We start from the raw sequence: 57671 nt of genomic DNA, 5'->3' as shown, positions 1-57671 counted from the left end.
GTCGCCCAGCTGGCGCTGGTCCGGACCGGCGGGGTCTACGTGCCGCTGGACGGCAGGGCGCCGCGCGAGCGGCTGCACCTGATGCTGGCCGAGGCCGGCGCGGACCTGCTGCTCACCGACGCGCACCGGGCGAGCGCCGCCGAGGAACTGCTCCCCGCCGAGCGGGTGCTGCGCGTCGACCGGCCGGACGGGCCGCACGCCGCCGACCGGCCGCACGCCGCCGACCGGCCGCACGTCGCCGACCGGCCGCACGTCGCCGACCGGCCGGGCCCGGCCGCCCCGGCCGCGGCCCCGGTGCCCCACCCCGACAACGTCCAGTACCTGATGTTCACCTCGGGTTCCACCGGCACCCCCAAGGGCGTCGCGGTGCGCCGGCGCGACGTCGCCGCGCTCGCCCTGGACCGCGCCTTCACCGGCCACGACCGGGTGCTCGTGCACTCCCCGCACGCCTTCGACGCCGCCACCTACGAGCTGTGGGTGCCGCTGCTGCGCGGCGGCACCGCCGTACTGGCCCCGCCGGAGGACCTGGACGCCGCCGCCGTCCGCCGCGCCGTCACCGAGCAGGGCGTGCAATGCCTGTGGCTGACCGCCGGCCTGTTCCGGCTCCTCGCCCAGGAGGACCCGGGCTGCCTGCGCGGCGCCCGGGAGGTGTGGACCGGCGGCGAGGCGGTGCCCGGCGCGGTCGTGCGCCGCGTCCTGGAGGCCTGCCCCGACCTCACCGTGGTCGACGGCTACGGCCCGACCGAGACCACCACCTTCGCCACCCGCCGGGCCTTCCGCCCCGGGGACCGGCTGCCCGCCGTGCTGCCGATCGGACGCCCGCTGGACGACACCCGGGTGTACGTGCTGGACGGCGCCCTCCAACCGCAACCGCCCGGCATCACCGGCGAGTTGTACATCGCCGGCGCCGGAGTCGCGCGCGGCTACGCGGGCCGGCCCGGCGAGACCGCCGCCCGCTACCTCGCCGACCCCTTCGGGCCGCCCGGCGGCCGGATGTACCGCACCGGCGACACCGCCCGGTGGAGCGAGGACGGCGAACTGCACTTCGTGGGCCGCGCGGACGACCAGATCAAGATCCGCGGCTTCCGCATCGAACCCGCCGAGATCGAGGCACGGCTCACCGCCCACCCGGCCGTCGCGGAGGCTGTCGTCTCGCTCCACGAGGACGCGGGGCGCAAGCGGCTGGCCGCCCACCTGGTGCCGACCGGCGGCGCCGAGCCGCCCTCCGCCACGGCGCTGCGCGCCCACCTGGCCGCCGACCTGCCCGACTACATGCTGCCCGCGGCCTTCGTCACGGTCTCCGAACTGCCGCTGACCGCCAACGGCAAGGTGGACCGCCGGCGGCTGCCCGCCCCCGACTGGTCGGCGACGGGCGACCGCGCCCACCGCGCCCCGACCACCGACACCGAACGCGTCCTCACCGCGATCTGGGCGGAACTGCTCGGCGTGGAGCGGGTCGGGGTCGACGACGACTTCTTCCTGCTCGGCGGCGACTCGATCCTGAGCATCCAGGTCGTCTCCCGCGCCCGCGCCGCCGGTCTCGCGCTGTCCCCCCGCGACCTGTTCCGGCACCCCACCGTCGCCGCGCTGGCCGCCGCCGCCGGTACCGCCGTCACCGTCGCCGGGACCGAACCGGTCAGCGGAGAGGTGGGCCTGACACCCATCCAGCACTGGTTCCTCGACCCGCACCCGCCGTACGCCGCGTCCTTCGACCAGTCCGTCGTGGTGGAGGCTCCCGGCGAGGTCGACCCGCAGGCCCTGCGCCGCGCCCTGACCGCCCTGTGGGCCCACCACGACGCCCTGCGTTCCCGCTTCACCACCGGGGAGGACGGCGCCTGGCAGCAGCACTGCGCCCCCGCGGACGCCGCCGCCCCCGAACTGCTGGAGGTCGTCGACCTCGGCGCCCTGGACCGGGCGGCGGCCGAGGCCGCCGAGGCCCGGGCCACCGAGGCCGCGCACGCCGCGTTCCGGCTGGACACCCTCCCGCTGCTCACCGCCCGCCTGTTCACCACCGACGGCACCCGGCCCGCCCGGCTGCTGCTGGCCGTCCACCACCTGGTCGTCGACGGGGTCTCCTGGCGGATCCTGCTGGAGGACCTGGAGACCGCCTACCGGCAGGCCGTGGAGGGCCGGCCGCTGCGCCTGCCCGCCCGCACCACCTCCGTCCGGGAGTGGACCCGCCGCCTGCGCGAGCACACCGCGGCCGGCGGCTTCGCGTCCCGGCGCGCCCACTGGGCGGCGGCTGCCCGGCACTGCGCGGCCGTGCTGCCGGTGGACGGCGACGGCGGCAACACCGCCGCCGACCTGCGCGCCGTCACCGTCCGGCTGGACCGCGAGCGCACCGGGGACCTGCTGCGCAAGGTCCCCGGGGTCTACCGCACCCGGATCGACGACGTCCTGCTCACCGCCCTGGGCCGGGTGCTCGCCGAGTGGACCGGACGGCGCACCGTCGCGATCGGCCTGGAGGGGCACGGCCGCGAGGACCAGCTGTTCGAGGACATCGACCTGTCCCGCACGGTCGGCTGGTTCACCTCGCTCTTCCCCGTCGCCCTCGACGTCCCGGACGGGGACTGGGGCACCGCGCTGAAGGCCGTCAAGGAGCAGCTGCGGGCGGTGCCGGAGCGCGGCCTCGGCTACGGCGCGCTGCGCCACCTCGCCCGGGACGAGCAGCTCGCCGACGCCCCGGCCCCCGGGATCAGCTTCAACTACCTGGGCCGCTTCGACTGGTCCGCCGACGGCGCCGCCCTGGTCCGCGCCGTCCCCGGCGGCCTCGGCGGAGCGGAGGCGCCCGGCACCGAGCGCCCGCACCTGCTGGACGTCGTCGCCCGGGTCGAGGACGACCGGCTGGAGATCGGCTGGTACTACAGTGCGGGCCGGCACCACGAACGGACCGTCACCGCGCTCGCGGACGCCATGCTGCGCGCCCTGGAGGACCTCGTCGCCCACTGCGCCGAGCCCGGCGCCGGCGGCCGCACCCCCGCCGACTTCCCGCTGGCCAGGCTGGACCAGGCGGCGGTGGACCGGATCGCCGGGGACGGCCGCCGCGTCGCGGACGTGTACCCGCTGACGGCGATGCAGGCGGGCATGCTCTTCCACAGCCTGCTGGACCCGGACGCCCACACCTACGTCAACCAGGTCCAGCTGGTCCTCTCCGGGGTCACCGACCCGCACGCCCTGGCCGCCGCCTGGCAGCAGACCGTGGACGCCAACGCGGTGCTGCGCACCCGGCTCGCCTGGCAGGACACCGCCGAACCGCTCCAGGTCGTCCAGCACCGGGCCGCCGTCCCGGTGACCCACCACGACTGGGCCGGCCGGCCGGCCGACCGGATCGAGCGGGACACCGCCCGGCTGCTCGCCGAGGACCGGGCGGCCGGCCTCGACCTGGCCGCCGCACCGCTGATGCGGCTGACCCTGGTCCGGCTGTCGCCGACCCGGGTGCGGGTGGTGTGGACCTTCCACCACGTCCTGCTCGACGGGTGGAGCGCGGCCCAGGTCTTCGACGAGGTGTGCGAGCGGTACGCCGCCCTGGCCGCCGGGCGCCGGCCGAACCCGGTCGCGCGCGCCCCCTTCGCCGACTACCTGCGCTGGCTGTCCGGGCAGGACCCGGCGCGGGTCGAGCGGTACTGGCGCGACACGCTGGCCGGGTTCCCCGCCCCCACCGAACTGCCCCGCGACCGGCGCCCGGCCGAGGCGCACCGCGCGTCGTCCTCGGCATCGGTGCGGGTGACCCTCGACAACGACCTGTCGGAGCGGCTGCGGACCACCGCCCGGCAGGCCGGGCTGACCGTCAACACCGTGCTCCAGGGCGCCTGGGCGCTGCTGCTCTCCCGCTACGGCGGTGGGGACGACGTGGTCTTCGGCACGATCGTCTCCGGCCGGCCCGCCGAACTCCCGGGCGTCACCTCGATGGTCGGGCTGTTCATCAACGCGCTGCCCACCCGGGTGCGGATCGACGCCGGCCGCTCGCTGCTGGAGTGGCTGCGGGAGCTCCAGGACGCCCAGTCGGAGGCCCGCCGCTACGACGCCGTCTCCCTGGCGCAGCTCCAGAACTGGAGCGAACTGCCGGGCGGCACGGCCCTGTTCGACAGCATCGTGGTCTTCGAGAACTACCCGTTCGACGCGCAGGCGCTGACCCGGCACGGCCTGGGCGTCGAGACCGAGCACGTCCTGGAGCCGACCAACTACCCGCTCGGCGTGGTGGTCGCCCCCGGCGACGCCATCGCGGTCAGCCTCGACCACGACCCGGCCGTCTTCGACACCGCCACCGTCGAGGCGCTCGGGGCGGGCCTGTGCACCCTGCTGACGGCGATGGCGGACGGCCTCGACCGGCCGGCGGCGCACCTGCCGCTGCTCGACCCGCCGCGGGGGCGCGAACTCGTCGACCGCTTCGGCGGGGCGGCGGTCGAGGCACCGCAGGACACCGTGCCCGAGGCCTTCGCCCGGCAGGCCGCCCGCACGCCCGAGGCCCCGGCCGTCCGCTGCGGCGACGTGCAGCTGACCTACCGGGAGCTCGACGAACGGGCCAACCGGCTGGCCCGGCTGCTGATCGCGGCCGGCGCCGGGCCCGAGCGGTTCGTCGCGCTCGCGCTGCCCCGCACCGCCGACCTGGCCGTGGCGCTGCTGGCGGTGCTCAAGAGCGGCGCCGCCTACCTGCCGGTCGACCCCGGGTACCCGGCCGAGCGGATCGCGTTCCTCTTCGCGGACGTCCGGCCCGACGCCGTGGTCACCGACGCGGAGACCGGAGGGCGGCTGCCGGCCGGCCCGTTCACCCGGATCGTGCTCGACGACCCGGGGTGCGCCGAACGGCTCGCCGCCGCCCGCCCCGGCGCCGTGCGCGACGACGAACGGCTCGGCGCCCTGCTGCCGCAGCACCCTGCGTACGTCATCCACACCTCCGGCTCGACCGGCCGCCCCAAGGGCGTCGTGGTCGCCCACGCCTCGGTCCTGGCCCTGACCGACTGGGCCGCCGCCGAGTTCGCCGACCACGGCCTGGCCCACGTGGTGGCCGCCACCTCGCTCAACTTCGACGTGTCGGTGTTCGAGATCTTCTCGCCCCTGCTCGCCGGCGGCTGCGTGGAACTCGTCCGGGACCTGCTGGCCCTGGCCGAGCGCCCCGGGCCGTGGCGGGCCGGCCTGCTCAGCGCGGTGCCCTCCGCCCTGGGCGGCCTCCTCGCGGAGGACGCCGTGCACCTCGGCGCGGACACCGTCGTCCTGGCCGGCGAGGCCCTGCCCGCCCGCACCGTGCGCCGGCTGCGCGAGGCCGTCCCCGGCTGCCGGGTGCTGAACATCTACGGCCCCACCGAGGCCACCGTCTACGCCACCGCCTTCGCCTGCGACCCCGCCGACCCCGACCGCGACCCGCCGATCGGCCGCCCGGTCGGCGGCGCCCGGGCCTACGTCCTGGACGACCGGCTGCGCCCGGTGCCCGTCGGCGCGCCGGGGGAGCTGTACCTGGCCGGCACCGGCGTCGCCCGCGGCTACCTGCGCCGCCCGGGCCTGACCGCCGCCCGGTTCCTGCCCGACCCCTTCGGCCCGCCCGGGCGCCGGATGTACCGCACCGGGGACCTGGTGCGCTGGACGGCCGACGGCGACCTCCGCTACCTCGGCCGCGCGGACGACCAGGTCAAGGTGCGCGGCTTCCGGATCGAACTCGGCGAGGTCGAGGCCGCGATGGCCCGCCACCCGCAGGTGTCGGCCGCCGCCGCCCGGGTCGTCGACCACGACGGCCACCGGCGCCTGGTGGGCTACGCGGTGGCCCGTGACGGCGCACTGCCCGACCCCGTCGAGTGGCGTGCCTTCCTCGGGCACACCCTCCCCGACCACCTGGTGCCCGCACTGGTGGTGCCGCTGGACCGGCTGCCGCTCGGCGCCACCGGCAAACTCGACCGCCGCGCGCTGCCCGCCCCGGTGTGGGCCGCCCCGGCCGCAATCGGCGCCCGGCCTCCGCGCACCGAGGCCGAACGCACCCTCGCCGCGATCTGGCGCGAGGTGCTCGGCGTACCCGACGTGGGCGCGGACGACAACTACTTCGCGCTCGGCGGCGACTCGATCCTGGGCATCCAGATCGTCTCGGCGGCCCGCCGGGCTGGCCTCGCACTCACCCCCCGGCACCTGTTCGCCCACCAGACCCTGGCCGAACTCGCCCTCGCCGCCGAGGAGTCGCCGAGCCCGGCGGTCGCCGCCGAACAGGGCGCCGTGGTCGGCGACGCCCCGCTCACCCCCGTCCAGCACTGGCTGCTGGACACCCTCGGCGGGGACACCGCCCAGTTCACCCAGTCGGTCTCCTTCACCCTCGCCCCCGGCACCGAGGAGCCCCTGCTGCGGGCCGCGCTCGCCGCCGTCCTGGACCACCACGACGCGCTGCGCCTGCGGTTCGAGCCGCTCGGCGACGGGCGGTGGCGCCAGCACGGCACCGCGCCCGGCGACCTGCCGGAGCTGCGCACCCACGAGCTGCCCGCCGCACCGGCGCAGGAGCGCGAGGCGACGCTGCGCGAGCTGGCCGAGCGCCTGGCCGCGGGCTTCGACCTGGCCGAAGGGCCGCTGCTGCGGGCCGCGCTGTGCCGCTTCGACGGCGAACGGCACCCCGTCCTGCTGCTGGCCGCGCACCACCTGGTGGTCGACGCGGTGTCCTGGCGCGTGCTCCTGGAGGACCTGGACACCGCCCACCGTGCGCTGCGGGCGGGCGAACGCCCCGACCTCGGCCCCAAGAGCACCTCCTTCCGGGCCTGGGCCGAACGGCTCGCCGAGCACACCGCGGCCGGCGGCTTCGACGACGAGCACGCCCACTGGTACGGGCTGGAGCACGGCGCCGCGACCGCCCTGCCGACCGACCTGGACGGTGCCAACACGGCCGCCACCGAGGAGTCGCTGGACCTCGCCCTGGACGCCGAGGACACCCGCCGGCTGCTCCAGGACGTCCCGGAGGTCTACCGCACCCGGGTCAACGACGTCCTGCTCTGCGCCCTGGGCCGGGTGCTGGCCCGCTGGACCGGCCGGGACCGGGTGACGGTCGCCCTGGAGGGCCACGGCCGCGAGGAGCTGTTCGACGGAGTCGACCTCTCCCGGACCGTCGGCTGGTTCACCACGCTGTACCCCGTGGCCCTGGACATGCCCCGGGGCGCCGACACCGGCACCGCCCTGAAGACCGTCAAGGAGAACCTGCGCGCCGTACCGCGCGGCGGGCTCGGCTACGGCGCCCTGCGCCACCTGCGGCCCGCCGCCGAGCCCCGGCTGCCCGACCCGCCGCGGCGGCTGCCCGACCTGCCGCAGATCGGCTTCAACTACCTGGGTCGGCAGGACTGGACCCCCGCCCCCGGCGGCCTGCTGCACGCCCCGTCCGGCCCGCTCACCGGCGGCATGGACCGGGCGGCGGACCGGCCGCACCTGCTGGACGTGCTCGGCCGGGTGAGCGACGGGAAGCTGGCGTTCACCTGGTCGTACTCCCGCGCGGTGCACCACCGCGCGACCGTCGCCCGGCTCGCCGCCGAACTGCTGGACGAGCTGCGGGAGATCGTCCGCCACTGCGCCGAACCCGGCGCGGGCGGCCGCACCCCCGCCGACTACCCGCTGGCCCCCCTGGACCAGGCCGCCGTCGACCGACTGGCCGGCACCGGACGGGACGTGACGGAGATCCAGCCGCTCACCCCCACCCAGACCGGCATGGTGCTGCACGGCCTGGACGAGGCCGAACACGGCCTGTACGTCGAGCAGATCACCTTCGTGCTGGACGGCGCCCGCGACCTGCGGCCGCTGGCCGCCGCCTGGCAGCACGTCGTCGACCGCACCCCCGTGCTGCGCACCGCCGTCGTCCTGCGCGACGTGCCCGTACCCCTCCAGGTGGTCCACCGGGACGTGACGCTGCCGGTCACCGAACACGACTGGAGCGCACTGCCGCAAGCCGAGCGCGAAGCCCGCCTGGAGCGGCTGCTCGCCGACCAGCGGGCCCGCCCGCTGGCCCTGGACCGGGCCCCGCTGCTGCGGCTCGACCTGATCCGGCTCGGGCCGGACGCGGCGCGCGTGGTGTGGACCTTCCACCACGTGCTGCTCGACGGGTGGAGCGTCTTCCACGTCCTGTCCGACGTCCTGGCCGCCCACGCCGCGCTCGCCCGCGGCGACCGGCCGGGCCTGCCCGAGCGCCGGCCCTTCGCGGACTACGTCGGCTGGCTCGCCGCCCGCGACACCGCCGCCGCCACGGAGCACTGGCGCGGCGTCCTGGCGGACCTCACCACCACGGCGCTGCCCTACGACCGCAAGCCCGCCCAGGACGACACGGCCCGCTCCGGGGCCTGGCTCTCGCACCTCCTGGCCGAGGCCGAGACGGAGCGGCTCCAGGAGTTCGCCCGCCGGCACCGCCTCACCCTCAACACCCTGGTGCAGGGCGCCTGGGCGCTGCTGCTGTCGCGGTGGAGCGGGGAGCAGCGGGTGTGCTTCGGCACCACCGTCTCCGGGCGCCCGGCCGACCTGGCCGGCTCCGACGCCATCGTCGGCCTGTTCATCACCACCCTGCCCGCCCATGTCACCGTCGACGGCTCACAGCCCTGTGCCGCCTGGCTGCGCGCGCTCCAGGAGGAGCAGGCCGAGGACCGCCGCTTCGACCACCTGCCGCTGGCCGCGATGCACGGCCTGAGCGGGCTTGCGCCCGGGACGGCGCTGTTCGACAGCCTGGTGGTCTTCGAGAACTACCCGGTCGGCGACGCGACGGCCGGCGCCCACGGCCTGCTGATCCGCGAACTGGACGCCAGGGAGGCCACCAACTACCCGCTCACCGTGGTCGTCTCGCCCGGCGACCGGCTCGCCGTCGAACTCGGCCACGACCCCCGGTACATCGACCGGGCCACCGCCGAGAAACTGGCCGCCCAGCTGCTGCACACCCTCGCCGCGCTGGCCGGCTCGGACGGCACCGCCCGCCTGGACGACCTCGACCTGCTGCCGCCCGGGGAACGCGAGCGGCTGCTGCGCGGCCCGGCCCGCCCGGCGGGCGGCCCGGTGCCCCCGGCGGCCCTGCCCGCCCTGGTCGAGGCCGCCGTGGACCGCCGGCCGCACGCCCCGGCGCTGAGCGCCCCCGGGCTGGAGCTGACCTTCGCCGAGGCCGAGGCGCACGCCAACCGCCTGGCGCACCGGCTCATCGCGCGCGGCGCCGGCCCCGGCGAGGTGGTCGCCCTCCTGCTGCCGCGCTCGGCGGACATGGTGCTCGCCCAGCTGGCGGTGGCGAAGACCGGCGCCGCGTTCCTGCCGGTCGACCCCCACTACCCCGACGAGCGCGTCGAGTTCATGCTGCGCGACGCGGCGCCCGCACTCACCCTGGACGCCAAGGAGGTCGCGGCGCTGCTGGCCGCCCCGCCGGACGGCGCCCCCGACCACCGCCCCGCCGACCCCGACCGGATCCGCCCGCTCGACCTGGACGACCCCGCCTACGTCATCTACACCTCCGGCTCCACCGGCACCCCGAAGGGCGTCGTCCTCACCCACCGCGGGCTGGCCGCCTTCGCCGCCGCCGAGGCCGAGCACTACCAAGTCGTGCCGGGTGACCGGGTGCTGGCCTTCGCCACCCCCAGCTTCGACGCCTCCGTGCTCGAACTGTGCATGTCCCTGCCGCACGGCGCCCGGCTGGTGGTGCCCGCGCCCGGACCGCTGCTCGGCGCCCGACTGGCCGAGGTGCTCCGGGCGGAGGCGATCACCCACACCCTGCTGCCGCCGGCCGCCCTCGCCACCCTGCCCGCCGACACCCCCGGCACGCTGCCCGCGCTCAGGACCCTGGTGGTCGGCGCCGAAGCGTGCGGCGCCGACCTGGTGGCCCGCTGGGCCCCGCACCACCGCATGGTCAACTCCTACGGTCCCACCGAGGCCACCGTGGTCGCCGCCTGGTCCGCGCCGCTGGCCCCGGACGGCGCCGCGCCGCCGATCGGCCGCCCGCTGCCCGGCACCGGCGCCTACGTCCTCGACGCCCGGCTCCGGCCGGTGCCCGACGGCGTCACCGGCGAACTGTGGCTGAGCGGACCGGCCCTGGCCCGCGGCTACCTCGGCCGGCCGGGCCTGACCGCCGCCCGCTTCACCGCCGACCCGTACGGGCCGCCCGGCACCCGGATGTACCGCACCGGGGACCTGGTGCGCCGCGACCACCGGGGCGAACTGCACTACCTGGGCCGCACCGACCACCAGCTCAAGCTGCGCGGCCACCGCATCGAGGCGGGCGAGGTCGAGGCCGTCCTGGCGCGCCACCCGGCCGTGCTGGACGCCGTGGTGACGGTGCGGGAGGACGAGCCCGGGCTGCCCCGCCTGGTCGCGCACCTGCTCGCGGCCCCCGGCGCCGAACCGCCGACCGGCGCCGAACTGCGCGCCCTGGCCGCCCGCTCCCTGCCCGGCCACCTCGTCCCCTCGGCCTTCGCGGTCCTCGACCGCTTCCCGCTCACCGCGAGCGGCAAGACCGACCGCGCCGCCCTGCCCGCCCCCGCACCGGAGGAGGAGCAGCGGCCCGGCCGGCTGGCGCCCCGCACGCCCACCGAGGAGGCCGTGGCCGAGATCTGGGCCGAGACCCTGCGGACGGCCGTGGGCGTGACGGACGACTTCTTCCAGCTGGGCGGCGACTCCATGCGGGCCCTGCTGATCGCCTCCCGCGCCAACGATGCCTTCGGCGTCACGCTCACCCCCCGCGACGTCCTGGTCTCCCGCACCGTGGCCGCCCTGGCGGAACTGGTGGAGGACCAGGTGCTGAGCGAACTCGAAGACGCCGCGTCCGGCGGCCCCGACGATGACGAACGATGACAAACGGTGAGGATCCGACGACCATGACGCCTTCGAAGCGAGACCGCGCCGAGGCCCTGCCCGCCGACCTGCGCGAAGCGCTGCGCCTGCGGCTGGCCGGGCGCTCCGGCGGCGCCCGGGCCGCCGCCGACCGGTCCATCCCGCAAGCCGACCGCAGCCGACCGCTGCCGCCCTCCTTCGTCCAGCAGCGCCTGTGGTTCCTGGACCGGCTGCGCCCCGGCGACCCCCGCTACAACAGCGCGGTCGCCGTACGGTTCACCGGCCCGCTGGACCGCGCGGCGCTCGCCGGGGCGCTGGCGGCCGTCGTGGCCCGCCACGAGGGGCTGCGGACCACCTTCGACGAGGCCGACGGCCGCCCGGTGCAGACCGTGCGGTCGGCCGGGCCGGTGCCGCTGCCCGTCCGGGAGCCGGCCGACGGGGAGACCCTCGACGCGATCCTGCTCCAGGAGTACTCCCGCCCCTTCGACCTCCGGCAGGGGCCGCTGCTGCGCGCCCTGCTGGTGCGCGAGTCGGACCGCTCGCACGTCCTGCAGGTGACGGCGCACCACATCGTCACCGACGGCTGGTCGATGGGCGTCGTCCTGGACGAACTGTGCACCGGCTACGAGGCCCTGGCCCGCGGCGCCGCCCCGGACCTGCCCCCGGTGGCGGTCCAGTACCCGGACTTCGCGGTGTGGCAGCGCGAACAGCTCTCCGGCGCCCGGCTGGAGGGCCAACTGGCCCACTGGAAGGCGAAACTGGCCGGTGCGGTGCCGCCGGAGCTGCCGCTGGACCACCCGCGGCGCGGCGAGGAGGCCGGCCCCGGCGCCGTCCACGCCTTCACCGTCCCCGCGCCGCTCACCGCCCGGCTGCGCGAGCTCGCGGCCGAGCGGCACGGCACCCTGCACACCGCCCTGGTCGCCGCCACCCAGGCGCTGCTGGCCCGCTGGTCCGGCCAGCAGGACGTCACCGTCGGCTCCCTGACGCCCGGGCGCTCCCGCACCGAGCTGGAACGGGCCGTCGGCTGCTTCGTCAACACCGTCGTCCTGCGCACCCGGGTGGAGCCAGCCGGATCCTTCCGCGACCTGCTCGCGGCCGCCACCGAGACCGGCAACGACGCGCTCGCGCACGGCGACACGCCCTTCGAACGGCTCGTCGAGGCGGTCGGCGCACCCCGCCAGGCGGGCCGCAACCCGCTGTTCGACGTGCTGGTCCTGCTGCACCCCGCGCCGCCCGAGGCCACCACCCCGCTGGGGTCGGCGCTCACCCCGGTCGTCGTGCCCCGGCAGGCCGCCACCTTCGACCTCAGCGTCGAGTTCGTCCCGGACGGCGAGGCGCTCACCGGCCTGCTGGAGTACCGCGCCGACCTCTTCGACGCGCCCACCGCCCGCCGGATGGCCGACCAGCTCCTGCTGCTGCTGGACGGCGCCGCCGCCGAGCCCGACCGACCGCTCGGCACCCTGCCGCTGCTCTCGCCCCGGGAGACCCGGCAGGTCACCCGGGACTGGAACGCCACCGCGCTGCCCGTCGAGGACACCAGCTACCCCGAGCTGTTCCGGCGCAGGGCCGCCCTGACCCCGCACGCCCCGGCCCTGGTCGCCGGAGCCGAGCGGCTCGACTACGCGACGCTCGACACCCGCGCCAACCGGCTCGCCCACCAGCTCATCGCCCGCGGCGCCGGCCCCGAACGGCTGGTCGCGCTGCGGCTGCCGCGCACCGCCGACATGATCGTGGCGATCCTCGCCGTCTGGAAGGCCGGCGCCGGCTACCTGCCCCTGGACCCGGCCCTGCCGGCCGAGCGCCTGCGCTACCTGCTCGACGACGCCCGCCCCGCCCTGGTCCTGGACGAACAGGCGCTCCGGGCGCTGCCCGACACCGGCCCGGACACCGACCCCGGTGACGCCGACCGGACCGCCCCGCTGCACCCCTCCAACACCGCGTACGTGCTCTACACCTCCGGCTCCACCGGCCGCCCCAAGGGCGTCGCCGTCCCGCACCGCGCGGTGGTGAACCTGCTCGCCGCCCACCGGGCGGGCTTCGTCGCCGACGCGGGCGGCGGGCCGCTGCGCGTGGCGCTGACCGCCTCGTTCTCCTTCGACACCTCCCTGGAGGGCGTGCTGCTGATGGCCGACGGCCACCCGCTGCACCTGGTCGACGAGACGACCCGGATGGACCCGGCCGCCCTGGTCGAGTACGTCGTGCGCCACCGCGTCGACTTCCTCGACCTGACCCCCTCCTACCTGCGCCAGCTGCTGCCCGCCGGGCTGCTCGACGACCCGCGCCACCGCCCCCGGGTGCTGATGCTCGGCGGTGAGGCCGTCGGGCCCCGGCTCTGGCGCGAACTCGCCGGGCACCCGGACGTCGCCGCCTACAACTACTACGGCCCCACCGAGTGCACGGTCGACGCGCTCGCCTGCCGCATCGCGGGCGGTGACCGGCCGCTGGTGGGCCGCCCGCTGCCCAACCTGCGCGCCTACGTCCTCGACGACCGGCTCCAGCCGGTGCCGCCCGGGGTGAGCGGCGAACTCCACCTCGCCGGCGAGCAGGTCGCCCGCGGCTACGCCGGCCGGCCGGGGCTGACCGCCGCCCGCTTCACCGCCGACCCGTACGGGCCGCCCGGCGCCCGGATGTACCGCACCGGCGACCTGGCCCGCTGGACGGCCGACGGGAGCCTGGAGTACCTCGGACGCGCCGACGACCAGGTCAAGGTGCGCGGCCACCGGATCGAACCCGGCGAGATCGAGGCAGCGCTGCTCGACCTGCCGCAGGTCGCCGCGGCCGCCGTCGCCGCCGTGCCCGACGCGCGCGGCCACACCCGGCTGGCGGCCTACCTGGTCTTCGCCGACGGCGCGGCACGCCCGTCCGCCGACCTGCGCGCCGCCCTGCGGCGGGTGCTGCCCGACCACCTGGTGCCGTCCTCGTTCACCGCGCTCGACACCCTGCCGCTCACCACCAGCGGGAAGCTGGACCGCCGAGCGCTGCCCGCCCCCGACCTCGAAGGCGAAGGAAGGGAAGGGGAGTTCGTGGCCCCGCGCACCCCCGAGGAGGAGACCCTCGCCGGGATCTGGGCCGAGGTGCTGGGCGTGGCGCGGGTCGGCGTCACCGACAACTTCTTCGAGCTCGGCGGCGACTCGATCCTGAGCATCCAGGCCGTCTCCCGGGCCCGCGCCGCCGGCCTGTGGATCGGCTCCCAGGACGTCTTCCGCCACCAGACCGTCGCCGACCTGGTCGCCGCCGCCCGCCCGGCCGCCGCCCCGGCCCCCCGGCCGCGCCGCGCGGACGGACCGGCCCCGCTCACCCCCGTCCAGGAGTGGTTCTTCGCCGCCCACGGCCCGCTGCGCCACTTCACCATGTCGATGCTGCTCGACCTGCCGCGCGACCTCGACGAGCCGGCCCTGGACCAGGCGCTGCGGGCGGTCCTGGCGGCCCACCCGGCGCTGCGCACCCGCTTCACCCGCGCCGGGGGCACCTGGCGCCAGGAGCCGGTCGCGGACCCGGGCACCGGGCTGCTGACCAGACTCGACCCGCCCGCCCCCGGCGCGGGCCCCGGCCCTGAAGCCGCCCGGGTCGAGGCCGCCGAGGCCGCCCGCGCCGCCCTGGACCCGGCCACCGGCACCCTGCTGCGCGCCGTCCTGTTCCGGGCCCGCGGCGACGCCCGGCCCCAACTCGTCCTGACCGCCCACCACCTGGCCGTCGACGGAGTCTCCTGGCGGGTGCTGCTCGCCGACCTGGAACAGGCCTACCGGCAGGCGGCGGCCGGGGACGCCCCGCACCTGGAGCCCGAGCCCACCCCGTTCACCGACTGGGCCCACCACCTCGCCGAACGGGTCCGGGCCGGAGGCCTCGACGACGACCTGCCCTACTGGAGCGCCGAGACCAGGGCCCCGGCGGCCCCGCTGCCCGTCGACCACCCCGGCACGCCCACGGCCGCCTCCGTGCGCACCCTGCGCACCCGACTCGACCGCGCCACCACCGAGGCCCTGCTGCGCAGAGTCCCCGAGGCCTACCGGACCCAGGTCAACGACGTGCTGCTCAGCGCGCTGGGCCGGGCCCTCGCCGACTGGACGGGCACCGAACGGGTGACCATCGCCCTGGAGGGCCACGGCCGCGAGGAACTCTTCGACGGCGTCGACCTCTCCCGGACGGTCGGCTGGTTCACCACCCGGTACCCCGTCACCCTCGCCCCGGCCGGCCCGGCCGGCGCCCCCGACTGGGCCGCCACCCTCAAGCAGGTCAAGGAGCGGCTGCGCGCCGTACCCCGCCGGGGCCTGAGCTACGAGGCCCTGGCCCGGCTCGGCCCGCCCGCCGCCGACGCCCTGAGGGACCGTCCGCTGCCGCAGGTCTGCTTCACCTACCACGGGCAGTGGACCGCCCCCGGGACCGGCGACTTCGCGCCCGCCGGCCAGGCGCCGGGCCGGGAGCTCGCCCCCGACGAACCCCTGGACCACCTGCTCGATGTCTCCGCGGTCGTCGCCGACGGCGAACTGGAACTCACCTGGCACTACAGCGACCAGGCGCACGAGGCGGCCACCGTCCGCGCGCTGGCGCAGGCCACGGCCGCGGCGCTGACCGGCATCGTCGAGCACTGCGCCCGCCCCGACGCCGGCGGCCGCACCCCCTCCGACTACCCGCTGGCCGGACTGGACCAGGCCGGGGTGGACCGGATCGCCGGCGACGGGCGGGACGTCGAGGACCTGCTGCCGCTCACCCCGCTCCAGGAGGGCATGCTCTTCCACCGCCTGGTCGGCGGCCCCGACGACGTCTACGTGGACCAGGCCGGCCTGCTGCTGGAGGGCGTGGGCGACCCGTACGCCTTCGCCCTGGCCTGGCAGCGGGTCGCCGACCGCACGCCCGCCCTGCGCACCTCGGTGGTGTGGGAGGGCGTCCCCGCCCCCCTCCAGGTCGTGCGCCGCGGCGTCCGGCTGCCGGTGACCCACCTGGACCTGCGGGCGGTCGACCCGGGCGAGCGCGCCGACCGGCTGGCCCGGCTGCGCGCGGACGACCTCGCCCACGGGCTGGACCTCGCCACGGCGCCGCTCACCCGGCTCACCCTGGTCCGGCTGCCCGAGGCCCGCCTGCACCTGCTGTGGACCTCCCACCACCTGATCCTGGACGGCTGGAGCCTGGCCCAGGTGCTCACCGACGTGTTCGAGGAGTACGCGGCCCTCACCACCGGGGGCGTGCCGACACCGGCGGTGCGCCGGCCCTTCGCCGACTACGTGCACTGGCTGGCCGGGCAGGACACCGCGGCCGCCCGCGCGCACTGGCGGGGCGTCCTGGACGGCTTCGCCACCGCCACCCCGCTGCCCGCCGACCGCGTCCGGCGCGAGGCCCACCGGGCCCGCTCGGCGCTCGCGCACACCGCCGGCCTGTCGCCGGAGGCCTCCGAGCGGCTGGCCCGCACCGCCCGGCAGGCCGGGCTCACCCTCGGCACCGTGGTGCAGGGCGCCTGGGCCCTGCTGCTCTCCCGGTACAGCGGCGAGCCGGACGTGCTGTTCGGGACGACCGTCTCCGGACGCCCCGACGAACTGCCCGGCGTCGAGTCGATGATCGGCATGTTCATCAACACCCTGCCCACCAGGGTCCTGGTCGACGGCGACCGCACCGCCGCCGACTGGCTGCGCGACCTCCAGGAGGCCCAGGCCGAGGCCCGGCGCCACGCCGCGGTGTCCCTCGCCGAACTCACCGCCTTCAGCGGCGTGCCGTCCGGCGGCACGCTGTTCGACAGCATCGTCGCCTTCGAGAACTACCCCTTCGACGACGCCCGCACGGCCGACAGCGGGGTGCGCCTGGTGGAGGTCACCTCCCGGGACGCCACCAACTACCCGCTCGTCCTGCGCGCCTACCAGGGCGGGCACTTCGGCTTCGACCTCGCCTACGACCCGGAGCTGTTCGACGCCGCGACGGTCCGCGCCCTCGCCGAGCGGCTCTGCCTGCTGCTCACCGGACTGGCCGCCGGACTGGACCGGCCGCTGCGCGCCCTGGAGTGGACGACCGCGCAGGAGCGGCGGCTGCTGACCGAGTGGGACGGCACCGTGCGGGGCCGCCCCGACCGGACCCTGGTCGACCTCTTCGAGGCGCAGGCCGCCCGCACCCCGCACGCCGAGGCCGTCACCTGCGGCGACGAGCACCTCGACTACGCCGCCCTGGACGCGCGGGCCGGCCGGCTCGCCCACCGGCTGGCCGGACTCGGCGCCGGGCCCGAGCGGTTCGTGGCCCTCGCGCTGCCCCGCACGGCCGACCTGGTCGTGGCCGTCCTCGCCGTCCTCAAGACGGGCGCGGCCTACCTGCCGCTCGACCCGGGCCTGCCGGCCGAACGCCGCGCCCAACTGCTGGGCGACGCCGCCCCGGTGGCCCTGGTGACCCACGCACCCGGCGGGCCGTCCGAGCACGGGGTGCCCGTCCTCTCCCTGTCGGACCCGCGGCTGCGCGCCGACCTGGCCCGGGGCCCGGCCGCCCCGCTCGCCGCCGGGCACCGCCCGCTGCCCGACAGCCCCGCCTACGCCATCTTCACCTCCGGCTCCACCGGCCGCCCCAAGGGCGTCGTGGTGCCGCACGCCAACGTGGTGCGGCTGTTCGAGCAGACCGAGGACGTGTTCGGCTTCGGCGCCGAGGACGTCTGGACGCTGTTCCACTCCTACACCTTCGACTTCTCGGTCTGGGAGCTGTGGGGCCCGCTGCTGCACGGCGGCCGGCTCGTCGTCGTGCCCGAGGACACCGCCCGCTCCCCGGAGGACTTCCTGCGGCTGCTCGCCGACGAAGGCGTCACCGTCCTCAACCAGACCCCGTCCGCCTTCCACCCGCTGGCCCGCGCCGACGCCGAACACCCCGAGCTCTCCCGCCGGCTGGCGCTGCGCACGGTGGTCTTCGGCGGCGAGGCGCTGGACGCAGGCCGCCTCGCCGACTGGTACGACCGCCACCCGCAGGACGCGCCGCGCCTGGTGAACATGTACGGCATCACCGAGACGACCGTGCACGTCACCCAGGCCCCGCTGGACCGCACGACCGCGGCGGCCGGCGGCCCCGCACCGATCGGCACCGGCCTCCAGGACCTGCGGCTGTACGTCCTCGACACCGACCTGGCCCCGGTGCCCCCGGGCGCCGTGGGCGAGCTGTACGTGGCGGGGGAGGGGCTGGCCCGCGGCTACCTCGACCGGCCCGGCCTGACCGCCACCCGCTTCCTCGCCGACCCGTTCGGGGCCCCGGGCACCCGGATGTACCGCACCGGCGACCGGGCGCGCCGACAGGCCGACGGCACCCTTCGCTACCTGGGCCGCGCCGACCAGCAGGTCAAGATCCGCGGCTACCGGATCGAACCCGGCGAGATCGAGGCCGCCCTCCAGACCCACCCGGGTGTGGGCGCCGCCACCGTGGGCGTGTACCAGGACGCCTCCGGCACCCGCCGACTGGTCGCCCACGTCGTCGCCGGCCCCGGCGCGGCTCACCCCCCGGCCGCCGCCGACCTGCGCGCCCACCTCGAACGGCTGCTGCCCGCCTACCTGGTGCCCGCCGCGTACGTCCCCCTGGCGGTCCTGCCGCTCACCCCCAACGGCAAGCTCGACCGGCGCGCGCTGCCCGCGCCCGGCCCGGAGGGCTTCGCCGCCGGCCGGCAGCGCACCGCGCCCCGCACCCGCGCCGAGCGGCTGGTCGCCGCGGCCTGGACGGAGGTCCTGGACACCGGGGAGATCGGCGCCGAGGACGACTTCTTCGCCCTGGGCGGCGACTCCATCCTCGCCGTCCGGGTCACCGCCCGGCTGCGCGCGGCCTTCGGGGCGGCGGATCTCTCGCCCCGGCTGCTGTTCAGCCACCCGGTGCTGGCGGACCTGGCCGAGGCCCTCGGCTCGCTCGGCGAGCCGGGCGCGGCGGACGGCCCGTCGGCCCTGGTCATCCCGGCCGCGGACCCGGCGGCCGAGCCGCCGCTGTCGTACGCCCAGCAGCGGCTCTGGTTCCTCGACCGGTTCGAGCCGGGCAGCACCGAGTACACCTCGCTGTCCGTGCTGCGCCTGCGCGGAGCGCTCGACCCGGCCGCGCTGGGCACCGCCCTGGACGCCCTGGTCGCCCGGCACGAGGCGCTGCGGACCACCTTCGCCGAGCGGGACGGCCGCGCCCGGCAGGTGGTGCGCCCGCCGCAGCCGGTCGAGCTGCCGTGCGAGGACCTCGCCGGGGCGCCCCCGGCGGCCCTGGACGCGCTGCTGGAGCGGATCGCCGGCACCCCGTTCGACCTGGCCGCCGGGCCCCTTCTGCGGGCCCGGCTGGTCCGGACGGCCGCGGACGAGCACGTGCTCGCGCTGGCCGTGCACCACATCGCCACCGACGGCTGGTCGATGGGCGTCCTGGGCCGCGACCTGGGCGAGCTGTACGCGGCGGCCCGCGAGGGACGCCCGCCACGGCTGCCCGCGCTGCCCGTGCGCTACACCGACTACGCGTCCTGGCAGCGCGCGCGCACCGACCTCGCCGAGGCGGACCTCGCCCACTGGCGCCGGGCCCTGGACGGCCTGACCCCGCTGGAGCTGCCCACCGACCGGCCGCGCCCGGCCGTACGCACCCGGGACGGCGCGCTGGTCGCCTTCACCCTGCCCGCCGGGCTGACCGCGCGGTTGCGCGAACGGGGCCGGGAGGTCGACGGCACCCTCTACACCACCCTCCTGGCGGCCTGCCAGGTCCTGCTCGCCCGCTGGTCCGGGCAGCAGGACATCGCGGTCGGCACCGTCACCTCGGGCCGCGAGCAGGGCGAACTCCACGACGTGGTCGGCATGTTCGTCAACACCCTGGTGCTGCGCGGCGCCGTCCGGCCGGAGCTGTCGTTCCGCGAACTGCTGGCCGCCGCCCACGGCACCGTCCTGGAAGCGCTCGCCCACCAGGAGGTGCCCTTCGAGCGGCTGGTGGACGCCCTCCAGCCGGAGCGCGACACCAGCCGCACGCCGCTCTTCCAGGTCATGGTGGCCCTGCACAACCTCGGCGCCGAGGTGCCGAACCTGCCGGGCCTGATGGTGGAGCCGGTCACCCCGCCCGTCCACGGCGCCACCTTCGACCTCTCCTTCGACTTCGTCGAGCGCGACGGCGGCCTGACCGGCTATCTGGAGTACAACACCGGGCTGTTCGACGCGCGGACCGCCGAGCACCTGGCCGGCTGGCTGGGCACCCTGCTGGAGGCCGTGGCCGAGGCGCCGGAGACGGCCGTCGGGGCGCTGCCGCTGATGACGGCCGACGAACGGCGCCGGGTGCTGCGGCAGGGGCGGGGCACGCCGCTGCCCGCGCCGGACACCACCTTCCCCGCCCTGTTCGAGGCGCAGGCCGCCCGCACCCCGGACGCCACCGCCCTGGTCGCCCGGGACGCCACCCTCGACTTCGCCGCCCTCAACGCGCGGGCCAACCGGCTCGCCCGCCACCTCGCCGCCCTCGGCGCCGGCCCGGAGCAGGTGGTCGCGGTCCGGCTGCCGCGCACCTCGGACCTGCTGGTGGCGCTGTTCGCGGTGCTCAAGGCGGGCGCCGCCCTGCTCTTCGTCGACCCGGACCTGCCCGAGGACCGGGCCGCCCTCCTCCTCGACGACACCCGGCCCCGGGTGGTGCTGACCGGGCAGGCCCTGCGCGAGGTGCCGTGGGACGCGCTGCCCGCCCACGACCTGACCGACGCCGAGCGGACCGCCCCCCTGCTGCCGCAGCACGCCGCCTACCTCGTCCACACCTCCGGCTCGACCGGCCGCCCCAAGGGCGTCGTCGTCGAACACCGCCAGCTGGTCAACCTCTGCCGGGACCACCAGGAGGGCCTGGTCGCGCCGCACACCGCCGACGGAGGGCGGCTGCGGGCCGCGCTCAGCGCCTCCTTCTCCTTCGATACCAGCTGGGAGGGCCCGCTGCTGCTCGCACTGGGCCAGGAGCTCCACCTGATCGACGAGGACGTCCGGCTGGACCCGCAGGCGTTCTGCGCCCAGGTCGTCGACCGCCGTCTGGACCTGGTCAACGTCACCCCCTCCTTCCTGCGCGAACTCACCGCCGCCGGACTGCTCGCCCCCGGCCCGCACCACCCGCGCCTGCTGCTGGTCGGCGGCGAGGCCGTCCCCGCCGCCGTCTGGCGGGAGCTGTGCGCGGCGCACGCGGACCTCGGCGTCACCGCCTACAACATGTACGGGCCCACCGAGTGCACCGTCGACGCCGCCTACGCCCGGTGCGCGGACCACCCCGAGCGCCCCGTCATCGGCCGCCCCGGCCGCAACCTGGGCGCCTACCTGCTCGACGGCGCCCTGCGGCCGGTGCCGCCCGGCATGCCGGGGGAGCTGTACCTGGCGGGGGAGCAGGTGGCCCGCGGCTACCTGAACCGGCCCGGGCTGACGGCCGCCCGCTTCCTCGCCGACCCCTACGGCCCGCCCGGGGCCCGGATGTACCGCACCGGCGACCTGGCCCGCTGGGACGCGAACGGGCAACTGGAGTTCCGGGGCCGGGCCGACGAACAGGTCAAGGTCCGCGGGTTCCGGATCGAGCCCGGGGAGGTGGAGGCCGCCCTGCTCGCCCACCCGGACGTCGCCGACTGCGCGGTCGCCGCGCGCGAGCACGCCGGCCGTACGGTGCTCGTCGGCTACCCGGTGCCCGCCGGCCGCCGCGTGCCGACCGCCGAGGAACTGCGGACCTGGCTGCGGCGGACGCTGCCCGACTACCTGGTGCCCGTCGCGTTCGTCCCGCTGGCCCGAATACCGCGGACCACCGGCGGCAAGACCGACCGGCGCGCGCTGCCCGCCCCGCCCGCCCAGCCCGACCGCACCACCCCGTACGTCGCACCGCGGCCCGGAGCCGAGGAACGGCTCGCCGCGATCTGGGCCGAGGTGCTGGGCGTGGAGCGCGTCGGCACCCGGGACAACTTCTTCGCGCTCGGCGGCGACTCCATCCTCAGCATCCAGATCGTCTCCCGCGCCCGCGCCGCCGGGCTCGCCCTCACCACCAAGGACGTCTTCCGGCACCAGAACATCGCCGAACTCGCCCTGTGTGCAGGAGATCTGACCGATCGCCAGGAAGGCGGCGAAGCCGAGCCCGGCGAGGCGCCGCTCACCCCGATCCAGCACTGGTACCTCGACGGCCGCCGCCCCGGCGACGCCCTGCGCTTCACCATGACCCAGCGCCTGGAACTGGCCCCCGGCACCGATCCGGCGGCCCTGCGCCGGGCGGTGCTGGCCCTGGTGGAGCACCACCCGGCCCTGCGCACCCGCTTCCACCGCACCGAGGTCGGCTGGCGCCAGGAGGTGCTTCCCCAGGGGGCGGACGGCATCTTCACCCGGCACGACGTCAGCCACCCGGACCTCGCCGGCCATGACGCGGAGGCGCAGGTCCAGCGCGCCACCGACGAGGCCCAGCGCTCCCTCGACCCCGTCGACGGCCGGTTGCTGCGGGCCCTGTTCTTCGACCCCAGCCCCCGGCAGCCGGGCCAACTCGTCCTCACCGTGCACCACCTGGCCGTGGACGGCGTCTCCTGGCGCATCCTGCTGGCCGACCTCGAAGCGGCGTACCGCACGGCCCGCGCCGGAGCCCCCGTCGCCCTGCCGCCGACCGGCACGTCCTACGGCCGCTGGGCCACCCGGCTGGAGCGGCACACCCGCGCCGGCGCCCTGGACGGCGACCTCGGCCACTGGACGCGCACCGGCGCGGCCCCGGCCGACCTGCCCGCCGGCCGCCCCGCCCCTGACGCCGGCGCCTCCAACACCCACGCCACCGCCGCCACCGTCCAGGTGACGCTGGACGAGCGGACCACCGAGGCGCTGCTGCGCCGCGTCCCCGAGGTCTACCGCACCCAGGTCAACGACGTCCTGCTCAGCGCCCTGGGCCGCACCCTGGCCCGTTGGTGCGGCCGGGACACCGTGCTGGTCGGAGTGGAGGGGCACGGCCGCGAGGACCTGTTCGAGGACCTGGACCTCTCCCGGACGGTGGGCTGGTTCACCGCCGAGTTCCCGCTCGCCCTGCGCGTCGACCCCGACGCCGGATGGCACGACACCCTGCGCTCGGTCAAGGAGCAACTGCGCGCCGTCCCGCTGCGCGGACTCAGCCACGGCGCGCTGCGCCACCTGCGGCCGGACGGCCCGCTGACCGGCTCGGCGGCGCCGCAGATCGGCTTCAACTACCACGGCCAGTGGGACACCCGCGGCGGCGCCGACGGCCTGGTCCGCGGCGCGCTGCCCCCGGCCGGTCGCGACACCGACCCCGACGAGCCCCGCCCCTACCTGCTGGACATCATCGGCGCGGTCCAGGACGGCCGCCTCGAACTGGCGTGGACCTACCCCGCCGCCGTCTACGACGAGGCCACCGTCCGCGGGCTCGCCGAGGAGATGGGCGCCGCGCTGCGCGAGCTGGCAGCGCACTGCGCCCGCCCGGACGCCGGCGGCCGCACCCCGTCGGACTTCCCGCTCGCCGGCCTCGACCAGGACCGGCTGGACCGGCTCGTCGGCGACGGGCGCGAGACCGACGACGTGCTCCCGCTGACGCCGCTGCAGTCCGGCATGCTCTTCCACGGGCTCGTCGACGCCGACGGCGCCTACGTGGACCGGATCGCGGTGCGCCTGGCCGGCGTGGCCGACCCGCGGGCCTTCGCCGAGGCCTGGCAGCAGGTCGCCGACCGCACCCCGGCACTGCGTTCCAGTGTTCACTGGCGGGGCCTGCCGCACCCCGTCCAGGTGGTCGCGCGGCATGCCGCACTGCCCGTCCGCCGGCTCGACTGGCGCGACCTGACGCCCGGGCAGCGCGCCGACCGGACGGAGCGGCTGCTCGCCGAGGAGCGCGCCGCCGGGATGGACCTCGCCACCGCGCCGCTCACCCGGCTGACCCTGGCCGCGCTGCCCGGCGACGAGGTCCTGCTGCTGTGGTCCACCCACCACCTGATCCTGGACGGCTGGAGCACCGGACAACTGCTCACCGAGGTGTGCGAGGAGTACGCCGCGCTGACCGGCGGCCCGCAGGCGCCCCGGCCGGTCCGACGGCCGTTCGCGGACTTCCTGGGCTGGCTGCACGAGCGGGACGAGGAGGCGGCCGAGGCCCACTGGCGCGGCCTGCTGGCCGGGTTCACCGGCCGGACCCCGCTGCCGTACGACCGCCCGCCGACGCGGGCCCACCGCGCCCGCTCCAGCGCCGCGGCCCGCCGCGAACTGGACGAGACGCTCTCCCGGCGGCTGCGCGAGAACGCCGCGGCCGCCGGACTGACCGTCAACACCGTGGTGGAGGGCGCCTGGGCGCTGCTGCTGGCCCGCTACAGCGGCGGCGACGACGTGGTCTTCGGCACCACCGTGTCCGGGCGCCCGGCCGAACTGCCCGGCGTCGAGTCGATGATCGGCCTGTTCATCAACACCGTGCCGACCAGGGTCCCGATCCCCTCGGGCGGCGTGCTGCCCTGGCTGCGGGAGCTCCAGGAACGCCAGAGCGACGGCCGCCGCTTCGACCACCTGGCACTACCACGCGTCCAGGCCCTGAGCGACCTGCCCGCCGGGGAGCCGCTGTTCGACAGCATGGCGGTCTTCGAGAACTACCCCGTCGACGAGTCGGCCGCCGACCGGACCGGGGTGCGGGTGGTCGAGGTGCGCGCCGACGACGCCACCACCTTCCCCTGGTGCCTGCGCGCCCACCTGGCCGAGCGGCTCGGCTTCGACCTGGCCTACGACCCCGCGCTCTTCGACCACCGGACGGCCCACGGCGCGGCCGACCGCCTGGTCCTGCTGCTCACCGCCCTCGCCGACGGCCTCGACGGCGACCTCGCCGAGCTGGACCGGCTCACCCCCGCCGACCGGGAGCAGCTGGCCTCCTGGCACGGAACCGCCCGCCCGGTGGCGCCGCGCAGCCCGCTCCAGGTCTTCGCCGAGCAGGTCCGGCGCACCCCCGGCGCGCCCGCCGTGCGCGACGGCGACCGCGAGCTGACCTACCGCCAACTCGACGACTGGTCCGACCGCCTGGCGGCCCGGCTGCTGGCCGACGGCCTGGCCCCCGAAGACCGGGTGGCGCTGCTGATGGACCGCTCCGCCGAACTCGTCGCCGCCCAGCTGGCCGTCCTCAAGGCGGGCGGTGCCTACCTGCCCGTCGACCTCCGGGCCCCCGAGGAGCGCCGCCGCGCCCTGCTCGACCAGGTCGGCGCCGCCCTGCGGCTCACCGCCGAGCAGGTCACCGCCGCGCGCACCGGCGCGGCCGGGCCGGTGGCGGCGGCCCTGCCGCCCGCCGACCCCGACCGGCTGGCGTACGTGATGTTCACCTCGGGCTCCACCGGGGTGCCCAAGGCGGTGGCGGTACGGCACCGCGACGTGGCCTCGCTCGCCACCGACAGCCGCTTCGCCGACGGCCGCTGCGCACGGGTGCTGCTGCACTCGCCGGTCGCCTTCGACGCCGCCACCTTCGAGGTCTGGGCGCCGCTGCTGGGCGGCGGCTGCGTGCTCGTCGCCCCCGACGGGCCGGTGGACGCCGCCCTGCTGCGGCGGCTCGCCGGACCGGACGGGCCGACGGCGCTGTGGCTCACCGCCGGGCTCTTCCGGCTGCTCGCCCAGGACGCGCCGGACTGCTTCGCGGGCCTGCGCACGCTGTGGACCGGCGGGGACGTGGTGCCCGCCGCCGCGGTGCGCCGCGTCCTGGCGGCCTGCCCCGGGCTGACCGTGGTGGACGGCTACGGGCCCACCGAGACCACGACCTTCGCCACCGCCTTCGCCGTCGCGGAGGCGGCGGCGGTGCCCGACACCCTGCCGATCGGCCACCCCCTGGACGACCGCCGCGTCCACGTCCTCGACCGGCGCCTGCGGCCCGTCCCGCCGGGCTGCGCGGGCGAACTGTACGTCGCCGGCGAGGGCGTGGCCCGCGGCTACCTGGGCCGGCCCGGCGAGACCGCGGCCCGCTTCCTCGCCGACCCCTCCGGCCCGCCCGGCGCCCGGATGTACCGCACCGGCGACCTGGCGAGGCGGCGCCCGGACGGCACCGTCGAGTTCCTGGGCCGCGCGGACGACCAGGTGAAGATCCGCGGCTTCCGGGTCGAACCCGGCGAGGTGGAGGCCGCACTCGCCCGCCACCCCCAGGTCACCGACGTCGCCGTGGTCACCCGCGAGGACCGGCCCGGCGCCCGGCGCCTGGTGGCCTACGTGGTCGGCCCGGCGGGCGCCGAACCCGGGGAACTGCGGGCCTTCGCCGCCCGCGCGCTGCCCGACTACCTCGTCCCCGCCGCCTTCGTCCCGCTCGCCGCCCTCCCGCTGAGCCGCAACGGCAAGGTCGACCGGGCGGCCCTCCCGGCGCCGGACGAGGAGCACGGGAGCGGACGCCGCGCGCGGATCGAGCCGCGCACCGAGGCCGAACGCCGCACCGCCGAGGTCTTCGGGGACGTCCTGGGCATCCGGCCGCCCGGCGTGGAGGACGGCTTCTTCGAGCTGGGCGGCGACTCGATCCTCAGCATCCGGCTCGTCGCCCGCCTGGCCGAGGCCTTCGGCGCCGACCTCACCCCCCGCGCCGTCTTCGACCACCCCACACCGGCCGGCCTGGCCCGCCTGCTCACCGAGGAGCAGGGCCGCCCGGGAAGCCCGGGAAGCCCGGGGCGCCCGCCCGTCCTCCCGGTCGCCCGCGACGGCGCCGCGCCGATGTCCTACGCCCAGCAACGCCTGTGGTTCCTGGAGGAGTTCGCGCCCGGCGGCGCCGAGTACGTCACCGCGCTCGCGCTGCGCCTGCGCGGCGTCCTGGACACCGACGCCCTCGGCGCGGCACTGCGCGCCCTCGCGGCCCGGCACGAGTCGCTGCGCACCACCTTCGACAGCGTCGACGGCCACGGCGTCCAGCTCGTCCACCCGCCGCAGGACGTGCCGCTGCCGCTGCACGACCTGTCCGGCCGGCCGGCGCAGCCTCGGGCGGAGGCCCTGCGCGGCCTGCTCGCCGCCGAGCGGGCCCGCCCCTTCGACCTGCGCCGCGGACCGCTGCTGCGCACCGCCCTGGTGCGGCTGGCCGAGGGCGACCACGTGCTGGCCCTGACCCTGCACCACATCGTCACCGACGGCTGGTCGACCGCCGTCCTGCTCACCGATCTGGCCCACCTCTACCGCGCCGAACTCGGCTCCGGGGAGAGCCGGTTGGCGCCGCTGCCGGTGCAGTACGCCGACTACGCGCACTGGCAGCGCACGGTCGGAGCCGCCGGGGCCGACCAACTCGCCTACTGGAAGGAGCAGTTGGCCGACGTCTCGACGCTGCGCCTGCCCACCGACCGGCCTCGGCCCGCCGTGCGCACCACCAACGGGGCCACCGCCCGCCTGGAGCTGCCCGCCGACACGGCCCGCCGACTGGCCCGGGTCGGCCGGGAGCGCGGCGCCACCCTGTTCACCACCCTGGTCGCCGCCGCGCAGGCCTACCTCGCCCGGCTCGGCGGCGACCAGGACATCGCCGTCGGCACCGTCACCTCAGGCCGCGAGCAGGCGGAGACCCAGAGCCTCGTCGGCTTCTTCGTCAACACCCTGGTGCTGCGCTCGCGGGTGGAACCCGCGCAGCCCTTCGGCGACTTCCTCGGCGCGGTCCGGCAGACCGTCCGGGACGCCTTCGCCCACCAGGACGTGCCGTTCGAGCGCGTGGTCGACGAGGTGCAGCCGGTGCGCGACACCAGCCGCAGCCCGCTCTTCCAGGCCCTGGTCGTCCTCCAGAACACCCCGGCCGCCGACCTCGACCTCCCGGGCCTGCACGTGACCGACGTCGAGACCGACACCACGCAGGCGGCCTTCGACCTCGCGCTGGAGTTCGCGGAGGCCGACTCCGGCGCGCTGCACGGCCTGATCACCTACAACACCGACCTGTTCGACCCGGCCACGGCCGAGCGGATGGCCGGGCAGCTCGCCACCCTGCTCACCGCCGTCGCCGAGGACCCGGATCGCGCCATCGGCACGCTGCCGCTCGCCGGTGGCGACCAGCTGGCCGCCGAACTGGACCGGGCGCGCGGCACCTTCCGCCCCGTCCCCGAGGCGACCCTGGCCGAACTCTTCGAGCGCCGGGCCGCCCGCACCCCCGACGCGGTGGCGCTGCTCGACGGCGGCCGCGAGCTGAGCTATGCCGAGGTGGAGCGGGTGGCCAACCGGCTGGCCCACCGGCTCATCCGGCGCGGCGTGGGGCCGGAGCGGCTGGTCGCCCTCGCCCTGCCCCGCTCGGCGGCGGCGGTGGTGGCCCAGCTCGCCGTCGCCAAGGCCGGCGGCGCCTTCCTCCCGGTGGACCCGGACTACCCGGCGCCCAGGCGGGAGTTCATGGTGCGCGACGCGGGCGCCCACCTGGTGCTCGACGACCCGGCTGAGGTGTGGTCCGCCGACGGGCCACAGACCCCGCCCACCGACGCCGACCGCGCCACCGACCGCGAGACCGCGCCCACCGACGCCGACCGCGCCACCCCGCTCACCCCCGGACACCCGGCCTACGTCATCTACACCTCCGGATCGACCGGCACGCCCAAGGGCGTCCTGGTGACCCACGCCGGACTCGCCGCCTTCGCGGAGGCCGCCGCCGAGCAGTACGCCGCCGGCCCCGGGGCCAGGGTGCTCCAGTTCGCCTCGCCCAGCTTCGACGCCTCCGTCCTGGAACTGTGCGTCTCCCTGCTCAGCGGGGCCACCCTGGTCACGGGGGAGGAAGGGCCGCTCGTCGGCGAGCGGCTGGCCGAGGTCCTGGCCGAACGGCGCATCACCCACGCCCTGATCCCCCCGGCGGCCCTGGCCACCGTGGACCCGGCGACGGCCGCGACCCTGCCCGCCCTGCGCACCCTGGTCGTCGGGGCGGAGGCCTGCCCGGCCGATCTGGTCGACACCTGGGCCCCCGGCCGTCGGATGATCAACTCCTACGGCCCCACCGAGGCCACCGTGGTCGCCACCTGGACCGGCCCGCTGTCGCCGGGCACCGGCGCACCGGCGATCGGCCGCCCCGGCGGCGCCGCCCGCAGCTACGTCCTGGACGCCGCCCTGCGGCCGGTGCCGCCCGGCGTGACCGGAGAGCTCTGGCTGGCCGGCCCCGGCCTCGCCCGCGGCTACCTCGGCCGCCCGGGACTGACGGCCGGGCGGTTCCTCGCCGACCCCTTCGGCGCACCGGGCGAGCGGATGTACCGCACCGGCGACCTCGCCCACCGGGACGCCGACGGCGAACTGCGCTTCGCCGGCCGCGTCGACGACCAGATCAAGCTGCGCGGCTTCCGGATCGAACCGGGCGAGATCGAGAGCGCGCTGCGCCGCAGCCCCCTGGTGCGCGACGCCGTCGTCACCGTGCGCGCCGACGCCCCCGGGAGCGGTGCGGGCTCCGGGGCCGGCCGGCTGGTCGCCTACGTCGTCCCGGCGGTCGGGGCCGGAGCGGGCGGTGCCGCACCGGAGGGCGACGACGATGGGGCCACTGCGGGCCTGCCCGCCGCCGAACTGCGCGCCCACCTGGCCGGGTTGCTGCCGCCGCACCTCGTCCCGTCGGTGTTCGTCCCGCTGGAACGGCTGCCGCTCACCCCGAACGGCAAGCTCGACCGGCGGGCCCTGCCCGAACCCGGGCCCGTGCAGGCCGCGGCCGGTCCGCGCCGGGAGCCGGGCACCGACACCGAACGCCGGATCGCCCGGATCTGGGCCGACGTCCTGGGCATCGAGGAGGTCGGCGCCGACGACAACTTCTTCCTGCTCGGCGGCGACTCCATCCTCAGCATGCAGGTGGTGTCCAGGCTGCGCCGGGACGGCCTGTACCTCGCCACCCGGGAGCTCTTCACCCACCAGACGGTGGCCGAACTGGCCACCGTGGTGCGCACCGCCCCCGACCGCGAGGACGACGGCCCGGTCACCGGGGACGTGCCGCTCACCCCCATCCAGGAGTGGTTCCTGGCCACCCCGCGCGCCGCCCACCACCACTTCAACCAGTCGACCCTGCTCGAACTCGGCGCCGACCCCGACCCGCGGGCACTGCGGGCCGCGCTGGACGCCCTGCTCGAACACCACGACGCCCTGCGGCTGCGTTTCACCCACGACGAGACGGGCTGGCACCAGTTCAACCCGCCGCCGGCCCCCGCCGAGGACGTCCTCGTCCGGTACGACCTGACCGGGCAGAGCGCCGAGGTCGCCGACGCGGCCATGGCCAAGGCGGCCGACGAACTGCACGCCGGCTTCGACCTGGCCCGGGGCCCGCTGCTGCGGGCGGCCCTGTTCACCGGCGCCCCGGACCGCCCGGCGCTCCTGCTGCTGGTCGCCCACCACCTGGTCGTCGACGCCGTCTCCTGGCGCCTGCTGCGCGACGACCTGGAGAGCGCCTACCGGCAGGCCGCCCTGGGCACGGCGATCACGCTGGGGGAGCGCGGCACCTCCTACCGGGACTGGGCGCTCCGGCTCGCGGCCCATGTCGCCGACGGCGGCCTGGACCACGAACTGCCCTACTGGGACGAGGCGGTGAGCGCCGCCGAGGCCCTGCCCGGCCGACCCGCCGTGCCCGGTCCCGCTGACCCCGGTGCCGCTGACCCGGGTGCCGCTGACCCGGGTGCCGCTGACCCCGGTGCGGCCGAGCCCGGGACCGTCGAACCCGGTGCCGCCGAGACCGCGACGGTCACCGTCGAACTGGACGAGGAGGACACCGAGGCACTGCTGCGCGCGGCCCCGGCGGCCTACCGCACCCGCGTCAACGACGTGCTGCTGACCGCCCTGGCCCTGGCACTGGCCCGCTGGACCGGCCACGAGCGGATCCGGCTGGACCTGGAGGGGCACGGCCGGGAGGACGTCGTGGAGGGCGTGGACCTGTCCCGCACGGTCGGCTGGTTCACCACCATGCACCCGGTCACCTTCCACGTCCCCGACCCCGATGACCTCGGCCCGGACCGCGACTGGCGCGCCCTGGTGAAGTCGGTCCGCCGCCAGCTGCGCGCCGTGCCGGGCAACGGGCTGGGCTTCGGCGCCCTGCGCACCTTCGGCCCGCCCGAGGTCCGCGAGCGCCTCGCCGCCGGCGCGCACGGCCAGGTGGTCTTCAACTACCTCGGCCAGTGGGACGCGCGGCCCGAGACCGCCGGCGACGGCCTGGTCCGCGCCGAGCACGGCTCCTTCGGGCAGGACCACGACCCCCGCGACGGCGGCTCGCATCCGGTGGAGGTGGTGGGCGCGGCGCAGCACGGGCGCCTCGCCTTCACCTGGCACCACCGCCCCGCCCTCCACGACACGGCGACCGTGCGCCGGGCGGCCGAGGAGTTCGCCGTGGCGCTGCGGCACATCGCCCGGCACGCCCGGGGAGGACGGTGACGGCCGCCCACCCACCGACGACCACCCGCCGCTGAACCCCCTGCTGTCAGACCACCGCGCAAGACCACCGCTGGAAACCCGACAACGACGAAGGAGTACGACATGGACGAGAACACCCGCTACCAGGTGCTGCGCAACGACGAGGAGCAGTACTCCCTCTGGCCGGTCGACCTCGACGTGCCCGCCGGCTGGCAGCCCGTCGGCCAGGAGGGCACCGAGGCGGAGTGCACCGCCTACGTCGACGAGGTGTGGACCGACATGCGGCCGCGGAGCCTGCGCGAGCGCATGGAGAGCGCCGGATCCTGACCGGTCGCAGCACTTCCGTCCCACGACAACCCCGAGGAGCTGACCGTGACCCCTTCGCTGCGCACCGAACACCTGGAGTTCATCCCCTACCGGGCCGAGGACGAGGACGCCTTCGTCTCCCTCCTCCGCAACGCTGACGTGTGCAGCTGGATGGGCCAGGACCTGGTGCCCGAGCCGCAGATCCGCGCGCTGTTCCGCGCGATCCTGACCGACGTGTACCCGCAGCGGATCTTCGACGTGTGGGGCCTGTGGCTGGACGGGAGGTACGCGGGCCACGCCGAGGTGAAGAAGACCGGGAACGTCGACGGCCACGAGCTGGTCACCGCCCTCGCCCCGGAGTTCTGGGGCCGGGGCCTGGGCACCGAGGTGGTCCGCGGACTGATCCGTTACGCCGCCGACGAGTTGGGGCTCAAGGAGGTCTACGGCATGGTGGGTGCGGAGAACGCCCCGAGCCTGGCGATGTGTCGACGGCTGGGCTTCCGGCACCTGCGCGACGTCCTCGGGGACGACGGCTCGGTGACGAAGGTGGTGGCGCTCTCGACGACCGGCCAGGCCTGACCGGGCCCGGCCGGGTGCGGCCCGGCCCGCGGCGCGTCCGGTCGCGCCGCGGGCCGCTGACGTGCACGCCCGCTCAGCGGGCCGGTACCGCTCCGTTCGGCGCTCCCGCCGCGCTGCGGCCCAGCAGCAGGGCGAGGTCGTCGGCCTGGCAGCGGATCTCCGGGATGGCGGTCGTCTCCAGCAGGTTGCCGCGCCGCAGCGAGCCCAGCGTCCACAGCGGCGCCGGAGCCCGGCCGCCCGCGGGGAGGAGCCGGCCGTCGGCGGCGGTGTCGAAGCCGCCGCCGACGGGGGCGGGGGAGCCGAGGCCGGTGGTGAGCAGGTCGGTGATCAGCGGGTCGTCGACCCGGGTGAGTTCGGCCTCGGAGCCGGTGCAGTTCAGCACCGCCCCCACCCGCAGCGCGCGGCCGTCGTCCAGCCGGACGTCGATGACCTCGCCGACCTCGCCGGGGCCGTCCGCGGTGGTCTTGGCATCGGCCACGGTGCCCCGGCCGATGCTGACCAGGCCCGCGTCGACGGCGGTGCGCAGGGCCCTGGCGCTGACCGGCGGGATCCGGTGGCGGTGGGTCTCCCAGAGCCGGAGGTCCCGGGCCAGCAGCCGGGCCTGGTCGGCGGGTGAGAGCTGCTGCCACAGGGCGCTGGTGAGGGGGCGGAGGCTGTCGACCCCGGCCCGCCAGTCGCCGTGGACGCGGCGGCAGCGGGCGATCTGGCACAGTACCGCCCGGCGCAGCGCGGGCAGCCCCGCACGGGCGTCGAGCTGCGGGACGGCCGGTGCGGCCGGGGTGGTGAGCGGGGTGGCGGCGTGCGGTCGGGGGACCAGGCCGTGCCGGGACAGGGCGTGGACGACGCGTCCGGGGCGTTGCAGGCTGAGCGCCATGTCGACCATGGTCAGGCCGGTGCCGACGAGCAGGACGTCGCGGTCCTCGGGGACGGCCGCGAGGGCGCCGGGTGCCCAGGGGTCGGCCAGGAACCGCCCGGAGTCGCGCAGCGCCGGCGGTGCCCAGGCTTGGCCGGGTGCGAAGTTGCCCAGGGCCAGCACCGCCGCGTCGACGTCGAGCGGTGGCCCGTCGTGCAGCCACAGGCGCAGCGGCGGGGTGGTCGCCCGGGGCCGGTGGGTGAGGGCGACGACGCGGTCGGGCACTCGGACCAGGTCGGGGGTGCCGGGGCCGGAGGCAGCCGCTGCCAGGCTCTCGGCGAGGTAGCGGCCGAAGAGGCGCCGGGGGACGAAGTCGTGCTCGCCGCCGCGGTCGCCGAGCCAGCGCACGAAGTGGCCGGGGTCGTCCCGGTGGGCGCTCATCCGGCCGGCCGGGACGTTCAGCAGGTGGTGCGGCGCGTCGGTACCGAACGCCAGCCCCGGGCCTGCGGGCCCGGGGTCGATGAGCCAGATCCGGGCCGGTGCGGGTCTCCCGGCGGCCGCGTGGTGGAGCAGGCGCAGCGCCGTGAGGGTGCCGGCGGCGCCTGCGCCCACCACGGCGATCTCGTGCGGGGTCCTGCTCTGGTTCACGGCGGCCGCGTCGGACGCAGCGGGAGACGTCATGCGGCCAACATCGAGCCGATCGCGCCGCCGCGTCCAACGACGGTTCATAGGCCCCTCGCCAAGCAGGACTTATGGCCCGGTGGCGCGGTGGTGCGTCGACCTGGGGCAGGGCGAAGGTCACGTAGGGTCCCGGGTTCGACACGTTCCGTCCCATAAGGAGAGTTTGGGGCGCTCGGCCGCCCGTCGCCCGGCCCCTGGTTAGAGGGTGCCACGAAAGCTGTTGACCTCTTACGGGGATTCGCGTTATAACTTCTAACGAACGCGCAAGCATCTATCGCGTGCGGGGCTGCCGCAGCCTCGCACGCAGCCCGACAGGCAACGCCCGCCCACCAACTGACACTCGATCAAGGGGAATCCCATGTCCGGCACCCGCAGCACCGGCGTCCGCGCCGCCCTGTTCGCCGTCCCGCTCGTCGTCAGCCTCCTCGGCACCGCGGCCGCGCCCGCCGGGGCCGCCACCTCGCACCCCGGCACCTCCCTGACCTGCCGCGGCCAGGGCGTCGATCCCCGGGCCCAGGTCCGCTACCGGGCCGAGACGGTGGTCCACGCGCCGCTGCACACCATCTGGAAGCTGCAGACCGACGTGGAGCGCTGGCCGTCCTGGCAGGGCCCCGTCGCGAGCGCGGAGCGCCTCGACCACGGCCGCCTGCGCCCGGGTTCGGCGTTCCGGTGGACGACCCCGCTCCCGCCCAACCCCGCGACCACCGCCACCAGCCTGGACATCACCTCGACCGTCCAGCAGCTCAAGCGGGAGTCCTGCATCCGCTGGACGGGCCCCGCCGTCGCCGAAGGGCTGCACATCGACGGCGTCCACGTGTGGAACTTCACCGAGGTCAAGGGCGGCGTCCGGGTGAGCACCGAGGAGACCCACACCGGGCCCCAGGTCGACGCGGACGTTCCCACCGCGACCGGGATCCTGCGCCAGGGCCTCGACGGGTGGCTGCACGACCTGAAGACCACCGCCGAGGTCATCGCCGGGGCCGACGCCGACCGGGGCTAACCGGAGAGGGCTTCGAGGGCGGCCCGGGCGGCGTTGTGGCCGGGGATGCCGCTGACTCCGCCGCCGCGGACGGCGCCCGCGCCGCACAGCAGGACGTTCGGGTGGGCCGTCGCCACGCCCCAGCGGGCGGCGGGGCCGTCCACGGGCCCGGTCGCGAACGGGAAGGAGAGGTCCCGGTGGAAGATGTGGCCGCCGGGCAGGCCGATCTCCCGTTCCAGGTCGAGCGGGGTCCTGGCCTCCACACAGGGCCGGCCGGTGGCGTCCGGCGCGAGGCAGTCGGCGATCGGTTCGGCCAGCACCTCGTCCAGTTGGGCCAGACTGGCCGCCAGGGCGCGCTCCTTGGCGGCCGGGTCGGTGAACAGCCGTGCGGGCATGTGCAGGCCGAACAGGGTCAGCGTCTGGAGGCCCTGGCGGACGGCTTCGGGGCCCAGGATGGTGGGGTCGGTGAAGGTGTGGCAGTAGATCTCCGACGGGGGCGCGGAGGGCATCCGGCCGGCCGCCGCCTCGGCGTAGGCGGTCTCCAACTGCCGGTAGCCCTCGGCGATGTGGAAGGTGCCCGCGAAGGCCTCCCGGGGGTCCGCGCCGGTGTCCCGGAGCCGCGGCAGCCGGCGCAGCACCAGGTTGACCTTCAGCTGGGCGCCCTCGGGCGCCGGCCCGGGTTCCTCGCCGAGGAGGCGGGCCAGGGTGGCCGGGGCGGCGTTGACCAGCACCCGGCGGCCCGCCGCCGTGGCCTCGCCGTTTTGGTGACGGTACGTCACCTCGGCGTCGCCGTGGCCGTCGGTGGCGATGGCGGTGACCTCGCACCCGGTACGGATCTCCGCGCCGGCGGCCAGGGCCGCCTCGGCCAGCGCGTCCGTCACCGCGCCCATGCCGCCGACCGGGACGTCCCAGTCGCCCGTCCCGTTGCCGATCACGTGGTAGAGGAAGCAGCGGTTCTGCCGGAGCGAGGGGTCGTGGGCGTGGGTGAAGGTACCGATCAGTGCGTCCGTCAGGGCGATCCCGCGGACCAGGTCGTCGCTGAAGGTCCGTTCGATCGTCTCGCCCAGCGGCCGTTCGAACAGGGCGGTCCAGGCGGCGTCGTCGGCGATCCGCCGGCGCAGTTCGGCGCGTGCGGGCAGCGGCTCGGTGAGGGTCGGGAAGACCCGTCGGGCGACCTGTCCGGTCATGCCGTAGAAGCGCTGCCAGGCCTCCCACTCCCGGTCGGTTCCGGTGAGCGCCCGGAACGCCTCCCCGGTCCGGCCGGGGTCGGCGGCGTCCACCAGCAGGCCGGTGGGCTTCCCGTCCCGGACGGTGGGCGTGTACGAGGCGATCCGGCGGCGCCGCAGGTCGAGCCGCAGGCCCAGCTCCTGGACGATCTTCCGCGGCAGCAGGCTGACCAGGTAGGAGTAGCGCGACAGCCGGGCGTCCACGCCGGGGAACGCCCGGGTGGAGACGGCGGCCCCGCCGACCCGGGGCAGCCGTTCGAGCAGCAGGACCCGGCGTCCGGCCCGGGCGAGGTAGGCGGCGGCCACCAGCCCGTTGTGGCCGCCGCCGACGATCACGGCGTCGTACCGGGCGGGGGTGGACGGGTTCGCGTTCACCCCCGCCACGCTACGGGACGGGGGCGGGCCGGGGAATGCCCCGGACACAGCGGCTCCGGAACGCCGCAGCGCCCCCTCGCGGCGGTTCGCGAGGGGGCCCTGCGGCGTCCGGCCGGTCAGCGGCCGCCGTGGATCAGTTCGACGGAGAAGCCGTGGTCGGTGGCGACGGCGGGCGTCCTGACCTGGGTGACCCCGGTCGCGGCGTCGTAGTACCAGCCCGAGGCGGCCGAGTCGAGCGCCGCCGCGGAGTCCAGCCGGGGCAGCGGTCCGCCCTGCGTGACGACCAGGCGCGGGGCGGGCTTGCCGTGCACGGTGAAGCGGTACCCCCGCTCGGCCGGCTTGCCGGTGTAACTCCCCACGCTGGCACCGACCTTGACCACGGTGACCGGCCCGTGGGCGCGGACGTCCACCCGCTGGGTGGCCGAGGCGCCGGCGGCGAAGCCGCGGGTGACGCCGTCGTCCTCGTACAGGGTGTAGGAGGAGTCGCCCTGCGGGTAGAGGTCGTAGTCGAGCCGGGTGCGGTCCCGGTTCTCCCAGGACAGCGTGCCCTCGGGCCACATCGGCACGATCGAGCCGCCCTTGACGAACAGCGGCAGGGTGTCCAGCGGCGCGGAGTAGCCGTTGACCGTGGTGGGGCCCTGGTAGGTGCGCCCGGTCCAGTAGTCGGTCCAGGTGCCCTTGGGCAGGTAGATGCCGTCGCGCACCGAGGTGTCCGAGTAGACCGGTGCGACGAGGAAGTCCGGCCCGGCCAGGAACTCGTACCTGGCGTTCGGGCCGAGGGTCGCCGGGTCGTCCGGGTACTCCAGGGCGAGCGGACGCACCGCGCCGACGCCCGTCCTGGTGGCCTCCGCCGACAGCGTGTACATGTACGGCAGCAGCCGCTCCTTCAGCTGGAGGTACTTGCGGTTGATCGAGGTGTAGGGCTCGCCGTCCAGCCAGGGCTGCTGGTCGCGCTGCTCCTTGCCGGCCATGTCCCTGGCCCAGCCGTCCATGGTCATGATGGCCGGGAGGAAGGACTTCCACTGGAGGTCGCGGGTGTACATCTTCGGGTCGCGGCGGTAGATGGAGCCGACGTCGCCGGTGTTGTAGGCGATGCCGGACATGGTGGCGCCGGCGTAGGTGGGGATCTGCCAGCGGATGTAGTCCCAGGACAGGCTCTGGTCGCCGCTCCACAGGACGCCGCAGCGCTGGGCGCCGGCCCAGGAGACGGGCAGCCAGACGAAGCCGCGGGCGTCGCTGCCGTCCTCGATGCCGGCCTTGGCCTGGTCGCAGGCGTTCAGCGCGAAGTCGTAGCCGTTGCCGACCCAGGCGACGTCGAGCTTGCGCACCAGGGCGCCGGCCTTGACCTCGGCGGCCTGGTCGGGCAGGCCGTTCTGGGTCCAGAGTCCGAGCTGGGCGTGGTCCTTGCGCAGGCCCTCGCCGGTCTGGGCGAGGTTCTCGTAGCCGCAGCCGTAGCCGTCGTTGACGAGCATCCAGCCGAGCGGCATCTGGTTCCGCACGTAGCCGTCGGCGACCTTGAGCGCGTCGGTGGTGTGGCGTTCGCCGCGGTTGGCGTTGTGCAGGTAGCAGTCGGAGTCGCCGGGCTCCAGGCCGTAGACGGGCGGCATGAAGGGCTTGCCGACCAGGGTGGTGTACTTGCCGATCACCGACTTGACGTCACCGGTGAAGTAGTAGGCGTCCAGGCGCCGTTCCTGCTGTCCGGTGCGCACGGGCGAGCCGAAGTCGTAGCTGCCCGGGGCGAAGGTGTTGCGGAAGACGCCGTAGCCGGCGGTGGAGATGTAGAACGGCTGCGAGTTGTTGTAGCCGCCCTCGTTCCAGTTGGTGCTGTTGGCGACGTGGACGGTCTTGTCCCGGTGGGAGAAGGAGCCGTTCTGCTCGCCGCCGCCGAAGAACTGCTCGTCGGCGCCGCGGACCAGGCTCTGCCGCAGCCCGCTGGTGGACCAGCGCAGCGGGGCGTCCTCCTGCCAGACGGCGGTGCGGTTGTCGGCCTTGTACAGGCCGAACCTCAGGGGGTGCTTGTAGACCCGCAGCACCTGGTCCTTGGAGCGGATGCCGTAGTAGTCGCCGGCGTCGAACGACGAGGTGCCGCGCTGGAGTTCGGGCTGCTTGCGGATGATCGTGCTGCCGGCCGGGTCGGTGAGCACGCCGTCCGGGGCGGCGCGCAGCCGCAACTGGTCGTCGGCGAGGAAGTCGACCTTGGCCTTGAGGGTGCCGGCGGCGATGTCGTAGCTGCCCTGGCCGCCGGAGAAGGAGGTGAGGTCTCCCGCGTCGGCGGTCTGCGGCAGGTAGGCGCGGCCGGTGAAGGAGCCGCCGTGCACGTCGTAGGGGACGACCAGGACGTGGTACGTGCCCGAGGCCTTCGGGATGACGGTCGCCTCGGGGTTGGCGGTGCCCGCGCTCTCGGCGACCTCCTTGCCGTTGGCGTCGTAGACGTAGAGGTCGAAGTCGTCGGTGGGGTTCTGCCACTGGATCGAGAGCGGGACGCCGCCCTCGGGGTTGTCGTCCCAGTAGCCGGCGGGCGCGTCGACGGTCAGGTCGAAGCGGCCGCAGACCGTGCCGTCCGGGTCCTGGGCGGCGGACGGGCAGGAGGCGGCGCCGCCGAGGGTGCCCTTGGCGTACGTGGGGCTCTGCCAGGTGGTGCTCTGGTGGCCGCCGTCGAGGACGGCGGAGCCGGGGGTGGCGGCGCGGGCCGGCAGGGCGGGCCCGGCCACGGCGGCGATGCTGGTGAGGGCCACGGTGAGGGCGGCCCGGCGGAGGCGAGGTCGTACCAAGCGCACGGTGTGTTCTCCCGTCGGATGAGCAAGAGATGTTCACTTACTGCGCGAAGCTGCTTGAACATGGGGGAATACAAGCAACATTCACAGTTGTGGCCGGTCCATGTCAATGGCGGGGTCACCGTTCCCGACACCCCGGACGGCCGGGGCTACTTGACCGATCCGGCGGTCAGCCCGGAGACCACGTGGCGCTCGATGACGGCGAACAGCACCACGACCGGCACGATCGCGACCACCGATCCGGCGAACAGGTAGTTCCACTCCACGGTGTAGTTGCCGATGAACCCGTTGATGCCGACGGTCAGCGGCTGGCTCTCCGGGGCCGTCGACAGGGTCAGGCCCATCACGAACTCGTTCCAGGCGGAGATGAAGGTGAAGATCACCGCGGTGACCACGCCGGGCATGGCCAGCGGCAGCACCACCCGGCGCAGCGCCCCGAGCCGGCCGAGGCCGTCGAGCAGCGCGGCCTCCTCCAACTCGACCGGGATCGAGCCGATGTAGGCGGTGAGGATCCAGACGGCGAAGGCCAGGTTGAAGGCGGCGTTGCAGAGGATCAGCGTCCAGACCGAGTTGAGCATGTCCAGCTGGTAGAACTCGCGGTAGAGGCCCACCAGCAGCGAGGTCGGCTGGAACATCTGGGTGACCAGGACGAGCAGCAGGAAGAGCTTGCGGCCCCGGTACCTGAACCGCGCGGTGCAGTACGCGGCGGGCAGCGCGACCAGCAGCGCGAGCACGGTGGAGCCCCCGGCGACCAGCAGGGTGACCTTGAGATTGGCGCCGAGCGTCGACTCGCGCCAGACGTCGACGAAGTTGGACCAGGCGGGGTGGCGCGGCAGGTAGCCCGCGTCGCGCAGTTCGTCGGCGGGGCGCAGCGCGGTGACGGCCATCTCCAGGTACGGGAGCAGGAAGACCGCCGCCAGCAGCCAGGCCGCCGCCGCCATGACCAGGGCGCGCGGGCGGATCCGGTGCGCGGGCGGGCGGGCCGTCAACGCTCCTCCCCGTTCCAGCGGCCGACCTTGAGGAAGACCAGCACCATCAGCACCACCAGGGCGAAGTTGACCACCGACATGGCCGCGGACTCGCCGATGTCGGTGTTCTTCAGCTGGTACATGAACACCGTGCTGGTGGCCGTGGCGCTGCCCGGGCCGCCCTGGGTCATGCCCCAGATGACGGGGAAGGAGTTGAAGACGTTGATCAGGTTGATCACGAGGCCGACCAGGAAGGCCGGGCGCAGCAGCGGCAGGGTGATCCTCCGGTAGGCCTGCCAGGGGGAGGCGCCGTCCACCCGGGCCGCCTCGTACAGCTCGCCGGGGACGGTCTGCAGGCCGGCGAGCAGGGTGTAGGTGGTGAACGGCAGCGAGACGAAGACGGCGACGAGGACCATCCAGGGCCAGGCGGTCGACGGGTCGCCGAGCCAGTCCCGGGGGCCGTCGACCAGGCCGAGGTCGGTCAGCGCGGTGTTGAGCACGCCGGCCGTCCGGTCGAGCATCCACCGGAAGCCGATGGCGGTCATCAGGACGGACGCCGCCCAGGGGGCGATCAGGGCCCAGCGGGCGAACCGGCGCCCGGGGAAGCGCTGGTTGAACAGCTGGGCCAGGCCGAGCGAGAGCGCCATCGTCAGGCCGACGACGGCCACCGTCCAGACCACCGTCGAGAGCAGCACCCGGCCGAGGTCGGCCTCGCCGAAGAGCTTGCGGTACTTGTCCAGCCCGGCGGAGCCGCGGACGAACCCGCTGGTGCTGATGCGCAGGAACGAGGTGCGGACCATCTCGTAGACGGGCCACAGGACGACGGCCAGGATCAGCAGGACGGCCGGGGCGATCCACGGCAGCGGTCCGAGCCGACCGGGGCCGGAGCCCGTCCGGGCGGGCCGGCCGGGCCCGGGGGCTCGGGGGGTGGGGGAGTCGAGGGACACGGCGGTGCCTTTCGGACGGGGCGCGGGCCGGGGCGGGCGTGTCCTACTTGTTAGCGACGGCGTCCCGGGCCTTCTTCTGCAGGTCGCCGAGCACCTTGGCCGGGTCCCCGGCGACGGCGGTGCCGATGCTCTTCTTGAGCTCGGCCGAGACCGCGTCCCAGGTGGTGTTGCCGAGCGGGTAGAAGACGGCGTTCGGCAGGAGGGCGAAGAACGGTTCGAGGTCCTTGTGCTTGCCGCTGGCGGTCATCTCGCGCAGGGTGCTCTGGGTGACCGGCATCAGGTTGTAGGTCTCGTCGAAGGCGAGCGTGTTGTCCTTGGAGTACGCGAAGTCGAGGAACTTCCTGATCTGGTCGCGGTGGCCGTTCTTCTTGAAGGCCATCGTCCAGTCCGCGACGCCGAGGGTGGAGGCGAGCGGGCCGGTCCTGCCGGGGATGGGCGCGACGCCGTAGTCGACCTTGCCGTCCTTGGCCATCTGGATCAGCGAGGGGTGGCCGTTGGCCATGGCGGCCTTGCCCGCGGCGAAGTCGGCGAAGGCGGTCTTGCGGTCGGTGGTGGCCGGGTTGGCGTAGGTCAGGCCGGGGTCGACGAGGTTGGCCTTGAGCCAGCGGAAGGTGTCGACGTCGGCCTGGCTGTCGATGGCGTACGTGCCGTCCTTGGCGGTGGGGCCGCCGCCGTTGCCGAGCTCCCAGATCATGCTCTCGCCCTGGGCCTCCTCCGGGCCGAGCGGCAGCGCGTACGGGGTGACCCCGGGCGCCTTGGCCTTGATCAGTTCGGCGTCCTTGCGCACTTCGTCCCAGGTGGCGGGCGGCTGGGTGATGCCGGCCTGCTGGAAGACGGCCTTGTTGTAGAAGAGGGCGCGGGCGGAGGAGACGAACGGGATGCCGTACTGCACGCCGTCGACCCGGCCGGCCTCGGCGAAGCTCGGGATCAGGTCGGCCCGGGTGTCGGCGGACAGGACGTCCTCGGCCTTGTAGAGGAGGTCGTCGGCGACCTTGTCGGCGTAGCCCCCGGTCTGCAGGACGTCGGGGACGTTGCCGCTCTGGATCATCGTCTTGACCTGCTTGTCGATGTCGTTCCAGTTCATCACCTGGACGTCGACCTTGATGCCGGGGTTGGCCGCGGTGAACGCGGTGGCGACGCCGTTCCAGTAGGCCTTGGAGCTGTTGGACTCCTTCTCGCCGTAGTCGGCGGCGACGAGTTTGAGCGTCACGGCGCCGTTCGGGGAGGACCCGCCGCCACTGCTGCCGCCGCACGCCGTGAGGGCGAGCGCGCCGACGGCACAGACCGCCCAGAGGGTACGTACACGTGTGTTCACCGCAGTTACCGCCTTCGTACGCCGCTTGATCCTAGTTGCTTGAAGAGCGCTGGTTCTGAGCAGATTCGAAAGAGCGTGGCGTCGGGCAGTATTCACGAGGCGGACCGGCGGGGTCGAGGTGTCGCCCGGATGTCGTTATCGGACCGTTGCATGACAACTGGCGGTGCGACAGAGAGCCCGGCCGGTTCTCCCCGGCCGGGCACCCCGCGTGAACAGGTCAGACGCGCGCGACCCGCACCCCGCAGGCGGCGATCGCCTTCTCCTGCGCCGCGGTGGCCTCGTCGTCGGTGACGAGGTCGTGCACCTCGGCGAGCGGGCAGATCTTGGCGAAGGTCACCCGGCCGATCTTGGTGCTGTCCGCCAAAACCACCGACCGCGCGCTGGCGTGCAGGAACGCGCGGTCGGTCTGGGCCTCCATCTCGTCGTGCGTCGTGCAGCCGTCCTGCGCGGTCAGGCCGTCCACCCCGATGAACGCGAGGTCCAGGTGGTACTGGGCGAGCATCCGGTCGGCGGCCGGCCCCACCAGCTCGTAACTCGTGGTCCGGGCCAGGCCGCCGACCACCACCAGGCGGACCTCCGGCCGGACGATGAGGTCCGCCGCGATGTTGACCGCGTTGGTCACGATGGTGATCCCGCCGCGCTCGGCCAGCACCCGGGCCAGCTCGCTCGTCGTCGTGCCGCCCGTCAGGCCCACCACGGCGCCGTCCGGCACCAGCCGGTCGGCCGCCAGCGCGATCCGCCGCTTCTCCGCCTGCCGCGTCCCGTGCTTGTGGCGCAGCGGCAGTTCGAGGTTGACGGCACCGGTGACCGCCCCGCCACGGGTGCGGTGCAGCAGGCCCTGGTCGTGCAGTTCCTGGAGGTCCCGGCGGACGGTGGCCGGTGACACCTGGAGGAGGCCGGCCAGCTCGTGCACATCGGCGCTGCCCGCCTCGGTGATGTGGGTGAGGATCCGGGCGGTACGGTCGGCTTTGAGCATGGCCGAAGTCTAGGGCGTGTCCGTTGGATCACGCCGGGCCCGTACGGCGGCGGCCTGTGCGCAGAACCGAACACCGGGCGGGCCGGAGCCGGCCGGGGCAGCCCGGAGCGGGGGCGTCACCGGGTGGCGAAGACCCAGCGGTTGGCGGCGAAGGCGTCGTGGGGTTCGGGCCGGGGGCCGCGGCCGTAGTGGCGGGTGAAGTCGAACGGGCTGTGGACGGTGGTGGACCAGCCGCGCTCGGTGAGATCGGCGGTGGTGTCGGGGCGGGGCCCGGCGTCGAACAGGGCGAGCAGGTCGACGCCGAGTCGCTCGCGAGCGGTCGTGTAGACGGGGTTCTCTCGGACCGCCGCGGACTCCGGTCCGAGCTTGGCCTCGTACGCCAAGGTGCTTCCTGCGGCGCCGAGTCGGTCGACGGCAGCCGCGAGCCGCTGTTCGGCGGCGGCGGGCAGGTAGGGCAGCAGGCCCTCGGCGAGCCAGGCGGTCGGCTCGGCGGGCTGGAAGCCGGCCGCGGTGAGGGCGTCGGCCCAGTCGCCGCGCAGGTCGGCGGCCACCGGTACGCGGCGCGCCGCCGGCCGGGCGTCGACCCGGTCGAGGACGCGCTGCTTGAACGCGAGGACCCCGGGCCGGTCGACCTCGAAGACGGCGAGGTCGGCGGGCCAGTCGAGCCGGAAGGCCCGGGTGTCCAGGCCGGCGCCGAGCAGGACCACCTGGCGGACGCCCAGGTGGGCGGACCACAGCAGCTGGTCGTCCAACGCCCTCGTCCGCAGGGCGAGGTAGCGGCCGAGCCGCCCCCAGAGCGGATCGGCCTCGCCGTCCGGGACGTCCCGGGGGTGCACCGGCCAGTGCGCGGAAGACCGGGCGGCGCGCACGAAGTGCTCGGCGTGGGCGTCCCGGGCGAGGGCGTCGGGGCGGTGGGTCTCGATCGCGCGGGCGGCGGCGACCATCAGGGCGGTCGGTCCGACGCCCTCGTCGACGCCGGCACGGGGGCGGGCGGCGGTGGCCATGATCCCTCCTGGTGTTCGGACTTCGGGAAGCCGCGGTCAGGTCCTGTCCGGCAGGATCGGCCGGACAGGACCTGGCCGGCGGACCGGTCGTGGGTGGTGGCGCGGGCGGCCGTGGGCCCGGTGCGCGAAGCGCGGGACGGCGCCGCCGGGCAGGTGCGGGGCGGCGGCGCCGTCGCTCAGCCGATCCGGGGCGGGCGCGCCCCGGGGAGATCAGGCGGCCGGTTGGCCCACCAGCAGGTCGCCGGGGATGCCGGCCTTGTCCGGGGCGTAGTAGTCGCGGATCCCGGCGGCCCAGACGGCCACCGTGATGCGGTCCTCGGGGGTGGGGCCGAAGGCGTCGAAGAGGGCGTGGATGTTGGCGTGCTCGAAGCCGATCGCGGTCATCAGCGCCACGAACAGCGGGCGCTCGATCAGGCCGTCGCCGTCCGGGTCGCCGAGCGCGGCCAGGGCGTCGGCGAACTCGCCGGCGGCGGGGCCGAAGCGCTCGGGCGAGAGGACGAAGCCGCCGAACTCCTCGCGGCTGATCACGCCGTCGCCGTTGGTGTCCAACTCGCTGACCAGGGTGGTCCAGTAGCGCCGGAAGGCGGCGCGGATCGCGGCCTTCGCGGCCTCGTCCGAATCGGCGGCGGCCGCGACCACGCGGGCCGTCATCAGGTTGAAGTCGTCGACCTCGACGACGCCGTTGCGGTTGGCGTCGAACAGGGAGAAGACGAGGTCGATCCGCCGGGTGGCCTCGGTGGGCATGTGTCGCTACCTCTTTCCGTGGGTTCACGCGTGTCCGCGGGTCCACGCGTTCCGGTGGGACCGGATGGTGTGCGTCCGATCGGTCTCCCCACTATCGGCCACCCGGGTCGGGGCGGATGAGTCATGATCGAGTTCTTCACCTGATGGAGTGAACTATCAGCGTTCGAAAGCCAGTTGGCGCGCAAACGGCCCTGCTGGGGCCGCCGGGGCGGCCGGCCGCCAGTCGGCGGGGCCGGTGGGCGGGAGGTGCCGGGGCAGGCCGGGCGTCCAGCGCTTGGTCCCGTCGGGCAGGACGGCGAGGGCCTCGACGCCGGGCTGCCGGGCGGCCCAGACGAGCGCGCGGTCGGGGCCCATCGCGAAGGCGGCGGTGGCCCAGGCGTCGGTGCGGGCGATCCCGGTGCCGGGGGCGCCGACCAGGGTCAGCGAGGCCAGGCCGAGCGCCGGCCGGCCGGTGTGCGGATCGAGGATGTGCGCGCCGCGCTCGGCGGTGCCGGAGGTGGCCACCGCGAGGCCGTCGCCGCCCAGGACGGCGGCCAGCGCGCCCGGCCTCAGCGGGTGGGCGACCCCGATCCGCCACGGCCCGCCGGCGGTCTGCACGTCCCCGCCGCCGCTGACGCAGTACTGCCGGGCCCCGGCGGCGCGCAGCAGCCCGGCCGCCTCCTCGACCGCCCACCCCTTGACCCAGCCGCTCGGGTCGAGCCGGCCGCCGGGCCGCTCGGTGAAGAAGCCGTCGGTCTGCGCGGCGACCTCGCGGCAGGTGGCCAGGACGGCGCGGACCTGCGGATCGCAGTCGGCGAGGGCGAGTTCGCCCCGGTCGAGGCGGCTGATGTCGCTGTCCGGCCGGTAGGGCGAGAACACCGCGTCGATCCGGTGCAGCCGGTCGGCGATCCGGCGGAGCGCGGAGGGCGTGGCCGGGCCGGGATCGCGGACGGCGATCGAGAAGACGGTGCCCATGACGGGTTCGGCGTGGCGGAGCACCGTGCCTCATCGCCCGGCGCGGTCGAGCGCGCTCTGCAGGGAGCGGACGTAGCCGTCGCTGGTGAAGGTCGCGCCGCTGACCACGTCGATCCCGGCGCTCTGCGCGGCGATCGCCTCCTGGTTGAGCAGGGGCAGCGCGGAACTGTTGATCTCGCGGTCCCGGCGGTCCTCGGTGGGGTACTTGACGACGTCGACGGCGGTGATCCGGCTGCCGGCGAGGGTGACCTCGACCTGGACGGGGCCGTAGCGGGTGTTCACGGCGTCGCCGGCGACCTTCCGGGTGCCGCCGGTGCCGCCAGTGCCACCGGTGCCGCCAGTGCCACCGGCGGCCGGCGCGGTGGGGGAGCCCGACGGCCCGGCGGTGGCGTCGGAGGCCCCGGCGGCGGTACCGGACGAACCGGTGCCGGACGAGCCCGCGGCACCGGACGAGCCCGTGCCGCCGGAGCTGATCACCGGCGCGGGCCCGGTGGCCCCGTGCGGTTTGAGGGAGAGCAGCAGGACGACTCCGGCCGCGGTGGCGGCACTGGTGACGACGGCTCGGCGCATGGGCGGGGCTCCTCGGGGTGTGGCGGAGGTGGCGTGGTGAGACGGGCTCGGCAGGTCCGGCGGGCTCGGCGATCGGGCTCAGAAGTCGAAGGACTCCCGGTGGATGCGCCCCGCCCGCACCCCGGCGGCCCGCAGCGAACGGACGGCCTCCTCGGCCAGCGCGTCCGGCCCGCACAGGTAGACCTCGTGCTCGGCGAGGTCGGGGACGAGCCGGGCGAGCGCGCGGCCGAGGTCGCCGATCCGCGCCCGCGGGCCGACCAGTTCGTGCACCGCGGCGCCCCGCCGCCGGGCCACCTCCGCCAGCTCCGCCCGGAACAGCACGTCCTCCGGGCGTCCGGCCCGCTGGACCAGGGTCAGTTCGCCCGGCAGCGTCTCGAACAGCGCCCGCAGCGGGGTGATCCCCACCCCAGCCCCGAGCAGCAGCACCCGGCGCCGCCGTTGCAGCCGCCCCGTGAACGCCCCGTACGGGCCCTCGGCGCGCACCGGGGTGCCCGGGCGCAGCGCGGCCACCGCGGCGCTGTGCCCGCCGAGGTCCTTGACGGTGAAGCGCAGGAAGTCCGGGCGCGGCGGCGCGGACAGCGAGTACGGGTTGGCGGCCCACCGCAGGCCGGGCGTCTGAAACTGGAGGCGGAAGAACTGGCCCGGCTCGGCCCGGAGTTCGTCCAGCCGCCGACCGGTCAGGAACAGCGACACCACGCCCGGCCCCTCCCGGCGGACCTCCGCCACCCGCAGCCGGTGCCGGCGGTCGAGCAGCCAGGGCCGGGCCAGCCGGTACCAGCCCAGCAGGGCGGCGGTGCCGAGGTAGAGCGCGTACCAGGCGGCGCGGGCCGGGCCGTCGCCGAGGTCGGCGCCGGTGGCCAGCTGGTGGCCGAAGGCGAGCGCCACCGCGAGGTAGGTGGCCAGGTGCAGGTAGTACCAGGCCTCGTACGGGAGGCGGCGCCGGGCGGCCCGGGCGGAGACGGCGCCGGTGCCCAGCATCAGCAGGGTGCCCAGCGCGGCCTTGAGCATCTCGGAGTAGTGGAGGACGATCTCCACACCCTCGCCGAACGGGCCGCGCCCGTCCGTCAGCGCGTACCCCCAGACGACCGACAGCACGTGCACCGTCACCACGGCGACCAGCCAGCGCCCGCCGAACGCGTGCCAGCGGGCCAGCCGGTCGGCGCCGACCCCGCGCTCCACCGGCGGCAGCCGGGCCATCAGCAGGAGCAGCACCGGCGCCGCGTACCCGGCGAGCAGGCCGGTGATCCGGCCCGCCCCGGTCAGCCAGCCGGCCGCGCCGGCGACCGCCGGGGTGTCGGACCACCACAGCGCGAGGACGCCGAGCGCCCCGGCGGCGATCAGGCCCAGCACCGCGTCCGGCCGGGCGGCGGCCGGGCGGCGCGGGGCCGCCCGGCGGGTGCGGGCGGCGGGTCTCGGCGGGGCGGCGGTGGCCATCGGGGATCCTCCTTCGGGCCCGGCGGGCGAGCACCGCCGGGGCGCACCACGATCGCACCGCAACCTCTGAGCCGGCTCTGAACCGGGGCCGTCGCCCCCGTCGCCTCCGGCGATGTCGCCGCAGGTCAGGGTGGGTGGATCGGGTTTCCCGGGCGACTGCCGGTCTCACGGCTTTCTCATCGCGGTGGGCCAGGATGGAGGCGGCCGACCGCCTGCACCCAGGGAGCACCATGGACGACACCGCCGAGCGGGGCGCCGACCGGCAGGACTGGCGGGTCCTCGTCGTCGACGACGAACCGGACCTGGTGGAGGTGGTCTGCGGCGCGGTCCGCTACGAGGGCTGGCAGGCACGGGGCGAGACCACCGGTCTGGCCGCCGTCCGGGCGGCGGCGCACTGGCGCCCGGACGCCGTGGTGCTCGACATGATGCTCCCCGACCTCGACGGCATGGAGGTGCTGCGCCGCATCCACGCCGAGCGGCCCGAGGTGCGGGTGCTCTTCCTCACCGCCCGGGACGCCGTCGAGGACCGGATCGCGGGCATCGCGGCGGGTGGCGACGACTACGTGACCAAGCCGTTCAGCCTGGCCGAGGTGGTGGTCCGGCTGCGTGGGCTGCTGCGCCGCGCCACCCCGCCGGGGGCCGCGGGGCAACCGCCCGCGCACGCCCTGGTGCTCGGCGACCTCGTCCTCGACGAGCGGGCCCGCGAGGTCACCCGCGCCGGTGAGGTGGTCGACCTCAGCCCGACCGAGTACGCGCTGCTCGCCCACCTGATGCACCACCCGCGGCAGGTGCTCAGCAAGGCGCAGATCCTGGACGCCGTCTGGTCGTACGACTTCGGCGGGCAGGCGCACGTCGTCGAGCTGTACATCAGCTATCTGCGCAAGAAGCTGGACGCGGGCCGGACGCCGATGATCCACACGGTGCGCGGCGCCGGCTACCTGATCAAGGCGGCCCCGTGACCGGCCGGCCCACGACGGGCGGCCCCGTGACCGGCGGCCCCGTGACGGGCGCCGCCAGGGCACGCCGCCGGGCCGCCCGGCTGGTGCCGCGGACGCTGCGGGCCCGGCTGATCGCCGGCCTGCTGGTGCTGCTGGTGGTGACCTGCGCCGCGGTCGGCCTCGCCACCACGGCGGCGCTGCGCCACTTCCTGGTGGACCGCCTGGACCAGCAGCTCGCCGACGCCGGCGGGCGCTACGCCGCCAGCCTGGAGCACGCCGGCCAGGGCGGCGGCACCGACACCCGGGCGCAGACCCCCGGCACCCTGGGCGCCCGGCTGCTGGACGGCCGGGTCACCGCGGCGGGCGTGGTCGACGGGGACGCCGACGACGCCAACGGCCCCAGCGCCGACGACCGGCTGGTGTTCTCGCCGGCCGAGCAGCGGGCCCTGGCCGCCCTGCCGGTCGGCGGGCCGGCCCGCACCGTCGACCTGGGCCGCGCGCAGGGCCACTACCGGGTGCGCGCGGTGGCCGGCCGGGACGGCGACGTGCTGGTCAGTGGACTGCCGCTGCGCCCGGCCGAGGACACCGTGGACCGGCTGGCGACCCTGGAGCTGACCGTCTTCGCGATCGCCGTCGCCGGGGCGGGCGCGGCCGGGGCGGTCTGGGTCGGCTGGTCGCTGCGTCCGCTGCGGCGGGTGGTGGGCACGGCCGAGCGGGTCGCCGCGCTGCCGCTCGCCAGCGGCGCCGTCACGCTGGCCGAACGCGTCCCGGACGACGATCCGCGGACGGAGGTCGGCCGGGTCGGCGCGGCGCTCAACCGGATGCTCGGGCACGTGGGCGACGCGCTGGCCCGCCGGCACGCGGTGGAGGAGCGGCTGCGGGCGTTCGCGGCCGACGCCAGCCACGAGCTGCGCACCCCCGTGGCGGCGGTTCGCGGCCACGCCGAACTCGCGCTGCGCCACCCGGGCGCGGTGCCCGGGCCGGTCCGGCACTCGCTGGAGCGGATCGACGCCGAAGCGGTGCGGATGGGCGCGATCGTCGAGGACCTGCTGCTGCTCGCCCGGCTGGACGCCGGCCGGCCGCTGGCCGACGCCGAGGTCGACCTGACCCGGATCGCGCTGAACGCGGTGGCCGACGCCCGGGCGGCCGGGCCCGGGCACCGCTGGCGCCTGGCGCTGCCCGAGGAACCGGTGCTGGTGCGCGGGGACGCGGACCGGCTCAGCCAGGTGGTGGTCAACCTGCTGGCGAACGCCCGGACCCACACCCCGCCCGGCACCGAGGTCGAGCTGAGCCTGGAGCCGGCCGGGGCGGGGGTGCGGCTGGCCGTCGCCGACGACGGCCCGGGGATCGCGCCGGAGCTGGCGGGCCGGATGTTCGAGCGGTTCGTCCGGGGGGACCGCGCCCGCTCGCGCTCGACCGGGTCGACGGGGCTCGGCCTGTCGATCGTGCGGGCGGTGGTCCGGGCGCACGGCGGCACGGTGGACGCGGCGAGCCGGCCGGGGCGCACCGTGTTCACGGTCCGGCTGCCGCCCTGACCGGAGGCGGACCCCAGGGCGTGGGCGTGGTGGTGCGGAAGCGGTGGCGGTACTCGGTCGGGGTGGTGTCGAGCCGGCGGCGGAAGGCCCGGACCAGGGTGTCGGTGGTGCCGAACCCGCAGTCGGCGGCGACGCGGTCGAGCGTGGCATCGGTGGATTCGAGCTGGTGGCGGGCGAGTTCGACCCGGGCCGACTCGATGTAGGCGCTGGGCGTGGTGCCCAGTTCGGTCTTGAAGATCCGGGTCAACTGCCTTTCGCTGACGTGGGCGTGGGCGGCGAGATCGGGGACGGTGAGTCGGCCGGTGAGGTTGCGCAGGACGTGGTGGCGCAGCTCCTCGACCCGCCGGGTGGTGGAGACGGGTTCCAGCGGGACACTGAACTGGCTCTGGCCGCCGGGGCGTTTGAGGTACATCACGAGCTGGCGGGCGACCCTCAGCGCGAGCTCCTCGCCGAAGTCCTCGGCGACCAGGGCGAGGGAGAGGTCGAGGCAGGCGCTGATGCCCGCGCCGGTCCAGACGTCGCCCGCGCGGATGAAGATCGGGTCGGCGTCCACCTCGATCTCCGGGTACTCGGCGGCCAGTTGCGCGGCGGTCGACCAGTGGGTGGTGGCGCGTTTGCCGTCGAGGAGCCCGGCGGCGGCGAGCAGGTGCGCGCCGACGCAGACCGAGGCGATGCGGCGTGAGCGCCCGGCGAGGGTGCGCACCCAGTCGACCACGGCCGGGTCGGTGCGCGGGCGGACCCGGCGCGGGCCGTCCACCTCGACGGCGCCGGGCACCAGCAGGGTGTCGATGGCGCTCGCGGCGGCCTCGTCGAAGGTGAGGTCGGGCAGGATCCGCACGCCGGCGGCGGTGGTGACCGGGTCCGTGGTCGCGGCGGCGAGGACGACGCGGTAGCCGGTCGCGTCGCCGGTCTCCCGCCGGACGAGGGAGAACACCTCGGGCGGTCCGGTGACGTCGAGCAGGTCGACGCCCTCGAACAGGACGATGACGATCAGTCGTTGTACGGCGCCCACGGCCCCCACCTTGCTCTCTCGATGCTCTCTCGATGTCGGAATCTGCAGGTTAGACGGCATTGCCGACATCCGGTGGCCGGTCGTAGCGTTCCGGAGGCGGGCCGCCGCGGCCGTCGCAGCCGCCGCCCGCCCTTGCCCGTGTACCGAACCGAAGGTGGTCCCCCCATGCCCACGACGACCCTGCGCGCCCTGAACGGCCTCGACGAGACGCCCGCCACGCTCGCCGCGTCCACGCTGATCCTGATCGACTACCAGAACACCTACGTGCGCGGCGTGATGGAGCTGGAGGGCTGGCGGGAGGCGCTCGACGCGGCCGCGGCCCTGCTCGCCCGGGCGCGCGCGGCGGGCGCCACGGTCATCCACGTGATCAACGACGGCGGCGCGGGCACCCCGTACGACGTCCGTGCCGAGATCGGGCAGATCCACCCCGCCGTGGCGCCGGCCGAGGGCGAGGCCGTGGTCGTCAAGCAGGCCCCGGACGCCTTCGTCGGCACCGGCCTGGGCGCCCTGCTCGACGAGGCCGGCCACCAGGACGTGGTGGTCGCCGGCTTCATGACCCACATGTGCGTGGCCTTCACCACCGCGGGCGCCTTCCTGCGCGGCAACCGGCCGACCGTCGTCGCCGACGCCTGCGCGACCCGCCCGCTCGCCTCGGCGGGTACCCGGGTGACCGCCGCCCAGCTGCACCGCAGCGCCCTGGCGACCATCGGCGACCTGTACGGCGTGGTCGTGGAGTCCCAGGCCGCGCTGAGCTGAACCGTTCCCGCCGGGGCCCGGCCCGCCGGCCGGGCCCCGGCAGCGGCGGTGTCAGGCCAGCGGACGGCAGAGCAGCGCGTCCGGGACGCCGGCGTGCAGCCAGCGCCAGGTGAAGGCGACTCCCGCGACGTACTCGTTCGAGGCGCACTGCCCCTTGTAGGCCCCGGGCGCCCAGTCGCTGGCCGCCGAGTCGGCGCCGGTGGTGACCGGGGGCCGGTTGTCGCCGTGGTCGAACCAGAGCACCCGGTCGGTCGCGGCGGGCGGCGCGGCCGCGGCCGGGGCGCAGAGCAGGGCGGCCATCGCATCGGCGCGGACGCTGTAGCCGACCGCGAACCGGCCGTCCGGGCACTGGAGTTTGTCGTAGCCGGGCGCCCAGTCGCCGCCGGTGACGTAGCGCTCGTCCGTGACGGTCGTCCAGGCGTCGGGCCCGGTGGCGGACTGCCCGGCGTCGGTGCACAGGCCGCGGCCGTCACCGCGGCCGAGGCCGATCAGGCGCTGGCCGTCCGGGCAGTTCCCCTTGCGGTTGCCGCTGCTCCAGTCGGGCAGGGCCAGCATCCGCCGGGAGGCGTTCTGGTCGGCGTGGTCGAGGTCGAGCAGGTTCCAGCGGGCGGGGACCGGGACCGGGCCGGTGTACCCGGGGGCGGCGACCAGTCGGTTCCAGTACGCGGTGCGCCAGTCGCCCGGGTCCTCGACGCTCAGCCGCCGGCCCGCCCGGTCGTAGTGGAGCAGTGCCCAGCTGTCCTGTGGTACACCGCCGTTGTGCCACCCGACCAGCGGCCAGACGGCGAAGTCGGTGTCGTGCTCGGCCAGGATCGCAGTGAAGCGGTCGAACCAGGCCTGCTCCTTGGCGTCGGTCGAGCCCCGCCCGCCCGCACCGAACTCGCTGATCCAGACCGGGGCGGTGAAGTGCTGCCCGGCGCGGGTGACGAAGAGCGCCTCCTCGTCTACCACCGCAGCGAGTTGACCGGGCGTCAGGTCCTGGTAGCGCGGATCGCCGGTGGCGCCCGGCCCGCTGCCCGCGCCGGTGTTGGCCGAGCCGGTGTACCCGTAGAAGTGCGCCGAGTAGACCAGCTTGCCCGAGTCGATCAGGGTGTGGGAGAGCGTGGCCACCGGCTTGAGCATCGGACGGCCGTGCGGCAGGCCCGCCAGCGGGACGCCCTGCCAGTTGATGCCCTCCATGATGATCAGCAGGTCGGGGGCGGCCCGGAGGATCCGGTTGCCCGCCTCCTCGAAGGCGGCGTACGCGTCGTGGCCGTCGCCCAGGCCCCAGTTGGGGTCGTCCCAGGTGTCGCGGCGGACCTCGTTGCGCAGGTCGGCGCCGACCACGCGCTTGTTGGCCCGGTACCGGTTCACCATGAACAGCCAGTCCTGCTCCCAGGTCTCGGTGGACTGGCCGCTGTTCCACCGCTCGTTGCCGTCCAGGCCGCAGCAGAACCGGTACCCGGTGGTGTGGTTGTTGAGGATCACCGCGAACCCGTCGGCGGTGAGCGCCGCCACCACCGCGTCGTACACCTGGAGCGGGGTGCTGCCGCGCAGCCCGGGGTTGGCGGCGACGGCGGCGTCCGGGACGGCGGCGGTGTCCCGGATCATCGCGTCCGCGAACGGCAGTCGGACGCTGTTCAGCCCGAGGCTGTGGAAGCCCGCCATGATCTCGGACAGCGGCGCCCGGTCGAGGCCGAGCGGCAGGTTGTACGAGACCTGGCCGGCCTGGTTGTTCGCCGGATCGGTGGTCGAGCCGCTGCCCTGCCACGTGCCCTGCGCGCCGGACCAGTTGCCGGACTTCAGCTTGAACCGGTCGCCCGACGCGTCGACGACGTACCGCCCCCGGGTGCTGAGCGGCCCCGCCCAGGAGGCCGCCAACTGCGCGCCGCTGAGCGGCACCGGGGCGGCGGCCCTCGCGGGGGTGGTCGCCGCAGTGCCGGGCGCCGCAGTGGCCACCGGCACAACGAGCAACGCGGACAGCGCCGTTGCCGCGGACAGCACACGGCGCGCGAGTCTTCTCATGATGGTCCCCAGCGGTGAGGGCGGGTAGGTGTCCGTACACGGTCACCCGGGATCCTGGCACAGCCGCGCCCCGCCCGGCAGTCCTCCGGTCCACCTCGTCCGCCCTCTGGACGAATACCTCTCACTGAGAGCTAAAATCGGAGGTATGAGTGCGACACCGGAAACGCTCGCCCCCGCACCGGCCGCCGACCTCCTGGCGACCCCCGATCCCGACGTGGCCGACGAACTCTCCGCCCTGCTGGTCGGCATCCAGCGCCTGGTCCGCCGCCGGCTGCGGCAGGGACTCACCGAGCCGAGGCTCCGCGGAGCGCAGATCGAACTGCTCCGCCTGGTGATGGACACCCCCGGGCTGCGGGTGTCCGACGCGGCCGAGGAGCTGTGCCTCGCCGGCAACTCGGTCTCCACCCTGGTCAACCAGCTGGTCGCGCTGCGGCTGCTGCGCCGGGAGGTGGACCCGGCCGACCGCCGGGCCGCCCTGCTGTACGCCACCGACGAGGCCGTCGAACGCCTCGCGGTCTGGCGGGCCCGGCGCACCGCGCTGGTGGGGGAGGTGGTGGCCGGGCTGCCCGCCGACTCCCGGGCGGCCCTGGCCGCCGCGGTGCCCGCGCTGCGCGAGGTGGCGACGGGCCTGCGCACCCGGCCCGGTGAGCCGGGGGAGGAGGAGCGATGACGTTCCCGGAGGACGGCGGTGACGCGGCGGTGGCCTGCCGCGGTCTGGAGTACACCTTCCACCACGGGCGCGGGAAGGGTGCCGGCACCAAGGCCGTCGACGGTGTCGACCTGACGGTGCGCACCGGCGAGGTGTTCGGCCTGCTCGGCCCCAACGGCGCGGGCAAGACCACCACGATCCGGGCGATCACCACCCTGCTGCCGGTCCGCGCCGGCATGGTGCGGGTCTTCGGCCACGACCCCGCCCGGCAGCGGATGGAGGTCCGCCGGCTGCTCGGCTACGTGCCGCAGCAGCTCTCCGCGGACGGCGGGCTGACCGGTCGGGAGAACGTCGCGCTGTTCGCCCGCGTCTTCGACGTGTCGCACGGCGAGCGCCGCGAGCGGGTCGCCCAGGCGCTGGCCGCCGTCGGCCTCGCCGAGGCGGCCGACCGGATGGCCGGCACCTACTCCGGCGGCATGGTCCGCCGGCTGGAGCTCGCCCAGGCCCTGGTCAGCGCCCCGCGCCTGCTGGTGATGGACGAGCCCACCATCGGCCTGGACCCGATCGCCCGCACCGGCGTCTGGGAGTGCGTCGAGGCGGTCCGGCAGGCCACCGGGATGACCGTGCTGGTCACCACCCACTACATGGACGAGGCCGACCGCTACTGCGACCGGATCGCCCTGATGGACCGTGGCCGGATCCGTGCGCTCGGCACCACCGAGGAACTGAAGACCGTGGTCCGCGCGCAGGATCCGCAGCTCGCCGACCCCAGTCTGGACGACGTGTTCCGCCACTTCGCGGGCCGCGAGCTGGCCCCCGGCGAGGCTCCGGAAGGAGAGTTCAGCGATGTCCGCCGTACCCGCCGCACCGCCTCCCGCGTCGGCTGAGCCCCCGGGCCCCGCCGCTGCCGCTGCCGCCGCGACCGCCGCCCGTCCCGACCTCGGCCTGCTGCTGGTCCCCCCGCGCGCCCGCACCGGCTGGCGGCTGGTGCCCGCCCGGACGCTGGCGATGTGCACCGTCGAACTGCAGAAGCTGCGCCACGACCGCACCGAGCTCTACACCCGGGCCGTGCAGCCCGCGCTGTGGCTGCTGATCTTCGGGGAGACCTTCACCCGGCTCAAGGCCATCCCCACCGGCGGCATCCCCTACCTGGACTTCCTGGCCCCCGGGATCATCGCCCAGTCCGCCATGTTCATCGCGATCTTCTACGGCATCATGATCATCTGGGAGCGGGACTCCGGGGTGCTCACCAAACTGCTGGTCACCCCCACCCCGCGCGCCGCGCTGGTGACCGGCAAGGCCTTCGCCGCCGGGGTGAAGGCGGTGATCCAGGCCGTCGTCGTGGTGGTGATCGCCGCTCTGCTCGGAGTCGCGATGACCTGGAACCCGCTGCGGCTGCTCGGGGTCGTGGTCGCCGTGCTGCTCGGCTCGGCGTTCTTCTCCTGCCTCTCGATGACCATCGCCGGCATCGTGCTCACCCGTGACCGCCTGATGGGCATCGGCCAGGCGATCACGATGCCGCTCTTCTTCGGCTCCAACGCCCTCTACCCGGTGGACCTGATGCCGGGCTGGCTCCAGGTGGTCAGCCGGGCCAACCCGCTCAGCTACCAGGTCGACGCCCTGCGCGGCCTGCTGATCGGCACCCGCGCCCACCTCCCGCTCGACTTCGCCGTCCTGACCCTGGCCACCGTGCTCGGCATCACCGCGGCCTCCGCGCTCCTCGGCCGCCTGGCCCGCTGACCCCGCGCCGCTGCGCGCCCGCCGGTCCGCGCCGGGTCAGTCGCGCGGCTGGCGCGGCAGGGCGAGGGTGAGGGCCTCGGGGGAGGCGGGCGGGAGGGCGAGGGCGGAGGCGGTCTCGGCGGGGAGCGGGCGCAGGCCGAGCAGGGCGGTGGCCAGGCGGGTGGTGGCCCGGTGCCAGTCGGGGATGCGCTGGAGCATGGCGTGGCCGCTGCCGGTGACGGTGTAGCCGCAGACGCGGGCGCCGGCGGCCCGGCTGCGGGCGGCGAAGGCCCGGGTCTCGGCGGGCGGGGTGACCTTGTCGCGGTCGCCGTGCAGCAGGAGCACGTCCCGTCCGGCCAGTTGCTCGCACGGGTCCTCGGCCGGGCACCAGGGGGCGAGGGCGACCAGGCCGGTGACGGCCGGGTGGCCGCCGGCCCGCAGGGCCGCGCGCCCGCCCATCGAGTGCCCGATCAGGACGGTCGGCACCTCGCCCAGCTCCCGGGCCAGCTCGTCGAGGGCGGCGAGGGCGTCCAGCGCGGCATCGGCGCGCTGCCCGTTCCAGCCCCGGTGGCGGTAGCGGACGGTGCCGACGGCCACGTCGGCGCCGGCGGTGTCCTTGGCGAGGGAGCGCAGGAAGCCGTGCATCCGCAGCAGCGGCAGGTTGACCGGACCGGGCCGGGAGAGGTTGTGCTCCTCGCCGCCGTGCAGCACCAGGACGGCGGCGCGCGCCGCCTCGGGCCGCACCCGCCAGCGCAGTGCCGGGTGCCCGGCCGTGCTGCCGGTCGTCGTGCCGCCGTCCACCGTGTCGCTGCTCACACCCGCACCGTCCCGTCCCGTCCCGCCCCCGTCCCGTGCCCTTGAACATCACTTTACGCGGGGCGTCTACGGGCCCGTTTCACCCGGGGGGAGCAGCCCGGGGACCAGGCGCGCGCGGGCCGGGCGGGGTGCTGCTATCCACGAAGGGTGGGGGGTCGCACGCGCCGCTCGTGGCGCCGTGTCACCGAGTGGAGGACTCCGTGGCTCAGCAGCTCGCACTCTCCGTGGACTTCGGATCGGGTTTCACCGACGCCTGGTCCAAGATCGCGAAATTCATCCCGCAGTTCATCGCCTTCCTGGCGATCCTGGTCATCGGCTGGATCGTGGCGAAGGCGATCGCCAAGGTCCTGGACCGTGTGCTGCGCAAGGTCGGCTCGGAGCGGGTCGCCGAGCGGGCCGGGATGGCCCGCCACCTGAGCGGGTCGAACTACGACATGACCGGCATCATCTGCAAGATCGTCTACTACGCGATCCTGCTGATGGTGCTGCAACTGGCGTTCGGTGTCTTCGGCCCGAACCCGATCAGCGTGATGATCCACAGCATCGTCGCCTGGCTGCCCAGGGGCATCGTGGCGGTCGCGATTGTGGTGGTCGCGATGGCCATCGCCAACGGCGTCCGCGACATCGTGCGCAACGCGCTCGCCGG

27 protein-coding genes (2 of these 27 only partly in view) are annotated in these 57671 nt (G+C 75.7%); 12 read left to right on the top strand and 15 right to left on the bottom strand.

What is annotated here, in order from left to right:
* The 4 genes from AB0P03_RS23585 to AB0P03_RS23570 all read left to right on the top strand — a co-directional run.
* Positions 1-10761, top strand: partial view of a non-ribosomal peptide synthase/polyketide synthase gene (locus tag AB0P03_RS23585; RefSeq protein ID WP_363630607.1) — the 3' portion only. The gene continues 8280 nt to the left of window position 1, outside the view; only the last 10761 of its 19041 coding nucleotides appear in the window; the start codon falls outside the window, past its left edge; the stop codon is at positions 10759-10761.
* Positions 10762-10784: 23 nt separating this feature from the next.
* Positions 10785-30932: a non-ribosomal peptide synthase/polyketide synthase gene (locus tag AB0P03_RS23580; RefSeq protein ID WP_363630605.1), complete on the top strand. Its 20148-nt coding sequence runs from the start codon at positions 10785-10787 to the stop codon at positions 30930-30932.
* 102 nt (positions 30933-31034) lie between these two features.
* Positions 31035-31238 carry an MbtH family NRPS accessory protein gene (locus tag AB0P03_RS23575; protein ID WP_363586612.1) on the top strand — a complete coding sequence of 68 codons (204 nt, stop codon included), beginning with the start codon at positions 31035-31037 and terminating at the stop codon, positions 31236-31238.
* Between the two features lie 45 nt (positions 31239-31283).
* On the top strand, positions 31284-31796 hold the full coding sequence (locus AB0P03_RS23570) for a GNAT family N-acetyltransferase (protein ID WP_363586611.1): 513 nt from the start codon (positions 31284-31286) through the stop codon (positions 31794-31796).
* 73 nt (positions 31797-31869) lie between these two features.
* Here the strand turns inward: AB0P03_RS23570 and AB0P03_RS23565 are convergent, their stop codons facing one another.
* Positions 31870-33330, bottom strand: a complete 1461-nt coding sequence (locus AB0P03_RS23565; RefSeq protein ID WP_363630603.1) for an FAD/NAD(P)-binding protein — start codon at positions 33328-33330, stop codon at positions 31870-31872.
* 358 nt (positions 33331-33688) lie between these two features.
* Between AB0P03_RS23565 and AB0P03_RS23560 the strand changes: the two genes are divergently transcribed.
* Positions 33689-34330 (top strand): SRPBCC family protein, encoded by a 642-nt coding sequence (locus AB0P03_RS23560; protein ID WP_363586609.1) that lies wholly within the window; start codon positions 33689-33691, stop codon positions 34328-34330.
* Here AB0P03_RS23560 and AB0P03_RS23555 read toward each other — a convergent pair.
* From AB0P03_RS23555 to AB0P03_RS23505, 11 genes are all read right to left on the bottom strand, one after another.
* Positions 34327-35910 (bottom strand): NAD(P)/FAD-dependent oxidoreductase, encoded by a 1584-nt coding sequence (locus tag AB0P03_RS23555; protein ID WP_363630601.1) that lies wholly within the window; start codon positions 35908-35910, stop codon positions 34327-34329. The two genes, AB0P03_RS23560 and AB0P03_RS23555, sit on opposite strands and share 4 nt — an antisense overlap.
* Before the next feature lie 116 nt (positions 35911-36026).
* A complete protein-coding gene (locus tag AB0P03_RS23550; RefSeq protein ID WP_363630599.1) occupies positions 36027-38687 on the bottom strand; it encodes a TIM-barrel domain-containing protein in 2661 nt (886 codons plus the stop codon).
* A gap of 146 nt (positions 38688-38833) precedes the next feature.
* Positions 38834-39625: a carbohydrate ABC transporter permease gene (locus AB0P03_RS23545; RefSeq protein ID WP_363630614.1), complete on the bottom strand. Its 792-nt coding sequence runs from the start codon at positions 39623-39625 to the stop codon at positions 38834-38836.
* A 44-nt stretch (positions 39626-39669) separates the two neighbouring features.
* Positions 39670-40599: a sugar ABC transporter permease gene (locus AB0P03_RS23540; RefSeq protein ID WP_350883856.1), complete on the bottom strand. Its 930-nt coding sequence runs from the start codon at positions 40597-40599 to the stop codon at positions 39670-39672.
* A 43-nt stretch (positions 40600-40642) separates the two neighbouring features.
* Positions 40643-41914: an extracellular solute-binding protein gene (locus AB0P03_RS23535; protein ID WP_363630597.1), complete on the bottom strand. Its 1272-nt coding sequence runs from the start codon at positions 41912-41914 to the stop codon at positions 40643-40645.
* A gap of 217 nt (positions 41915-42131) precedes the next feature.
* On the bottom strand, positions 42132-42890 hold the full coding sequence (locus tag AB0P03_RS23530) for a DeoR/GlpR family DNA-binding transcription regulator (RefSeq protein WP_363586604.1): 759 nt from the start codon (positions 42888-42890) through the stop codon (positions 42132-42134).
* Positions 42891-43006: 116 nt separating this feature from the next.
* Positions 43007-43894: an SAM-dependent methyltransferase gene (locus tag AB0P03_RS23525; protein ID WP_363586603.1), complete on the bottom strand. Its 888-nt coding sequence runs from the start codon at positions 43892-43894 to the stop codon at positions 43007-43009.
* 210 nt (positions 43895-44104) lie between these two features.
* Positions 44105-44638 (bottom strand): EF-hand domain-containing protein, encoded by a 534-nt coding sequence (locus AB0P03_RS23520; RefSeq protein WP_363586602.1) that lies wholly within the window; start codon positions 44636-44638, stop codon positions 44105-44107.
* Positions 44639-44794: 156 nt separating this feature from the next.
* Positions 44795-45592 carry an FAD:protein FMN transferase gene (locus AB0P03_RS23515; protein WP_363630613.1) on the bottom strand — a complete coding sequence of 266 codons (798 nt, stop codon included), beginning with the start codon at positions 45590-45592 and terminating at the stop codon, positions 44795-44797.
* 30 nt (positions 45593-45622) lie between these two features.
* Positions 45623-46162, bottom strand: coding sequence for an FMN-binding protein (locus AB0P03_RS23510; RefSeq protein WP_363630596.1), 540 nt, complete (start codon positions 46160-46162; stop codon positions 45623-45625).
* A gap of 78 nt (positions 46163-46240) precedes the next feature.
* Positions 46241-47596: a ferredoxin reductase family protein gene (locus AB0P03_RS23505; protein WP_363630595.1), complete on the bottom strand. Its 1356-nt coding sequence runs from the start codon at positions 47594-47596 to the stop codon at positions 46241-46243.
* Between the two features lie 230 nt (positions 47597-47826).
* Between AB0P03_RS23505 and AB0P03_RS23500 the strand changes: the two genes are divergently transcribed.
* Together AB0P03_RS23500 and AB0P03_RS23495 are read left to right on the top strand one after the other, a co-directional pair.
* The gene (locus tag AB0P03_RS23500) at positions 47827-48555 is read left to right on the top strand and encodes a response regulator transcription factor (RefSeq protein WP_363586599.1); all 729 of its coding nucleotides are present in this window, start codon (positions 47827-47829) and stop codon (positions 48553-48555) included.
* 41 nt (positions 48556-48596) lie between these two features.
* Positions 48597-50069, top strand: a complete 1473-nt coding sequence (locus AB0P03_RS23495) for a HAMP domain-containing sensor histidine kinase (RefSeq protein WP_363630611.1) — start codon at positions 48597-48599, stop codon at positions 50067-50069.
* On the opposite strand, the gene AB0P03_RS23490 is transcribed toward AB0P03_RS23495, so the two are convergent.
* Positions 50047-51081: a DJ-1/PfpI family protein gene (locus AB0P03_RS23490; RefSeq protein WP_363630594.1), complete on the bottom strand. Its 1035-nt coding sequence runs from the start codon at positions 51079-51081 to the stop codon at positions 50047-50049. The two genes, AB0P03_RS23495 and AB0P03_RS23490, sit on opposite strands and share 23 nt — an antisense overlap.
* A gap of 165 nt (positions 51082-51246) precedes the next feature.
* On the opposite strand from AB0P03_RS23490, the gene AB0P03_RS23485 reads away from it, so the two are divergent.
* Entirely contained in the window at positions 51247-51837 is a 591-nt protein-coding gene (locus AB0P03_RS23485; RefSeq protein WP_063350466.1) for an isochorismatase family protein, read from the top strand.
* Between the two features lie 51 nt (positions 51838-51888).
* On the opposite strand, the gene AB0P03_RS23480 is transcribed toward AB0P03_RS23485, so the two are convergent.
* Complete coding sequence (locus AB0P03_RS23480; protein ID WP_363630593.1) at positions 51889-53841, bottom strand: cellulase family glycosylhydrolase; 1953 nt, start codon at positions 53839-53841, stop codon at positions 51889-51891.
* 145 nt (positions 53842-53986) lie between these two features.
* Here AB0P03_RS23480 and AB0P03_RS23475 point away from each other — a divergent pair, with 145 nt between their 5' ends.
* Genes AB0P03_RS23475 through AB0P03_RS23465 form a run of 3 tightly spaced genes read left to right on the top strand, consistent with a single transcriptional unit; the run spans position 53987 to position 56230 of the window.
* A complete protein-coding gene (locus AB0P03_RS23475; protein ID WP_363586595.1) occupies positions 53987-54511 on the top strand; it encodes a MarR family transcriptional regulator in 525 nt (174 codons plus the stop codon).
* Positions 54508-55377, top strand: a complete 870-nt coding sequence (locus tag AB0P03_RS23470) for an ATP-binding cassette domain-containing protein (RefSeq protein ID WP_363630592.1) — start codon at positions 54508-54510, stop codon at positions 55375-55377. The genes AB0P03_RS23475 and AB0P03_RS23470 overlap by 4 nt, the downstream gene beginning before the upstream one ends.
* Entirely contained in the window at positions 55337-56230 is an 894-nt protein-coding gene (locus tag AB0P03_RS23465; protein ID WP_363630590.1) for an ABC transporter permease, read from the top strand. The genes AB0P03_RS23470 and AB0P03_RS23465 overlap by 41 nt, the downstream gene beginning before the upstream one ends.
* Before the next feature lie 36 nt (positions 56231-56266).
* On the opposite strand, the gene AB0P03_RS23460 is transcribed toward AB0P03_RS23465, so the two are convergent.
* The gene (locus tag AB0P03_RS23460) at positions 56267-57025 is read right to left on the bottom strand and encodes an alpha/beta fold hydrolase (protein ID WP_363617573.1); all 759 of its coding nucleotides are present in this window, start codon (positions 57023-57025) and stop codon (positions 56267-56269) included.
* Between the two features lie 200 nt (positions 57026-57225).
* On the opposite strand from AB0P03_RS23460, the gene AB0P03_RS23455 reads away from it, so the two are divergent.
* Positions 57226-57671, top strand: the 5' portion of a protein-coding gene (locus AB0P03_RS23455) for a hypothetical protein (protein ID WP_363586591.1). It continues 376 nt past the right edge of the window; 446 of the gene's 822 nt are visible here — the first part of the coding sequence; it begins with the start codon at positions 57226-57228; its stop codon lies beyond the right edge, outside the window.

Source organism: Kitasatospora sp. NPDC088779 (assembly GCF_040685395.1).
In the GTDB taxonomy this organism is placed as follows: Bacteria; Actinomycetota; Actinomycetes; order Streptomycetales; family Streptomycetaceae; genus Kitasatospora.
The sequence above is the reverse complement of the archived record's forward strand: the minus strand, read 5'-3'. Positions and strand labels throughout refer to the sequence as shown.

Bases quoted from the DNA above. Each gene is read 5' to 3' on its own strand.
- AB0P03_RS23580 (WP_363630605.1), top strand. From the start codon at position 10,785: ATGACGCCTTCGAAGCGAGACCGCGCCGAGGCCCTGCCCGCCGACCTG.
- AB0P03_RS23575 (WP_363586612.1), top strand. From the start codon at position 31,035: ATGGACGAGAACACCCGCTACCAGGTGCTGCGCAACGACGAGGAGCAG.
- AB0P03_RS23565 (WP_363630603.1), bottom strand. From the start codon at position 33,330: ATGACGTCTCCCGCTGCGTCCGACGCGGCCGCCGTGAACCAGAGCAGG.
- AB0P03_RS23560 (WP_363586609.1), top strand. From the start codon at position 33,689: ATGTCCGGCACCCGCAGCACCGGCGTCCGCGCCGCCCTGTTCGCCGTC.
- AB0P03_RS23545 (WP_363630614.1), bottom strand. From the start codon at position 39,625: ATGGCGGCGGCGGCCTGGCTGCTGGCGGCGGTCTTCCTGCTCCCGTAC.
- AB0P03_RS23530 (WP_363586604.1), bottom strand. From the start codon at position 42,890: ATGCTCAAAGCCGACCGTACCGCCCGGATCCTCACCCACATCACCGAG.
- AB0P03_RS23525 (WP_363586603.1), bottom strand. From the start codon at position 43,894: ATGGCCACCGCCGCCCGCCCCCGTGCCGGCGTCGACGAGGGCGTCGGA.
- AB0P03_RS23520 (WP_363586602.1), bottom strand. From the start codon at position 44,638: ATGCCCACCGAGGCCACCCGGCGGATCGACCTCGTCTTCTCCCTGTTC.
- AB0P03_RS23515 (WP_363630613.1), bottom strand. From the start codon at position 45,592: ATGGGCACCGTCTTCTCGATCGCCGTCCGCGATCCCGGCCCGGCCACG.
- AB0P03_RS23510 (WP_363630596.1), bottom strand. From the start codon at position 46,162: ATGCGCCGAGCCGTCGTCACCAGTGCCGCCACCGCGGCCGGAGTCGTC.
- AB0P03_RS23505 (WP_363630595.1), bottom strand. From the start codon at position 47,596: ATGGCCACCGCCGCCCCGCCGAGACCCGCCGCCCGCACCCGCCGGGCG.
- AB0P03_RS23500 (WP_363586599.1), top strand. From the start codon at position 47,827: ATGGACGACACCGCCGAGCGGGGCGCCGACCGGCAGGACTGGCGGGTC.
- AB0P03_RS23485 (WP_063350466.1), top strand. From the start codon at position 51,247: ATGCCCACGACGACCCTGCGCGCCCTGAACGGCCTCGACGAGACGCCC.
- AB0P03_RS23480 (WP_363630593.1), bottom strand. From the start codon at position 53,841: ATGAGAAGACTCGCGCGCCGTGTGCTGTCCGCGGCAACGGCGCTGTCC.
- AB0P03_RS23475 (WP_363586595.1), top strand. From the start codon at position 53,987: ATGAGTGCGACACCGGAAACGCTCGCCCCCGCACCGGCCGCCGACCTC.
- AB0P03_RS23470 (WP_363630592.1), top strand. From the start codon at position 54,508: ATGACGTTCCCGGAGGACGGCGGTGACGCGGCGGTGGCCTGCCGCGGT.
- AB0P03_RS23465 (WP_363630590.1), top strand. From the start codon at position 55,337: ATGTCCGCCGTACCCGCCGCACCGCCTCCCGCGTCGGCTGAGCCCCCG.